Genomic DNA, 57,039 nt, shown 5'->3' with positions numbered 1-57,039 from the left:
GATCCCGCGTCGTCGTCGGTGATTCCGCAGCGCGACAGGCGTTCCGACGGACCGGCGTGAAACGCCGGACTGTGCTCGTGTTCCCGGCCGGCGGGATCAGCCGTCGACGATGGCCGACAACTTGTCGTAGGTGTCGCGCCAGCCGTGCACCGCGATCGACTCGATGCCGAGATCCTTGACCGGCCGATCGTTCCCGCCCTCGTCCAGGCGGTCACCGAAGAACAAGATGTCGTCGACGCCCAGTTCGAGGATGTCCATCAGCTTGCGCGCTCCATAGGCCTTGTCGATGCCCTTCTTCGTGACGTCGACGGATGTCGAACCGCCACTGCGCACCTCGAGGTCGGGCAGGCGTTGCGCACCGTACGCGCGCAGCGCCTCCTTCTTGCTGCCAACGGGATCCCAGGCCGCCTTCGCGTCCACGGGCGCCGACTGACCGAGCGCGCTGAAGGTGATCTGACTACCCCGGTCCTCGAGGATCGGGCCCCAGGTCTCGGCCTCCCACAGACCGAGCTCCCTGGCACCGGTCTCGAGGACATCGAGAGTGCGCGACTTCTCGTCATCACTGAGATATTCGGCGTAGACCGTCTCCCACCCGCTCCCCGACCACCGGACATACTGGGTCCCGCAGGTCGGCATCAGGTGGAGGTTGCCGATGGAGTCGAACACGCCGATCCGGGCGAGCACCTGCGTGTCGAACTGTTCGAAACGACCGCCGGAGATGATGCACCCGAGACTGCGGTCGAGCATCCGGCGCATGAGCGCGAGCATCTCGTCGTCCATGGGGCTCTTCGACGGCGCAAGGGTGTCGTCGAGGTCGAACATCACCAACTGATAGTCCTTGCCCTGATACGAAACCGCCATCTCAGCCTCCTTGTCGGATACGTCCGCCTCGAAACGTCGCCCATGAGCATGTCATCTCGCACCGCCGCGCGCACCGCCGGGCCACGGCGCGGCGCGGCCGGATCCACCGATCCCGGCGGCGGTCACGCCGAGGAGTCGCACCGCCTCGGACCGGTTCACCCGTGCCAGCGTCATCGCCGCGATCACCGCCCCGGCGATCGACGCCGCCAGCTCGGCGATCTCCGCGTCGTCGCGGTCCGGACATCGCGCCCGGACCCCGGACGCGAGGGCGGACAACAGTTCCCCGTGATAGGCGGCGATCACCTCCCGGACCGCCGCGTCGTCGCCGAGCGACGTGGCCGCCGAGCCCACCAGCAGACAACCGGTGGGTTCGCCGGCATCGCCGAGCGACGACATCGCCGTGGCCAGCCCCGTGAGGTAGTCGACCACCGCGTCCGGATCGATCTCGTCGGCGAGGAGCGGCCGCAGTCGCGGACGGACGATGACGTCGAGATAATCCTGCACGGCGACGTCGAACAGCCCTCTCATGCTGCCGAAGGCGTGATAGATGCTCGACCGCGACAATCCGGTGGCCCGCTCCACGTCGGCCACGGACACAGCGTCGAACCCATTCTTCCAGAACAGATTTCGCGCAGCTCCCACCACCTCGGCGGTGTCATACGCCTGCGTCCGGCCCATGTCGGCCCCTCCGCCCGATCGTCGATGCTGGTTGTCTTGCGACCAGTCTAGCCCTATTGTGGAACGGTCAGTACACAATATCGGAGGTCGCGATGGGACAGTTCGCAGCGGTACTCGCTCTGGTGGCAGCAGCCATCCACGTGTACATCTTCGTACTGGAATCGTTGTGGTGGACGTCGCCGCGCGGGCGGGCCGTATTCGGCACCACCGAGACCGAGGCTGCCGCAACTCGAGAATTGGCGTTCAACCAGGGTTTCTACAACTTGTTCCTGGCGGTCATCGCCGCGGTCGGCGCCGTCACGCTGCTCGCCGGCGCGACCACGATCGGCCCGACCCTGGTGGTCGCCGGCTGCGGTTCGATGGTCGCGGCCGGACTCGTCCTGCTGATCTCGGATCGCACCAAGACCCGACCTGCGCTCGTCCAACTCGGCGCGCCACTGATCGCGCTCGTCGCTCTGGCGATCTCCGCCGCCTGACACACCGACCCGAAAGGCAATGATGACCCACACCAGCACCCAGATCCAGCTCGTCAACCGACCCGTGGGGTGGCCCACCGACGACGACTTCCGCACCGTCACAGTCGATTACGATGACCTGCCCCAGGGCCAGGTCCGTGTGGCCAACGAGTTCGTCTCCGTCGACCCGTACATGCGGGGGCGAATGATCGACACCCGCAGTTACATACCGCCGTTCGCCCTCGACGAGACGATGACCGGTGGGGCCGTCGGCCGCGTCGTCGAGACCACGGTCGACGACCTGCCGGTCGGCGCGCTCGTGACCCATCAGTACGGCTGGCGCAACATCGTGCAGGAGGACGCCGGAGGGTTCCGCGTGCTCCCCGAGCCCCCGGAGGGTGTGCAGTCCTCGGTCTATCTCGGCCTCCTGGGAATGACCGGACTCACCGCCTACGTCGGCCTGCTGACCATCGCGACGATGCAGCCCGGGGACACCGTCTTCATCTCCGGCGCCGCCGGAGCGGTCGGGACCGCCGCGGGGCAGATCGCCCGGCTCAAAGGCGCGAAGCGGGTCATCGGCTCGGCCGGCTCGGCCGAGAAGGTCGCGCTGCTGACCGATCGGTACGGCTACGACGCCGCCTTCGACTACAAGGACGAGCCCTCGGTCCGCAAGCAACTACGCGAGGCCGCGCCCGACGGCATCGACGTCTACTTCGACAACGTCGGCGGCGACCACCTCGAGGCGGCCCTCGATTCGTTCAACGACGGCGGCCGGGCGGCGCTGTGTGGCGCGATCGCCCAGTACAACAGCACGACTCGAACCCCCGGGCCGTCGAACATGGCCAACATCATCACGCGCGGCCTCACCCTGAAGGGCTTCACCGTCGGCCATCACTTCGACCAGGCCGCCGAGTTCAACCGGGAGATGTCGGCGTGGTTCGCCGACGGGAAGGTCGTGCACGACGAGACCGTCGTCGACGGCATCGACAACGCCGTCGGCGCCTTCCTCGGGCTCATGCGCGGTGAGAACACCGGGAAGATGGTCGTGCGTACGTCCTGACGGTCAGTGTCCGGCGTCGAGCGCTGCCGACGTCACGGCCGCGGCGAGTGGCGCCGCCAGATCTCCGCGGTCGACGACCCGGACCCGATCCAGATCCAGCCATCGCGCCATCACACCCAGGTCGACCGCCAGTCGTGCCGCGACGTCGTCGGCGGACTGTCCGTCCTCGAGGTGCGATGCCAGGACGAGCAGGTCGCCGGCGCGCCGGTCCGCCTTGAGATCGACGCGAGCCACCATCTCGGTGCCGATGAGGTACGGCAGCACGTAGTAGCCGTGCACCCGTTTGTGTTCGGGCACATAGATCTCGATGCGGTAGTGGAAGTCGAACAGCCGCTCCGCGCGAGGACGGAAGAACACCAGCGGGTCGAAGGGCGACAGGATCGCGGTGCGGTCGACCCGCCGCGGTATCACCGCCGAGGACGAAAGGTACGCCGGGTCCCGCCACCCCTGGACGCCGACGGGGATCAGCGCTCCGGAGTCTACGAGGTCGGCAACGGCAGGACGCACGTCCACGGCCTTGGTCCGGTAATAGTCCGCGAGATCGGCGACGGTGGCCACGCCCAGCGCCGACGCCGCTCGTGCGGTCAGCTCGCGATGGGCGGTCGCCCTGTCGACGTGACGTCGCGCAGTTTCCGTCCCGATGACCCGCTCGGTCAGATCGTAGTGACGGACGAAGTTCTCGTTGCGCACCGCCGAAAGGTCGCCCGATGCGAACATCGCCTCGCACACATGCTTGACCTCTCCCCGATGCCACCAGCCACCGGGTACCCCGGCGGGCCGCTCGATGCCGAGGTGCTCCTCGATCTGCTTCGGTGTGCTGGCCCCGGTCTCGGCGATGACGTCGCGGACATCGGCGGCCAGCTCACGGTTGCGCTGCATGACATCTCGGGTGTACCGGTATCGACCGTCACGGAATTCGTCTCGGCGCCAACCGAAGAGTGGCCAGTCGTCGACCGGTATCAGCGCCGCCTCGTGTGCCCAGTACTCGACGAGCAACCGCTTGCCCCGACGCGGCCGCCACGCGGCCCGTTCGAGAAGGCCGGGATCATAGGGACCGAGCCGGCTGAACATCGGCATGTAGTGGGCTCGTGCGGCGATGCTGACCGAGTCCATCTGGAACAGCCGCGCGCGACCGATCACCCGTCGTAGATTCGCCGCCGTCGGCGGTCCGGACGGCAGCCGGTCGGTGAAACCCTGTGCGGCGAGCGCGATTCGTCGGGCCTGCGCCGCGGAGACGTCGGTCGGGGGCATACCTGTGTGTCAGACCCCTCGGCGGGCCGTGCCGGCCCCCGTGTGGCGCACGTAGTCGATGAACCGGTAGCGCGTGCCGGTCGACGACGTCTCCCACGGCCCGGTGACGTCGACCTCCCAGGCGTACGGATCGATCTCGGGCGCGAACGCGTCCGCGGCGTCGACGAGCACATCGATCTCGGTGATCCGCAGATGAGTGGCGACATCGATCGATGCCTCGTAGATCTGCCCGCCGCCGATCACGGTGACCGGACCGGAGACCAGCGCGAGGGCGTCGTCGAGCGAGTGGACCACCTCGGCACCGTCGGCGTCGAACACCGCGGCCCGGGTGATGACGACGTTGCGACGGCCGGGCAGTGGACGCGCGCGGTCCGGCAACGACTCCCACGTCTTGCGACCCATCACGACCGGACGGTCGCCGGTGATCTCCCGAAAACGACGCATGTCCTCCGGAACGCGCCACGGTATACCGCCCGCGCGGCCGATCGCACCGACACGGTCCTGCGCCCAGAGCAGCGTGATCGTGGCGCCCATCAGACGGCCACCGGGGCCTTGATCCCCGGATGCGACTCGTAGCCCACGATCTCGAAGTCGTCGAAGCTGTAGTCGAACAGCGAGTCCCGTCGCCGCAGGTGGAGCGTCGGATACGGGTACGGTTCACGCGAGAGCTGCAACCGGACCTGATCGACGTGGTTATCGTAGATGTGGCAATCACCGCCGGTCCACACGAACTCGCCGACGTCGAGGCCCGCCTGCTGCGCCATCATGTGCGTCAGGAGCGCGTAGGAGGCGATGTTGAACGGCACCCCGAGGAACAGGTCGGCACTGCGCTGATACAGCTGGCACGAGAGTTTGCCCTCCGCGACGTAGAACTGGAAGAACGCGTGACAGGGCGGGAGCGCCATCTGCGGGATCTCCCCCACATTCCACGCGGACACGATGTTGCGGCGCGAATCGGGATCGGATCGGAGGAGTTCCAGGGCGGCGGAGATCTGATCGACGTGCTCGCCGGAGGGGGTCGGCCAGCTGCGCCACTGCACGCCGTAGACGGGTCCGAGGTCACCGTTGAGGTCGGCCCATTCGTCCCAGATCGTCACGCCACGATCCTGCAGCCACCGCACGTTCGAGTCGCCGCGCAGGAACCACAGCAACTCGTAGATGATCGACTTGAGATGGACCTTCTTCGTGGTGATCAGCGGGAATCCCGCACTCAGGTCGTACCGCAACTGGTGTCCGAACAGACTTCGGGTGCCGGTGCCCGTCCGATCGGCCTTGGGTGTCCCGCTGTCGAGGACCAGTCGCAGCAGATCCTCGTACGGGGTGGGGATGTCGCCCGCCGGCGTGACGTCTCGGATGGCCATGCTCACGACAGCGAGTTTACGTCGCACCACATCTCAGGGCATGAGCCCCGCCGCAACCGTGGCCCCGAGTTCCCAGCAGGCTTCCCGCGCATCGGAGTCCGGTGCTCCCGAGACCACCACCGTCTCGGCGGCCCGGGCCCATCCCAGGCCGGTGGTGATGGCGTCGATCGCCTTCTCCGCGCCCTCGGTGCCCTGATTCCCGTGCAGGTAGAGGCCGTACGGACGCCCCTGGGTCGAATCCAGGATCTGGTAGTAACAGGTGTCGAAGGCGTGCTTCAGCGCCCCACTCATGTAGCCGAGGTTGGCAGGCGTGCCGAGGATGTAGCCGTCGGCGGCGAGCATGTCGGTCGGGGTGACGGCGAGCGCGGCGCGACGGACGACATCCACGCCCTCGATCTCGGGATCGGTCGCACCCGAGACCACCGCCTCGAACATCTCCTGGCAGTGCGGCGACGGCGTGTGGTGGATGATCAGCACGGTACTCACTGCGGCTCCTCGCGCTGCTGCTCCTCCTTGTACTGCGTGACGGCTCGCCTCATCATCTCCCGGGCACGGCTGCGATCGCCGGCGTAGTCATAGGCTCGGGCGATTCGATACGTGTTGTGCCAATCCGTCGGATCGGCCTCCCACTCCGCCTTCACCGTTGCGAACAGTTCGTCGGCGGCATCCCGCTCGATCCGGCCGGACGCCCGTCGTGGTAGCTCCGAGACGTCGAGTTCCCGTCCTTCCTCGGCCATCACGCGCGCGAGCCGTTGGTGCTCGATCCCCGCGCGCAAGGTCGCGAAGATGAGCCATGCCCCGATGAACGGCAGGATCAGCACGCCGATGCCCACACCGATGCCGGCGACCGTCCCGGAGGCGATCAGATCGAACGCACGCCAACCGAGGATGCCGAAATAGACGACGAGCGCGACGACGAGGAATCCGATCATCCAGACGATCGGTCGGGCGTCGCGCTTCTGGGGGTCGCGCTTCTGTGCGTCCCGCTTCTGGGGGCCGTCCTTCTGAGGCCTCTGGGGGTCGGCTGCCATGGGCGTTCCGTCCGTTCTCGACTGCAGGTCCGTCGGCCCTAGAGGTCCATCAGTTCGTCGAGACCGACGGTGAGGCCCGGACGGCCACCGATCTGCCGCACCCCGAGCAACACGCCGGGGGCGAACGACGTGCGGTCCAGCGAGTCGTGCCGGATGGTGAGGGTCTCACCCTCGGTTCCGAGCAGCACCTCCTGGTGCGCGACCAGGCCTGCCAAGCGCACCGAATGCACCCGGACGTCGTCGACGACGGCACCCCGGGCACCGTCGAGTTCGTCGGTGGTGGCGTCCGGACTCGGCCCCACCCCGGCGTCGGCGCGCGCCTGCGCGATGAGCGAGGCGGTGCGGTAGGCGGTCCCCGACGGCGCGTCGGCCTTGTGGGGGTGATGGAGTTCGATGACCTCGACCGAGTCGTAGAAGCGCGCCGCCTGCGCGGCGAAGCGCATCGACAGCACGGCGCCGATCGCGAAGTTCGGCGCGATGAGGACACCGACTCCCGGACTGTCGGCGAGCCAGCCACGCACCTGTGCCAGACGTTCCTCGGTGAATCCGGTCGTCCCGACGACGGCGTCAATCCCGTTGCGGATCAAGAACTCCAGGTTGTCCATCACGACGCTCGGATGAGTGAAGTCGACGACGACCGATGTCCGCGTCGCAACGAACGACTCGGGTGAGTCGCCCTTGTCGACACCGACCGTGAAGGTCAGGTCGTCGGCGGCCTCGACCGCGGAGACGATGGCCTGACCGACCTTGCCCGCGCTACCGAACACACCCACCCGCACATCACCTGGCTGTGCATCAACTGACATCCGAGAAGTCCCTTCGATTGCTCATGTTCGGCCCGGTCCACGATTCTATGGCGCCCGAACGCTCAGAAGATCGGCGCACCACCCCGGCGGTGTTCGAAGACGAGCGACGTGGTGGTGCCGGCGACCTCCCGGCGCGCGTTCAGCATCTCGACGAACTGCCGCAACGCATCGGTGTCGGCGGTCGCGACGTGCAGGAGATAGTCGTCGGTGCCGGCCAGGAAGAACACGTCGATGACCTCGTCGTGCCGTTCGATCTCACCGACGAAGTGCCGGATCTCACCGCGCGCCTCGGCCTGCAGACTCACCGCCACCATCGCGCGCAGGGGTCGTCCGACCGCGGCAGGGTCGACGTCGGCGAAGAAGCCTCGGATGACGCCGACATCGGTGAGCCGACGGACCCGTCCGTGGCACGTCGACGGCGCGATCCCGGCACGTGCGGCCAGTTCACTGTTCGGCATCCGGGCATCGGTCTGCAGAAGACGCAGCAGCGTCCGATCGGTCTCGTCCAAGGCGGGCTGGCCCGCCCGAACATCCTTCGGCGTAGCAGCCATGTCACACCCTCTGCTCGATGATTCTTCGAGTGATTGCACTTCGAAGAGAATATTACTCACAGACATTGTGAGATCTTCGATGTTCCTTCACGCTTGATTCAGCACCGCGCGATCCGCACCACTACACAGCTGAGGGTGTCGCGCGCCCGCCACCACACCCACCATCGTCAGGAGAGCCGCCATGCGCGTCGGAATCCCCACCGAGATCAAGAACAACGAGTACCGAGTCGCCATCACGCCCGCGGGCGTCGCCGAACTCCATCATCGCGGCCACGACGTCGTGATCCAGGCCGGCGCCGGCGAGGGCTCGTCGTTCCACGACAACGACTACAAAGAGGCCGGGGCCCAGATCCTGTCCACCGCCGACCAGGTGTGGGAGCAGGCCGACCTCCTGCTCAAGGTCAAGGAACCGATCGCGGCCGAGTATCCCCTGCTGCGGCGGGGCCAGACCGTGTTCACCTATCTGCACCTCGCCGCGAGCCGTCCGTGCACCGAAGCACTGTTGGCCTCGCAGACCACCTCCATCGCGTACGAGACCGTGCGCGCGGCCGACGGTTCGCTTCCTCTGCTGGCGCCGATGAGCGAGGTCGCCGGACGTCTCGCACCGCAGGTCGGGGCCTACCACCTGATGCGCTCCGAGGGCGGTCGCGGAGTGCTCATGGGCGGGGTCCCGGGTACCGAACCGGCGAACGTGGTCGTGATCGGGGCGGGAGTGAGCGGCGTCAACGCCGCCACCATTGCCGTCGGCATGGGCGCGCAGGTGACGGTCTTCGACATCGACATCGCCAAACTGCGCGCGGTGGACGCCCGCTTCGCCGGACGCGTCCACACGCGCTACAGCACCGGCCTGGCCCTCGCCGAGGCCGTCCGCGAGGCCGACCTCGTCATCGGCGCCGTGCTCCTCCCCGGGGCGAAGGCGCCGGTCCTGGTCCCCAACAGCCTCGTCGCCCAGATGAAGCCCGGTGCCGTGCTCGTCGACATCGCCATCGATCAGGGCGGTTGCTTCGAGGACTCACGTCCGACCACCCACGACGATCCGACCTTCGCGGTGCACGACACCGTGTTCTACTGCGTGGCCAACATGCCCGGCACGGTCGCACGCACGTCGACGATGGCCCTCACCGGCGCGACACTCCCCTACGTACTGCGTCTGGCCGACAAGGGCTGGGAGCAGGCCTGCCACGACGACGCGACGCTGGCCGCCGGTCTCAGCACCCACGACGGCGACCTGTTCACCCCGGAAGTCGGTGCCGCACTCGACATCCCGGTCGCATTGTTCCCGTTGGCCTGATCGCACCGCCACGGTTCGACCCTGTCGACGACGGACGGCGACCCGATCACCCGAGTCTGATCGTCGTCGTCCCGCGTCGACGGCCCCGCCAGGTGTACCGCCGTTCGGTCATCTCCCCCGTGCCGTCGTACCCGATTCGGAGCGCGGTCGACGCCCGCGTCCCGTATCCGCGCGTGTCGACGAAGATCGGCCCGAGCTGCTGTTCGAGCTCGTGCGGCATGCCGGTGGACGGGAGCCGATCGTCGGGCGGGCGGTGGCGGTCGGCGAGCAGTGTGAGATACGGCTCGACCGACGCGGTCTGCTCGGCAGCGACCAGATCAGCCAGGGCGGCGCGACCGTCCGTCACCTTGGGCCAGTCACTGTCCAGCGCTCCGTTGGACAGACCGTGTACCCCGTCCGATACCCGTTGAGCGTGGGGCTCGGGATGATTGGTGACCCACCAGAGGTCGTCGGCGTCGCCCATCAACAGGTTCACCGGGTGATACTCCGTACCGTCGCGCGCGACCCCGACCGCGAATGATTCCGGAGTGTCGTCGCCGGAGAGGAATCGGACGGGCAGTTCGCCCCGTGACCGCGGCCCGGCCGGCGCCGGTCGCCCGACGCGGACATTGGTGACCATCGCGAACCGGGAAGGGTCGTCGGCGTTCACGCCCATCCATGTCCCGCCCGCCAGACGGTCACGTCCGGCGACGATCGGCAGATCGGGCCAGCGCCCGAGTGGGCTGGTGGCGCGCCGGTGATACTCGTCGCGGTTGGCCGCGACCACCAGCCGATGCCGCGGATGCGCGTTCCACGCGAACAGGATGAGGCACATGATGTCTCGGGGCCGACCTAGTCGGCGACCTTCAGATAGTGACTCATGTTCGTCATCCGACGCTGGGTGCCCGCGACCTCCCGGACCGCCTGCGCGACGAGGCTGCGGTCCAGCGGCGACAGCCTCTTCATCTCCAGGACGTCGGACACGGCCTCGCCCCGGTCGAACTGCGCCACCTGATAGGTCAGCCGAACCCGTTGCAGCACATCGAAGACCTCGATGAGGGTGGCCGACTGGTCGGCGGTCATCATCGGGCTGCCGGCGGCCGCACGCAGACGTGCCCGGGTGTCGAGGGCGCAAGCTCCCACACTCAAGGCCGCCCACCGCGCGATGTTGATCAGCGGCGTGAGGGCATGTGTCTTGATGTCGAACGTGTCGCCGCGGCGCGCGAGGACATCCCGCATCGACCGGAGACGCGCCTTGTAGGACAGTGCCTCCGCCAGGAGCAATCCCATCGTCGCGGGATGGGATCGCAGATCGGTGAACACCTCGCCGACCGCGGACAGCCCGTCGTCACCCCAGATCGGCCTGGCGTCCAACAGCAGCGAGGTGAAGATCATCCCCTTGTTCTCCAGCGGCGCATCGATCCACGTGCGGGCCGCTTCGCCCCACTGGGCATGTGTTCTGGCGAAGAGCGGCTTCGAGGCGATGGCACCGTTCTCGTCGATGCTGATCCCGCCGCCACGCAGGATGGCGTCGATCTCCTCGAACGCGGTTCGGAATCCTGACATCTGGGTGTCGTCCAGCCTGTCGTCGAACGAGACGGCCGAGTCGATGTCGGAGGTGAGCACCGGTTCCCGACGCGCGTTGCTGCCCAACGACAACCACGTGACCGCCGACGAATCCAACTCCGGGTGTCCGGCGAGTACGAGTTCGAGCGCGCGACGGACGACGGCGTCGTGGATGAGCGATGCGACGGCAGTGATCTCGTGGATCGGTTGCTCACGACGGAGCAGGTCGGCGACCAGGTACGGGATCCGGCGCGCGCGCTCCTGGAGGTCGTCGGCATTCGCGGCGCGAGCGATCTGGCCGCGCAACGACATTCCCGGTCCCGCAGGAGCCGCGATGAAGTCGGCCGCGGCCACGACACCGATGACCTCGCCCGCCGGATCGAGGACCGGCATCACGGTCAGACCGCGGTCCAGCAACTCCGTCAAGGCGTCGACCGCCGCCAGGTCCCGCTGCACGCCGGACACGGGCGCCGTCACCAGATCGCCGACCGACACGTCCGCCCCGCGCCCCGCCGCGACCACCCGCGCGCGGATGTCGGCATCGGTCAGCACGCCGTAGCTGCCCTCCGACAACGGGATCAGCATGTAATCCTGGCGGCGCTCGGTCATGAGCGCCGCCGCCTCACGCACCGACATCGCCGCCGAGCCGACGACCGGGGCGGTCACCACGAGATCGGCAACCGTCGCACGGTCCACGTCATCGCGTCGTCGGCGCCGCGGAACCGTGAGTTTGTCGGCCGGGACCCTGGGCCGGTGTTCCACCACGGTCCTCGCCCCCTTTGCATCGTCGGACGTCATCACACTTCGAACGCGCCTCTGTCTGACCGATGAGCGAGGCGTTGCTGTCGCTCAGCCTAGCGAGACGTCCACGGCCCACCACCCGGGGACGGGTGGCGGGCCGTGGCGGCTGTGCACCGATCAGACGGTGCTGATCAGATGCTGTCGATCACGCGTCGGCGGTGACCGCTTCAGCGTCGGCCGAGGCTGTGGCGTCCTCGTCGACCGGGACGAGGCTGATCTTGCCGCGGTCGTCGATGTCGGCGATCTCGACGCGGAGCTTGCTGCCCACGTTCACGACGTCCTCGACCTTGTTGATGCGCTTGCCCTTGCCCAGCTTCGAGATGTGCACGAGGCCGTCGCGACCCGGGAGCAGGGAGACGAACGCACCGAAAGCGGTGGTCTTGACGACGGTTCCGAGGAACCGCTCACCCACCTTCGGCAGCTGCGGGTTGGCGATCGCGTTGACGCGGTCGATCGCGGCCTGCGCGGAGACACCGTCGGCGGCGCCGATGAACACCGTGCCGTCGTCCTCGATCGAGATGTTGGCGCCGGTCTCCTCGGTGATGCCGTTGATCGTCTTGCCCTTCGGACCGATCAACTCACCGATCTTGTCCATCGGGATCTTGATGGTGGTGATACGCGGTGCGTACGGGCTCATCTCGTCGGGCTCGTCGATGGCCTCGGCCATGACGTCGAGAATGGTCAGCCGGGCGTCCTTGGCCTGGCTGAGCGCACCCGCGAGGACCTGCGACGGGATGCCGTCGAGCTTGGTGTCGAGCTGCAGGGCGGTGACGAAGTCCTTCGTGCCCGCGACCTTGAAGTCCATGTCGCCGAAGGCATCCTCGGCGCCGAGGATGTCGGTCAGTGCGACATAACGGGTCTCGCCGTCGACGGTGTCGGAGACCAGCCCCATCGCGATGCCGGCGACCGGGGCCCGCAGCGGGACGCCGGCGTTCAGCAACGCCATCGTCGAGGCACACACCGAACCCATCGAGGTGGAACCGTTGGAGCCCAACGCTTCCGACACCTGACGGATCGCATACGGGAAGTCCTCGACACTCGGGATCACCGGGACGAGAGCTCGCTCGGCGAGGGCGCCGTGGCCGATCTCGCGACGCTTGGGCGACCCGACGCGGCCGGTCTCACCCGTCGAGTACGGCGGGAAGTTGTAGTGATGCATGTAGCGCTTGCTCGTCTCGGGTCCGAGCGAGTCGATCTGCTGGGCCATCTTGACCATGTCCAGGGTGGTGACGCCCAGGATCTGGGTCTCGCCCCGCTCGAACAGTGCGCTGCCGTGTGCCCGCGGGATCACCGCGACCTCGGCGGAGAGCGAGCGGATGTCGGTGATGCCACGGCCGTCGATGCGGAAGTGATCGGTCAGGATGCGCTGGCGGACCAGCTTCTTGGTGAGCGACCGGTAGGCGCCGCCGATCTCCTTCTCGCGACCCTCGAACTGCTCGCCGAGCTGCCGGAGGATGTCGGCCTTGAGTTCGTCGGTCTTGTCGTCGCGCTCCTGCTTGGCCGGGATCGTGAGGATCTCGGACAGACGATCGGTCGCGGCGGCGGCGACTGCGTCGTACACGTCGGACTCGTACGGCGGGAACAGCGGGAACTCGCCGGTCTCCTTGGCTGCCGCGGCGGCCAGCGACTTCTGCGCCTCACAGAGGCGGGCGATGAACGGCTTGGCGGCCTCGAGGCCCTCGGCGACGATCGCCTCGGTCGGCGCCTGCGCACCGCCGGCGATGATGTCGATGACGTTCTCCGTGGCCTCCGCCTCGACCATCATGATCGCGACGTCGGCGGAATCGCCCTGACCGGACACGATCCGTCCGGCGACGACCATGTCGAAGACGGCACCTTCGAGCTGCTCGACGGTCGGGAAGGCGACCCACTGGCCCGCCTTGTTCTCCTCTGTCGGGATCAGCGCGACCCGGACGCCACCGACGGGGCCCGAGAACGGGAGGCCGGCGAGCTGGGTCGAAGCAGATGCGGCGTTGATGGCCACGACGTCGTAGAGATCCTTGGGATCCAGCGACATGACGGTCACGACGACCTGGATCTCGTTGCGGAGTCCGTCGACGAACGACGGACGCAGCGGCCGGTCGATGAGGCGGCAGGTCAGGATGGCGTCGGTGGACGGGCGGCCCTCACGACGGAAGAACGATCCGGGAATACGGCCCGCGGCATACATGCGCTCTTCGACGTCGACGGTCAGCGGGAAGAAGTCGAAATGCTCCTTCGGCTGCTTGGACGCGGTGGTGGTGGACAGCAGCATCGTCTCGTCATCGAGGTATGCGGTGACCGATCCGGCGGCCTGCAGGGCCAGGCGGCCGGTCTCGAATCGGATGGTGCGGGTGCCGAAGCTCCCGTTGTCGATCACGGCGGTCGCCTCGGTGATCGAGTCGTCGTAGTCGGCGTCGGTGTCGACGCCGGGGTTTGTCACATCGGTCATGTGGTCGTCAGAGTCCCTTCGTGTCAGCCGCCGACTCCCGGCGACTGCGATTCTCGAATGCGGATCGGCTCACTTCGGCACGCACCACAGAGTGCGGCGACGCCTGCGTGGGCAGGGGCCGACCCGGAACGGAGCCATGAGAGAAGTGCCGGTCGTGTGGGGCGCGCGATCTCGAGATGCGCGCCGGGTTGGTGCGCAGACGGCCTTCGATCGAAGCGGCCGGAACTGTTGGCGTTCCGGCGGCCACTACCGAGGACCGATCTGCTCGTTTGTCACGTCCAGCAGGACTTTCACGGCAACGATCACTGGCCAGCCTATCATTGCGAACCGACCAGCATAAACGACACGGCCGTCCCCGCGTGGTGTGCGAGAACGGCCGTGAGGTCGTGGGCCCGTCGAGCGGGCCGGGCGCGTCGCTCAGCGACGCAGTCCGAGGCGCTCGATGAGCGCGCGGTAGCGGTTGATGTCGACCTTGGCGACGTACTTGAGCAGACGGCGACGGCGACCGACGAGAAGCAGCAGACCACGACGGCTGTGGTGATCGTGCTTGTGCTCCTTGAGGTGCTCGGTCAGGTCGGTGATGCGCTTGGTCAGCAGCGCGACCTGCGCCTCCGGAGAACCGGTGTCGGTCTCGTGCAGGCCGTACTCGGACAGGATGTCCTTCTTCTGCGCGGCAGTCAGTGCCATGGGAAAACTCCTGATATCTCAGTCCCGCGTTCATCGGATTCTGCTCGGCATCCACCCGGATGCTCCGACAGACGGCGCGCCACCGCGGACCGCAGCAACGCCAGCGATCGAATCTACCAGCGGCACCCCCACCTGCCCAAATCCGAGTGCCGGTGGCCGCCGAGTCGTGGTGAACTCCTCAGCAGAGGTCGATCAGCAGAGGTCGATCAGTCCTCGGCCTTGGCCAACAATCGCCGGGTCTCCTCGACATCACCGGCGATCGCGGTGATCAGGTCGTCGACCTCGGCGTAGTTCACCATCCCGCGGATCCGGCCGACGAAGTCGACGGCGACATGCTGGCCGTAGAGATCCGCGCTGGTGTCCAGGACGAACGCCTCCACGGTGCGGGTGCGTCCGGAGAACGTCGGGTTGGTGCCGACCGAGACGGCGGCCTGATATCGCTCACCCGGAACCACCTGACCGACGACCGGTCCGGCGCCCAGCACGGTGAACCAGGCGGCGTAGACGCCGTCGGCGGGGATTGCCGCGAACATCGGCGGGGCGACATTCGCGGTGGGGAAGCCCAGTTCGCGGCCGCGGCCGTCTCCACGGACGACAACACCCTCCACCCTGTGCGGGCGACCGAGCGCCTCGGCGGCGAGCTCGACGTCGCCGGAGGCGACGCAGGATCGGATGTAGGTCGACGAGAACGTCACGGCGTGTTCGCCGAACAGCGAGATGCCCTGCACCTCGAATCCGAACTTCTGGCCGAGCTCGGTGAGCTTGGCGACGTCACCGGCAGCCTTCTTGCCGAAGGTGAAGTTGTCTCCGACGACGACATCGGCGGCGTGCAGGGTCTCGACGAGGATGTCGTGCGCGAAGTCCTTCGGCGAGCGCGACGCGAGTTCGGCGGTGAAGGGCATCACGCAGAACACGTCGATCCCGAGTTCCTCGGCGAGTTCGGCCCGCCGCGTCAGGGTGGTCAACTGCGGCGGATGGGTGCCGGGACGGACCACCTCGGCCGGATGCGGATCGAACGTCATCAACACGGCCGGCACACCACGTTCGGCCGCCGCCGCGGTCGCGGCGTGGATCAGTTGGGCATGACCGCGATGAACGCCGTCGAACACACCGATGGTGACCACACACCTACCCCAGTCCGCGGGGATGTCCTCGAGACCTCGCCAACGCAACACGCGCACCAGCCTACGGCCCGGTCGGTTCCCAAACCACTTCCGGCCGCTGGTGATGAACAGCGTGTTTCGTCCACCTCGATCGGTGCTGAACGGACACCGACCGATGACAACACGCGATGACACATGTCGCTCTCGGATCGGGCAGGTTCTAAGCTCGAGGAATGCCCCAGTCCCCCACGGCCGGTCCCGGCACGTCAGAGTCCGGTGGGTCCGGCGACGTCATGTCGGCCGGCGAACGCCCGGTGACCGAGTTGTCGTCGGTGACACAGGACTACCTGAAGGTCATCTGGACCGTCCAGGAATGGGCCGACGTCAAGGTGACCACGAAGATGCTCGCCGAACGCCTCGGCGTGTCCGCATCGACCGCGTCCGAGGCGATCCGCAAGCTCGCCGACCAGGGCTTGGTCTCGCACGAGCGGTACGGCGCGGTCACCCTCACCGACGAGGGACGATCCGCCGCGATCCTCATGGTGCGCCGTCACCGTCTGCTCGAGACATTCCTCGTCCGTGAACTCGGTTATGGCTGGGACGAGGTCCACGACGAGGCCGAGATCCTCGAACACGCGGTGTCCGACCGTCTGATGTCACGCCTGGACGCGAAACTCGGCTATCCCAGCCGGGATCCGCACGGTGACCCGATCCCGGCGATCGACGGCTCAGTGCCCAGCCCCGACGCCAAACTCCTGTCCGACCTCGATGTCGACGAATCGGGCACCGTCGCAAGGATTTCCGACGACGATCCGGACATGTTGCGCTACTTCGACGAAGTCGGCGTGGCGCTGGACCGCGTCGTCACCGTCGTCGAGAAGCGACCGTTCGCAGGCACGATCTCCATCTCGGTCGACGGCAGCGACCACATCGATCTCGGTGACGTTGCCGCGCGTGCGATCTTCTTGATCCCGTCGGCCTGACCGGATTCGGGACCGTCGGAGGCTCGTCGCCGGTCGCGCGGGTGTCGTTGGCGCGGGCCGTCGACGACCCGCGCGAACCGAGCCGGCCCGCGCAAGCCTCGACACCGCAGTCACCGCGGCTACCGGAGCGTCGCGGGTCGCACGACCATCACCGAACTCGCCCGGCGCCCCTTCTCCTGGACCAATGCGATCGCGCGGCCCGCGGGGTCGATGACCACATAGGTCTCCTTGCGTCCCACGGGCGTCAGCCAGCGACCCTGGCTGATCGACTCGGCCTCGTCGTCGTCGATGTCGCGATGCGGGAAGGAGATCTTCGCGGCCTCGTCGATGGTCAGCGACAGCCGTGGCCCTTCCGACAGCGTCGCAAGGGTACGAGCATGGTCGAGTGTGAAGGGGCCGACGGCGGTCCTGCGCAACGCGGTCAGATGGCCCCCCACCCCGAGGGCGGCGCCGAGATCGCGTGCCAGCGAACGGATGTAGGTGCCTGCCGAGCAGTCGACCTCGACGTCGAGGTCGATGAACCCTTCGAGACGCTCGCTCGCTCCGCTCGCTGGCTCCTCAGGGACCGGAGGACGCCGTAGCTCCCGGATGTCGAAGCGCGACACCGTCACCGGTCGGGCGGCCAGGTCGAACTCCGCGCCGGTGCGTGCCAGACTGTGCGCCCGCCGCCCGTCGACCTTGATCGCGCTCACGCGTGCCGGGACCTGTTGGATGTCGCCGGTCAGATCGGCGATCCCCGCGGCGATCTGCGTGTTGGTGAGGTGGCTCGCGTCTGTCCGCGAGATCTGCTGCCCTTCACGGTCATCGGTGTCGGTGGCGGCGCCGAGGCGGATGGTAGCGGCGTACGACTTGGTGGTCAGGGTGAGCAGACCGAGCAGTTTGGTCGCCCGCTCGACGCCGACGACGAGGACGCCGGTCGCCATCGGATCCAGGGTGCCGGCATGCCCGATACGCCTGGTGTCGAACAACTTCCGGCACTTGGAGACCACATCGTGACTCGTCATCCCGGGGTCCTTGTCCACGATGACCAGCCCGGCGTTCTCGATGGATGCGTCGGCCATGTCAGGTCAATGCGATCGTGGTCGTGATCAGACCGCGGTCGACGAGCCACCGTCCGGTGAGTTCGGTCAGCGGGGCGCCACCGTCGATCGCCGAGCCGTCGACGAGGATGCGCGAGGCGAACGTCCCACCCGTCGGCGAGGTCTGCTCGAAGCTGATGTGGGCATCCTCGAAACCCAGCCATCGTTGGGTGACCGGAAACCACGCCTTGTACGTGGCCTCCTTGGCGCAGAACAGGAGTCGGTCCCAGTGCAGTCCATCGGGCCGAGTGGCCAGCACCTGTCGCTCCGCATCGATGCTCGTGTGCTCGAGGACCCCGTCCGGCAGCCGGTCATGGGGTTCGGCGTCGATGCCCAGCGACCGGACCTGCAGCGAGTAGGCGACGACGGCGCCGCGGTAACCGTCGCAGTGCGTCAGACTTCCGACGACACGCTCCGGCCACAGCGGCATCCCCCGCTCGCCACGCATGATCGGCGTCGGCCCGATCCCCAACTGAGACATGGCCTCGCGCGCACAGTGGCGCGCCGTGACGAACTCGCGACGTCGCTTGTCGACCGCGCGTTCGATCAGGGAACGCTCGGCGGGCATGGGTTCGAGCCCGGGCGGATCCTCGAAGGCCTCGGCCGAGGCCACACCGCTCGGGACGAGCTGTTCGATCACTCTTGTTCCTCGGTTGTCGTGCGGGTGGCCCCTCGGGCGGCCCGGCGTTCGCGACGTTCGGCGATCCGACGGGCGAACTCCTGGGCGTGGCGCTCGTAGTCGGGCGGCAACTCGAACCGTGCGCCGTGTCCGGGAAGGTCGGCCTCGGTCAGGCCGGGATCCGGGATGATGGCCCGTAGCAGCGGTTCCGGGAGTCCCCGCCGCTTCCATTCACGAGGATAGCCGACGGACACCTCCTCGAAACGCACGTCGTCGTACCAGGTCGTGCGCGGGATGTGCAGGTGGCCGTAGACGCAGCAGGCCGCGTGGTATCGGGTGTGCCAGTCGGCCGTCAACTCACTGCCACACCAGAGCGCGAACTCCGGGTACATCAGTGCGTCAGTGGGTTCGCGCCGCAGTGGCCAGTGATTGATCAGCACGGTCTGCTCGGACGGATCGAGTGCGTCGAGGCGCGTGCGGGTGGCCTCGATCCGCGCCCGTCCCCAGGCGTCGCGGGTCGGGAACGGTTCCGGCGACAGGAGGAACTCGTCGGTGGCGACGACGTTGCGTTCGCGGGCCAGCGCGAGGGCAGTGAGTGTCGTCGAGGTGCCCTCCGGCCGGAATGTGTAGTCGTACAGCAGGAACATCGGCACGACCCGGACCGGCGTCGCGCCGTTGCCCGGATGGAAGAGCGGATAGATGTCCTCCGGGGTGATCACACCGATGTCGCGGCATGCCTGCACGAGGTAGTCGTAACGGGCCACACCGTGGATCTGCAGCGGATCCTTGGCCGTCGTGTACAACTCGTGGTTGCCCGGGACCCACACGACCGTGTGGAAACGGGTGCGCAGCCTGCGGAGTGTGTCGACGATGTCGTCGGTGCGTTCGGCCACGTCGCCTGCCACGATCAACCAGTCGCCACTGTCCTGAGGACGGAGCAGATCGACGATGTGCTCGTTCCCCCGGTGGGCGACGTGAAGATCGCTGATTGCCCACAAGGTCGCCATGTCACCACCCTAACGATGTGCGGCCGCCCACCTCCGAGCGGCCGCTCGCACCCTCCGGCACCCGACGCGCGGGTCCGGCGCGGGTCCGCCTCAGCGGTGTCCCGGCGCGCCCGGCAGCGTGGACTTCTGATAGGTCAGCACTCCGTCGGGTTCGGTGACGAACCGACCGCGGCACTGTCCGTTGACGGCGGCCACGGTCGCGTCCCAGATCTTCGGATCGATCATCTCGAAGGTGTGCTCGAGACCGAGTGCCGGGAACGATTCGTTCGCCGGGATCGGAGTGACCCGGCACTGGCCCCCGTCGAGGTGTCCGTCAACCCATTCGCGGGCGCTGCGCACGCCGTAGTACCGGGTCGGGCCGGGTGTGTCGTCGCCCTTGTTCAACGTGGCCAGGAACGGCGTCCCAGGACACACCTCGGGCCCGGCCTGCTGTCCGCAGGCACCGGGCGATCCGTACTGCGGGCTCCCGAAGGCGACATAGGTGGCGACCTTGTCGGCGCCGCCCATCTCCTTCAGGTACCAGCGGGCGCTGACCCCGCCGATGCTGTGCCCGACCAGTGCGACGCGATCACCGGGATGCTGGCGATGGATACGGTCGACGGCCGCCGAGATCGCCGCGGCATCCTTCTTCATGTCGAATCCGCGGAGGTCGAGAGGCGTGGCCGGATAGCCACGGGAGGTCAGGTTGTCGGCCATCGGCTGGAACACCGCTCCGGGCAGATACTGACCGGGGATCAGGAGCACACGCGTCGTCGGGGGTTCGGCGTCGGCAGGCGCGGCCCCGACAACCACGGACGCGAGAACGGCGAGCACACCGCACAGTGCGGCGACGAGGGATCGGATCATCGGGTAAGGATACCCTGGCCTGTTTCTGACTCCCATCGGCCTCTCATGTGTCGACGCCGGTACGCCGCCATCGGCCGGACCGGACACGCATCGCCACGGCGCTCAGCCGGCCGAGCATGAACACCACCAACCCGCTCCAGATCCCGGCCAGGCCCCAGTCGAAGGCCAGCGACAGCCAGATGAGCGGGAGGAATCCGACGAGCGCGGCGACGAGGGTCGCGGTCCGCAGGAAGCGGGCGTCCCCGCTGCCCAACAGCACACCGTCGAGAGCGAAGACGATCCCGGCGATCGGCAGCATCGCGACGAAGAACCACCACGGCACGGCGATCGCGTCGAGGATCTCGGGATCGGACGTGAACAGGCGCGGTATCACCTCGGCACCGAGCGCGAACACACCGGCCATGATCGCGGCGGCGACGAGCGACACGACGGTGACCCGCCGTGCCACGCCGACTGCGACCCCGACCGCTCCCCCGCCCAGCGCCGCACCGACGAGCGACTGCGCCGCGATCGCCAACGAATCGAGGAACAGCGACATGAACTCCCAGAGCTGCAGCACCACCTGGTGTGCAGCCACCGCCTCGACACCGAATCTGGCGGCGACTGCCGCGGCGGACAGGAAGCAGATCTGGAACGACAGGCTGCGGACGACGAGGTCGCGGGCCATCACGAGCTGGGCACCGATGACCGCACGGTCGGGCCACAGCCGACGGACGCCGGAACGTCGCGCCTCACGGATCACGCGCTGCGCGAACAGGACTCCGGTCAATCCCTGACCCACCAGGTTGGCCACCGCGCTTCCCGGCAATCCGAGTCGCGGCAAACCACCGACCCCGTGGGTCAGGCCGACGACGAGGACCGCGGCCACGGACAGACCGACGACGACGTAGACGACGGGCCGCCGGGTCTCCTGCACGCCACGCATCCATCCGTTGCCGGCCATCGAGAGCAGGATCAGCGGAACCCCGAACATGGCGATGCGCACCCACCCGGTCGCGTCGGCGACGACCAGCCCGGACGCGGGCGAACCCGAGCCCACCAGGATCTGCATGACGAACGGCGCCAGCGGATACATCACGGCGACCAGGAGCACCCCGACACCGACGGCGATCCAACTGGCCTGAATGCCCTCGGAGACGGCGCCCGCACGGTCGCCCGCGCCGAATCGACGCGCGGACCGGGCGGTCGTCCCGTAGGACAGAAAGGTCAGCTGGGTGCTGATCACCGACAGCACGAGAGTCGCCACCCCCAGTGCGGCGAGCTCGTCGCCGCCCAGGCGACCGACGACCGCCAGATCCAGCAGCAGATAGAGCGGCGGTGCGATCAGCACCGCCAACGCGGAGACCGTCAGGATCGCGATGCGCCGCGGCCCGGCGGTCGGATCGTGGACGGCGGACTCGCTCAGAGCGATCCCAGCAGTCGGGCCACCACCTCGTCGGCGGGGCCGGAGTCGTTGTATCCGGAAGCGTGCCGGTGCCCTCCGCCTCCGTGGGCGGCCGCGATCGGCACCAGATCGACTGTGCGTTTGGATCGCAACGAGACCGACCAGGTCTGCGGTGCGGTCTCCTTGAACACCGCCGCGACCTCGGCCTCGTTCGCCGTGCGGACGATGTCGATGACGCTCTCGCCCTCTTCCCAGCTCATTCCGGACAAGACCTGATGGTCGACGACGGCGTAGACCAGTCCTCCGCCGTCACACGCCTCGGCGACCAACTCGGCGCCGCCGAGGACGTCGGCCACCATCCGGAACCAGCGGAACGGATGGCTGTCGAGCAGCGACCGACTCCAGGCCCGGGCGTCGACGCCCGCGTCGATGAGGCGCGCCGCCACCCGGAACGACTCCGGCCGGGCCCACCGGAACGAGCCGGTGTCGGTGACGAGCCCCGCGTACAGACAAGTGGCGATCTCCTCGTCGATCGCGACACCGAGGTCGTCGAGCACCGACAGCACGAGCACCGCGGTGCAGTCCGCGGCCGGATCGATCAGGTCGAGATCGCCGAACCCGAGGTTCGACGCGTGATGGTCGATGGTCACCGTCCGTCGCGCGGCCACGAAAACCGTTGTCAGCGAATCCAACCGACTCAGACTGGCCGCGTCGACGGAGACGACGACCGGGTGCCCGACGACATCGCGTTCATGGACGAGGAGCTTGGCGCCGGGCAGTTCACCGAGCGGCGACGGCAACGCCACCGTGTCGGGGAACGCGACCTCGACCTGTGCGCCCAGCCGATCCAGCGCCAATCCCAGCGCCAGACCGCTGCCGATGGTGTCCGCGTCCGGACGGACGTGGCAGAGGATGGTCACCGCGGAGACGTCGGCGAGCTCGGCCGCCACCGCTGTGCTGGTCGCCGATGTCACTCCCGAGGACCGTCCCCTGCAGAGTCGGCATCTGCTGCTGCGTCGTCGGCGCTGCGATACGGGTCGGCGTCACCGGCGGGCTCGGCCCTCTCTGCCCGTCGTGCCACCAGCTCGTCGTTGGCGCGGGCGCGCGCGACGAGTTCCTCCATGTGCCGTGCGGCGTCGGGCACGGTGTCGAGCACGAAGGTCAGCGTCGGGGTGAACCGGACACCGGTGCCCGCACCGACCTTCGACCGCAGGATGCCGGTGGCCTTGGCGAGCCCGGCGGCGGCCGCCTCGTAGTCGGGTTCGTCGTCGATGGTGGCGCCCATCACGGTGTAGAACAGCGTCGCATCATGCAGGTCGTTGGTCACCCGCGCATCGGTGATGGTGATGTGCGCGAGTCGCGGGTCCTTGATCTCGCTCCCGATCGCCGAGGCGACGATGGACGAGATGCGTTTCGCCATCCGGGCGGCCCTGGCCGAATCAGCCATGTCGGATCCTTTCCACTGAGCACAGCGTCCCCTCGGGTTCCCCACCGGAGATCGGCGGAGAACCCGAGGGGCGTGTCGGAGTTCGCGACGCGACGGTCAGTCGCGCGGCTTCTCCTGCAGTTCGTAACTCTCGATGACGTCGTCGACCTTGATGTCGCTGTAGGTCAGCGTGAGACCACATTCGTAGCCTTCGCGGACCTCGGTCGCGTCGTCCTTCTCCCGTCGCAGCGAGGAGATGGACAGATTCTCGGCGATCACGACGTTGTCGCGGAGCAGACGGGCCTTGGCGTTACGCCGCATGATGCCCGACTGGACCAGACAGCCGGCGATGTTGCCGACCTTCGACGACTTGAAGATGGCGCGGATCTCGGCGCGGCCGAGCTCGACCTCTTCGTAGATCGGCTTGAGCATGCCCTTGAGCGCACTCTCGATCTCGTCGATGGCCTGGTAGATCACCGAGTAGTACCGGATGTCGACGCCCTCGCGGTTGGCCAACTCGGTGGCCTTGCCCTCCGCTCGGACATTGAAGCCGATGATGATCGCATCCGACGCCGCAGCCAGGTTGACGTTGGTCTCGGTGACGCCACCGACACCACGGTCGATGACGCGCAACGACACCTCGTCGCCCATGTCGATCCCCAGCAAGGCCTCCTCGAGCGCCTCGACGGTTCCCGAGTTGTCGCCCTTGAGGATCAGGTTGAGCTGACTGGTCTCCTTGAGCGCGGAGTCCAGGTCCTCGAGGCTGATCCGCTTGCGACTGCGTGCGGCCAGCGCGTTGCGCTTGCGTGCATTGCGCCGGTCGGCGATCTGCCGAGCGGTGCGGTCCTCTTCGACGACGAGCAGGTTGTCACCCGCGCCGGGCACCGACGTGAAGCCGATGACCTGCACCGGACGCGACGGCAGCGCCTCGGCGACGTCGTCTCCGTGCTCGTCGACCATGCGGCGGACACGTCCATAAGCGTCGCCGGCGACGATGGAGTCGCCGACCTTCAGCGTTCCGCGCTGGACCAGGACGGTGGCGACCGGGCCGCGCCCGCGGTCGAGGTGGGCCTCGATCGCGACCCCCTGGGCGTCCATGTCCGGGTTGGCGCGCAGATCGAGCGACGCGTCGGCGGTCAGCAGCACGGCCTCGAGCAGTGCGTCGATGTTGTCGCCCTGCTTGGCGGAGATGTCGACGAACATGCTCTCGCCGCCGTACTCCTCCGGGATGAGTCCGTACTCGGTCAGCTGGCCCCGGATCTTCTGCGGATCCGCGCCCTCCTTGTCGATCTTGTTGACCGCCACCACGATCGGCACATCCGCCGCCTGGGCGTGGTTGACCGCCTCCACCGTCTGCGGCATGACGCCGTCGTCGGCCGCGACCACGAGGATCGCGATGTCGGTGGCCTTCGCGCCGCGGGCACGCATGGCGGTGAACGCCTCGTGACCCGGGGTGTCGATGAAGGTGATCAGACGGTCCTCACCATTGAGGTGGGTGTCCACCTGGTAGGCACCGATGTGCTGGGTGATGCCACCGGCTTCCGCCTCGCGGACGTTGGCCTTGCGGATCGTGTCCAGCAGGCGGGTCTTGCCGTGGTCGACGTGACCCATGACGGTGACCACCGGCGGACGCTGCTCGAGGTCCTCGTCGCCGCCCTCGTCCTCGCCGTAGGTGAGGTCGAAGCTCTCCAGGAGCTCGCGATCCTCGTCCTCCGGGCTGACGACCTGGACGTTGTAGTTCATCTCGCCGCCGAGCAGCTCCAGCGTCTCGTCGTTGACCGACTCGGTCGCCGTGACCATCTCGCCGAGGTTGAACAGCGCCTGGACCAGCGATGCCGGGTTGGCGTCGATCTTGTCGGCGAAGTCCGACAGCGATGCACCGCGGGCGAGACGGATGGTCTCGCCGTTGCCACGTGGCAACCGCACACCGCCGACGGCGGGCGCCTGCATCGAATCGTATTCCTGACGCTTCTGACGCTTCGACTTGCGACCCTTGCGGGGTGCGCCGCCGGGACGTCCGAACGCACCCGCGGCACCGCCGCGCCCACGGCCACCGCCGCCACCGGGACGACCGCGGAAACCGCCACCGGGAGCACCGGTCGGCGCGCCGCCACCGCCACCGCGGTAGCCACCTCCGCCGCCGCCACGGTTACCACCGCCGCCGCCCGGGCCGCCGCGACCCGGACGCCCGGCGTCCGGCCGAGCGGCTCGGCTCGGCATCGCACCCGGATTCGGGCGCGGGGGCATGCTACCGGGACTGGGACGGGGTCCGCCCTGCCCGGGACCGGGACGAGGACCCCCCTGACCTGGGCGTCCGGTGGCACCCGGACGACCGCCGCCGGGACGCGGGCCACCCTGCCCGGGACCGGGACGGGGACCCTGCGGACGCGGCGCGGGGGCCGGGGCCGACGAGTACGGGTTGTTGCCGACGCGCGGTGCGCGCGGGCCCGGCTTGGGACCCGGTCGCGGACCGGGCCGGCTCGGTGCTGCCGCGCCTGAGTCCTGGGCCGCTGCCGCCGCCGGGGCGTCGGCAGCGGGAGCCTGCGGAGCAGGCTTCGACGGAGCGGGGCTCGGCGCCGGGGTGGGTGCTGCGGGTGCCGGGGTCGGCGCGGGCGCCGGAGCGCTCGCAGCGGCCGGGGTGGGGCCGGGGGTCGGCGCACCGGGCTTGGGACCCGGACGCGCGGGACCCGGCTTGGCGCCACCGGAGCCGTTGGCGCCCGGTTTGGGGGCACCACCCGGTCGGGCCGCCGATTTCCCGGCGTCCTTGGATCCTGATTTCTGGGGGAATGACTCGCGGAGTCGACGGGCCACGGGGGCCTCCACCGTCGACGACGCGGATTTGACGAACTCGCCTTGCTCCTTCAGACGCTCGAGCACCTGCTTGCTCGTCACGCCCAGTTCTTTGGCCAGTTCATGCACGCGGGCCTTGCCTGCCACTGCTCTCCTCACTTGGAGGTCGAGCGGGCTGCCCGCTACGACCTCGGTTTACGTCCGAAACGCGCTCATCGTGGGTACTTCACGGTGTGCTCATGTCTTCTGCTACCTGTTCCGGCCGCTATGGCCATCTACTGCGGTGATCCCACCGATTGCTTCGGCGAGGTCGTCGGGGTCCACGGTCAGACCGGGCACCCGAAGCGCCGAGGGAAACGCCCGTCGTCGCACCGCGGCGGACAAACAGTCCCGCTGCGGGTGCAACCAGGCACCTCGTCCCGGCATGGTCTTCGCGGCGTCGACGACGATCCCCGGTGGCCCGTCGCCGTGTACGGCGACGACCCGGACCAGATCCGTTGCTTCTGCACGTTGCCGACATCCGACACATGTGCGGACCGGTCCGCGTGGGTGTGAGCCCGTGCGGAGGGCCCGGCCCTCGGGTGGTGTCGACAGCGATCGCTGAACCATCGATCAGTCTAGCGCGCTAGGTCGGTTCTCGGACAACCGGCTGCTCAGTCGGCGTGCGGGACGTCGGAACGGCGGGCCGGGGCGGGTGCCGGCGCGGGGTCGGCATCCGATCGGATGTCGATCCGCCAGCCGGTGAGCCGGGCGGCGAGCCGGGCGTTCTGTCCCTCTTTGCCGATGGCGAGCGAGAGCTGATAGTCCGGGACGACCACGCGGGCTGCCTTGCCCGCGGGGTCGACGACCTCGACCGACACAACCTTCGCCGGTGACAGCGCATTCCCAACGAACACACCCGGGTCGGTGTCGTAGTCGATGATGTCGATCTTCTCGCCGGCCAGTTCGCTCATCACGTTGCGCACGCGCTGTCCCATCGGACCGATGCAGGCGCCCTTGGCGTTGAGTCCGCCGACGCCGGTGTGGACCGCGATCTTCGACCGGTGTCCGGCTTCCCGCGCGACCGCGACGATCTCGACCGAGCCGTCCTCGATCTCGGGGACCTCGAGCGAGAACAGTTTGCGCACGAGGTTCGGGTGGGTGCGCGACAAGGTGATCTGCGGTCCGCGGGGGCCGCGGCTGACCCCGACGACGTAGCACTTGATCCGGTCGCCGTGGGTGTAGGTCTCGCCGGGTACCTGCTCGGCGGGTGGGATGACGCCCTCGGCGCTGTTGGCGTCGCTGCCGATCTGCACCACGATCATCCCGCGGGCGTTGGCACGTGAGTCCTGCTGGACGACGCCGCCGACGATCTCACCCTCGTGGGTGACGAAGTCGCCGAAGTTCTTCTCGTTCTCCGCGTCGCGCAGACGCTGCAGGATCACCTGTCGGGCGGTGGTGGCGGCGATCCGGCCGAAACCCTCGGGGGTGTCGTCCCACTCGTGGACGACGTCCCCGTTGTCGTCGAGCTCCTGTGCCATCACCCGGACCGCTCCGGATTTGCGGTTCACGTCGATGCGGGCATGCGGCGCGAAGCCGTCGGTGTGGCGGTAGGCGGTCAGCAGCGCCGTCTCGATCGCGGTGATGACCGTGTCGATCGAGATGCCCTTGTCCGCCTCGATCATGCGCAGCGCGTTGATGTCGATGTTCATGGGGATGGGCTCCTATTCATTTGTCTGCTCCTATTCACTTGTCCGATTCGATTGTGCGCGGATCTGTGGCGTTTGGGTATCCGCCGGGATGGTGTGTCCGGCGGGGCGTCGACATGCGTGGCCTGCGGGTCCGACGTCAGGGGTGCCGGTCAGCTGTCGGAGCGCCGGCGGACGATCTCTTCCTGATCGAGTCCGCAGAGTTCCAGCTCGGCGGCTCCGGGACGGGAGAAGTCGACCTGTACGACGGCCTCGAGGACCGTCGAGAGGTCGAGGTCCTGTGTCCGGAACCGCCCCTTGTCGTTGGCGACGATGCGGACATGGCCATCGTCGACCGGCCCGATCCGACCGGTCACCTGCCGAGGCGAACCGCCGTCGGTGGGCGACACGGTCACCGCCACCTTGCGCCCGCGGGCACGACGCCAATGGCGTGGCGCCGTGAGCGGACGATCGACACCGGGTGAGGTGACCTCGAGGGTGTACTCCTCGTCCGTCGTACTCGGCGTGCCGTCGAGGACGGCGGAGATCTCGCGGCTGAGGTCGGCGAGGACATCGAGGTCGCCACCCCCGTCGCGATCGACGATGACCGTGATCTCGGTGCGGTCCGACACCGACGTCACGACGATGTCCTCGAGATCGAAACCCTGTCCGGTGACCACGGATTCGACGAGGTCGCTGACCTGCTCGGCGGTGATCGGCACGGCACTCTCCTCGTCTTCAGTTGTCGGTGGGGACATTCCCGCGGCCGGCGCCTCTGGGTGTCGGCAGGTCCTCGACCGCTGAGTGGCAGTGCTCCATCCTAGTGGATGCGACGACCCTCTCCGACCACGACGGCCATCGGACGTCATCCGGCCGCCATGCCCGACGCCGCCGACGACGCATCGCCGTCCACGGCTGGCATCATGTGTCGCGTGACCTCACCCCTGACGCGCCGAACGGTCCTGCGGGGCGGCCTCGCCGTCACCGCCGGTACCGTCGCCCTCTCGGCGATCTCCGCGTGCGATCGCGGTCCGACCGCCGACCAGATCACCGCCGCCGCGCTGGTCCCCCTGGCCCAGGCGGCCCTCGCCGATCAGGCCGCCGCACAGTCGCTGGCGCCTCGGACCCCCGACTACACGAACGCGCTCGGTGTGGTCGCGTCGCAGCGCGGTGAACACGCACGCGCCCTGCGCGAAGAGATCACCCGTCTCGACCAGGAGACCGCCGACCGCATCGGCACCCCGGCCGGACAGCCCGGGACATCGGGTGGCGCGAGCGCGCCGACCCCGCCGCCGTCGACGGGACCGGTCAGCACCATCCCCGAGGTCACGTCCGTCACCGATCTGCGCGGCCGGTTGTCCCATTCGGCACGGACCGCCGGGGAAGCGGCCGGCGCTCTCGGCGGCTACGCCGCCGGACTCGCCGGCGCGGTGTCCGCATCGGTCACGAGCATGGTGGAGGTGCAGCTCGGATGAGCGCGACGACCGATGCCCTGTCGAAGGCTGTCGACACCGAGAACGCGGCGATCTTCGCCTACGGGGTGGCGACCGCCTTCACCTCCGCCGCCCGCCGGACCACCGTCGCCGAATACACGGCGGCGCACCGGGTACGGCGCGACGAACTCGTCGCCGCCCTGAACGCCGCCGACGCGACGGTCCCCGAGGCGGCCGTCGGGTACACCCTTCCGCTGACCGTCGACGACTCGGTGACCGCCGTACGCGCACTGCTCGCCGCGGAGGTCGACTGCACGGTGGCCTATCGCGCGCTGATCGAACAGGCCGCAGACACCGCCGTGCGACGACTCGGCCTCGGCGGGCTCACCGACTCGACGGTCCGTGCAGCCGACTGGCGTGTGGCCCTGCGGGATTCGCCCGTGACGGTGGCCTTCCCCGGCTCCCCCGCCTGAGCGTCCGACGGGCGGATGCACCCGCCGCCATGTCTAGCCGCGAGCTGCCGCCGCCACCGCCGCGACGGCGCCGGCGACCGGCACCTCAATGGTCTCCCCGGTGAAGCGGTCGCGGATCTCGATGGTGCCGTTGGTATATCCGCGCCCGACGACCACGACGACCGGCATGCCCAGGAGTTCGGCGTCCTTGAACTTCACGCCCGGCGAGGCCTTGCGGTCGTCGAGGAGCACCGACACGCCGGCGGCGTCGAGATCCTCGGCCAGCTCGTGGGCGCCGGCGATGGCGGCGTCGTCCTTGTTCGCGATGACGAGATGTACGCCGAACGGGGCGACCGATCGCGGCCAGCGCAGTCCCTTGTCGTCGTGGCTCTGTTCGGCGATGACCGCGACGAGACGTGAGACGCCGACACCGTAGGACCCCATCGTGAGGCGGACCGGTTTGCCGCTCTCACCGAGGACATCGACCTCGAAGGCGTCGGTGTACTTCTGGCCCAGCTGGAAGATGTGGCCGATCTCGATGCCCTTCGCGGAGACGAGGGGCCCTTTGCCGTCGGGTGAGGGATCGCCGTCGCGGACCTCCGCGGCCTCGATGGTCCCGTCTGCGGTGAAGTCACGTCCGGCGACGAGGTCGACGTAGTGCTTGCCCTTCTCGTCGGCGCCGGTCACCCACGACGTGCCGTCGACCACCCGCGGATCGACGAGGTACGGGACACCGTGCGCGGCAAGTCCTCTGGGCCCGATGTATCCCTTGACGAGGAACGGGTTGGCGGCGAAGTCCGCGTCGCTGAGCAATTCCACCTCGGCGGGCTCCAGCGCGGCCTCGAGTCGCTTCATGTCGACCTCGCGGTCGCCCGGTACGCCGACGCCGGTGATCTCCCAGTCGCTGCCGGGCCGCCGGATCTTGATCATCACGTTCTTGAGGGTGTCGCGGGCGGCGTAGGTGCGCTCGAATGTGGCGTCCGCCCAGTCGACCAGCGTATCGATGGTGGGTGTGTCCGGGGTGTCGTACACCTTCGCCTGCGGCAGGCCGTCGAACGGGATCGGCTCGGGCGCGGGCGTGATGACCGCCTCGACATTCGCCGCATACCCGGATTCCAGGCATCGGACGAACGTGTCTTCCCCGACCTCGCTCTCGGCGAGGAACTCCTCGGACGCGCTACCGCCCATCGCCCCCGATGTCGCCGCGACGATCACATAGCGGACCTCGAGACGGCGGAAGATGCGCTGATAGGCCTCGCGATGGGCATCGTAGGCGGCCTTCAGACCGTCGTCGTCGAGGTCGAAGGAGTAGGCGTCCTTCATCACGAACTCACGGCCACGGAGAATACCGGCGCGAGGCCGCTCCTCGTCGCGGTACTTCGTCTGGATCTGATAGAGGATGACGGGCAGATCCTTGTACGACGAATACTCCCCCTTGACGAGTTGGGCGAAGAGCTCCTCATGGGTGGGGCCGAGGAGCATGTCGGCACCCTTGCGGTCCTTGAGCCGGAACAGGGCGTCGCCGTACTCGGTCCATCGTCCCGTCGACTCGTACGGGTCGCGCGGCAGCAGCGCGGGCAGCAGGATCTCCTGCGCGCCGATCGCCGCCATCTCCTCGCGGACCACGTTCTCCACGGCCTTGAGCACACGCAGACCCAGTGGCAGCCAGGTGTAGACCCCCGGCGCGGTGCGGCGGACGTATCCGGCGCGCACGAGGAGTTTGTGGCTGGGCACCTCGGCGTCGGCGGGATCGTCGCGGAGGGTGCGCAGGAACAAGGTCGACATGCGAGTGATCACGAGTGTCGAGCTTAGTCGGGTGCCGCCGCTCGGATGTGTGCGGTGTGGGACGCCCGCGATCGGCCCCGATATGGTGTTGCGGTGCTCGTCATCCTGCCTCCCTCCGAGACCAAGTCCGACGGCGGGCGGGGCGGCCCGCTGGACCTGGACACGCTGTCGTTCCCGGAGCTGAACCCGATCCGCAAGCGCATCGCCGAGGCGATCGTCGATCTGGCCGGCGATCTCGACGCGAGCCGCGCGGCCCTGGGCCTCGGGGCGACCCAGCTGTCCGAGATCGATCGCAACGCCGACCTCTGGCTCTCGCCCACCCGACCCGCGATCGAGCGCTACACCGGCGTGCTCTATGACGCACTCGATCATCGCGGGCTCACCCGCGCCGGGAAGGTCAAGGCCACCGATCGTCTGGCGATCGGGTCGGCGTTGTTCGGTGTGGTGCGAGCCGGCGATCCGATCCCGGCCTATCGCCTCTCCGGCGGCTCGCGACTGCCCGACATGCCGACCCTCGCGTCGGTGTGGAAGCCCGATCTCTCCGACGCCCTCGACGCCGTCGACGACTTCGTCGTCGATCTCCGGTCGGGTGTCTACCACCAGTTCGGTCCGGTGCGCGGTGCGGTCACCGCGACGGTGATGACCGAGGCCGCCGACGGCAGCCGAAAAGTGGTGAGCCACTTCAACAAGCACTACAAGGGCCTCATGGCGCGCGAGCTCGTCCGGACCCGGCGGACCGTGCGCGACGTGAACGGGCTGGCGGCCGTGCTCGCCGACGCCGGCCAGCGTGTGGAGATCGCGGCGGCCGACCAGATCCTGGTGCTCACCGACTGATCGTGGGGCTCAGACCGACGGGCGGACCCGACGGTTGGTCGCTTCGTCGAAGGTGAATCGGGTGGCACCGCCGGGTTCGACCGTCTGCAACGCGGTCGCGCGCAGGGGCGTGACGCGATAGACGTGCCAGGGCGGCGGACCCGCCGACGGTGCGCTGAAGTCGGCGGTCAACGCCGTGCCGGTCTCGTCCACGCGGCAGGGCCAACCGTCGTCGGCGGCCCAGAGCTCGGCCATCTCCGCGACGACGTCGGGGTCGCGGATCAGGTGTGCCTCACCCTCGACGACGATGTCGTAGTCGCGGGCGGCCAGCGACATCGTGCAGCGCGGATCGCGTGCCACGTTGCGCCCCTTGCGTGTGGTCTCCCCGGTCTCGAACCACAAGAAACCCTTGTGCCAGAGCGCACCCACGCCGGTGACGTGCGGCGCACCGTCGGCATCGATCGTCGCCAGCCACCAGGTGTGCCGGTCGGGACCGCCGGTTCCGGGCGCCTGCGGCACGCCCTCATCGAGGCGCGCGGCGACAGGACCCCAGTCCAGGGTCGCCACGTCGTACAACTCAGCCAGATTCTTCGCCTTCATGTTCTGGTAGACCCCGGTGGGTCCCAGAACTCATCGGGCGTCGGCGGTCACCGGGTCTCGTCGACGTCGAGGCTGGCGTTCGCCGCCTCCTGGGCGGCCTGCCCCTCGGCCACCTCTTCCGGGGTGAATCGCATGAACAGCACGACGACGGCGGCGAGCACGGCGATTCCCGCGCAGCACGCGAAGGCGAGACCGTATCCGCTCGCCTGGGCGGCGAGTTCGGTCGGGTTCATGTCCTCGACGGGACCGGTCGTACCGCCCTGCGACAGTGCCCGCGAGGTGACCGCCGCGCCGACGGCCACGAGGCCGATGGCGCCGCCGAGGTTCTGGGCGACCTGGGCCAGTGCCGTGAGCGGGCCGATCTCGAGTGGACCGACCCCGGCGACCACGGACAACGTGAGGGGGATGACGGCGAAGCCGACGCCGACTCCGATGACGACGACCGGCAGACCGATGCTCGGGAAGTAGTCGGGCGCGCCTGTCGCGATCGACGATGCGTAGAGGCAGCCCGCCAGGATGATCGCACCGCCGAGCAAGACGAGCCAGCGGGGCTGGACCATCAGCGACAGCTTGGACGCGATCGCGGCGGCAAGACCGAGCCCGAAGGCGAACGGGACGACGGCGAGACCGCTCTGGATCGGTGAGTACTTGAGGATGCCCTGCAGGTACAGCGAGATGAAGACCGCCATGCACATCATGATCATGCTGGCGAAGAAGATGGCGACGAGGGCCGCCACCCGATTCCGGTTGCCGAAGAGCACGAACGGCAGGATGGGGTTGCTCGCGCGCCGCTCGACGACGATGAACGCCGCCAGCGCCAGGCCACCGAGGACGAACGAGCCGACCACCAGGGGACTCGCCCAACCGTTCGGCCCCTCGTTCACCGCCAGGACGAGCAGCGTGCAGCCGAGGGTCGCCAGTACCGCGCCGGGGACATCGAGCGAGAGCCGCTCGCCCTGCGATTCGCGCAGCACGAGGATCGCGCCGAGCGCCACGATGATCCCGATGGGCACGTTGATCAGGAAGACCAGGCGCCAGGACAGCTGGGTGAGTACGCCGCCGAGGATGAGTCCCGCCACCGATCCGACGCCGGTCATCGCGGCGTAGATCGCGAAGGCCTGACTTCGCGGCTTGCCGGGCGCGAACGTCGTCGCGACCAGGGCCATGGCCGTCGGGGCGGCGATCGCGGCCGACGCACCCTGCAGGGCCCGGCCGATGATCAGGCTGGTCTCGTCCCAGGCGACACCGCACAGCAGCGAGGTCAGCGTGAACGCGACGACGCCGGTGATGAACATGCGTTTGCGGCCGAAGGTGTCACCGAGGCGCCCGCCCAGCAGCATCAGTCCGCCGAAGGCGAGAACATAGCTGCTGATGATCCAGTTGGCGCTCGACTCGGAGAGCTGCAGTGCGTCACGGATCTTGGGCAGTGCGAGGGCCGCGACCGTGCCGTCGAGCACCATCAGCAGCTGCATCCCGCTCAGCACCAGGATCGCGGCGCCGAACACGCTGCGGTATTCCGGCACGGCGGTGTGCGCGGCGCTCGACGTCTCGGGTGCGGACATAGGCTTCGACGCTACCGCTCGCGGACCCGAATATGCCAATCCCCATTGGCCTGTTGTCGACGTCACGTCACGGTCGAACGTCCAGGTCCCGGCCCCTGCGGGGTGGCGGCGTGCGTGGTCGGCGGCGCGCCGAGCCGACCCCGGGGACACCCGGTCAGGACGCGAGGTCGGTGAATCCGGCGACCTCGCCGACGACCAGGATGGCCGGTGGCCGCAGGCCCTGTGCGGCGGCCGTGCTCGCCGCGGCGGCGAGGTCGGATCGCAGCACCCGCTGCGTCGGCAGTGACCCGTTCTCGATCATCGCGACGGGGGTGTCGGCCGGTTTGCCACCGGCGAGAAGGGCGTCGGCGAACGCATCGATACGCTCGACCGCCATCATCAGCACGAGGGTCCCGCGCAGCCGCGCCACCGCCTCCCAGTCGACCAGCGAATCGGGATGGCCGGGTGGGACGTGTCCGGAGGCGATCACGACCTCATGGGTCACGCCGCGGTGGGTGACCGGGATGCCCGCGGCGGCCGGCGCCGCGATCGGGCTGGTGATGCCGGGGACGACCGTGACCGGCACGCCCGCCTCGACGCACGCCTGTACCTCTTCGAAGCCCCGGCCGTAGACGTACGGGTCCCCGCCCTTGAGCCGGACGACGAACTTGCCGGCGCGTGCGCGGTCGACGAGGACCGCGTTGATCGCCTCCTGCTTCATCGCACGCCCATAGGGCACCTTCGCGGCATCGACGATCTCCACCTGCGGCCCCAGCTCGGCGAGCAGTTGCGGCGGGGCCAACCGGTCGGCGACGACGACGTCGGCCTGTTGGAGCAGTTTCTGTCCGTGGACCGTGATGAGGTCCGGGTCGCCCGGTCCCCCGCCGACCAGCGCGACGCCGGGCGGATGGGGCACGTCGTCGGCGACGGTGAGCGAGCCGTCGGCCAGGGCACGCCCGATCGCGGCCCGCAACGCCGCCGACTGACGATGATCGCCGCCGGCGAGCACCCCGAACTGCAGATCGCGGTGCCGCCCGGAGGCCGGGGTGACCGCGGTGCCGAAGCGGGCGTCGTCGGCCCGGACGCAGTAGGTGTGGCGGGCCTCTGCGTCGGCGACCACCTGAGCATTCACCCCGGGATCGTCGGTACATGCCATCACATACCAGGCGCCGTCGAGATCGCCGTTCTGATAGGTGCGACGGGAGATGGTGACACCGGGCGTCGACTCGACGGCCGGCGTGGGATCGAGGGCGACGACGTGGACGTCGGCGCCCGCCGCGATCAGATTGGGCAGTCGCCGCTGGGCAACCGACCCGCCGCCCACGACCACCACCTTGCGGCCGACCAGGTCGAGGCCGACGAGGTAATGACCGCGCGCAGACCCGGCCGGGTCATCGGCTTCGGGGTGAGCGGGCTGGGGATGAGCGCGCGGGGCACCGTCGGACACGCCAGAGGACATGACCCACGAGCCTACCGACCCGGTGACCGACCGGCGCATCCGCGCGCCGCCTCGGCACCGCCCCGAGACCGCCTCGCGCCGCGACGATCAGTCGGGCAGTCGCCCGGCCCGACGGACGGACGCCCACACGTCGGCGGCGGGGATGCCCGATCGATGAGCGGCCGACCGGATCAGCTGTGCGAGCAGCACGGAGGCCGCGTACTCTCCGGTCGACGGGTCGTCGGTGTGCGTGCGGATGGTGTTCCACCAGGTCACGTTGCCGCAACTGGCGGCTTCGGCCATGGCGATGGCGGTGTCGAATCCGGGGATGGTCGGATCGTCGTCGCGGTCGCATCCGGTGCATGTGCATCCGTCGCACGAACGCGGGGCGCCGACGGTGATGTCGAGGACCGGACCGTTGAACCGCGGACCGTCGAGGACGGTCATCGGATGGCCGCCGCATCGGACCGGCCCGACTTGGCGTGCTGTCGGGCGAGCGCACGGTCGCGGGACTCCTCGAACCTGCGCACCTTGACGTCCATCTGTTCGAGGAAGTCGCCCAACAGTTCTCGATAGTGCTCGCCGAGCGGGCCGAAATCGTCCCGCTCGAAGATCCGCCATTTCCGCAGCACCGGCATCACGACCTCCGACATGTGTTGCGGCAGATCGTAGATGCCGCCCTTGGCGATCAACACCGCGTTCCGCCGGAAGTTCGGCATGGTCGCCCCCGGCATCTGGAAGTTGGACACGATCGCGTAGATCGCTGCCATCGTCTGATCGGGAACGAGGTCGAGGGCTCCGGCGACGATGTTGCGGTAGAAGAGCATGTGCAGGTTCTCGTCGGCCGCGACGCGCTGCAGCATGCGGTCGGCGATCGGGTCGCCACACGCCTTGCCGGTGTTGCGATGCGACACTCGGGTCGCGAGTTCCTGGAAGCTGACATAGCTGACGGCATAGAGCATGTCGTAGCTGTGATCACGCTGGCCGTCATCCTCGGGCAGCGGGTTGAACCCGTGCGTCATGTGCTCCATCCGGATGTTCTCCAGCTCCACCGGATCCACACCGCGCGTCACCACCAGGTAGTCGCGCATGACGACCGAATGCCGCATCTCCTCGGCGGTCCACCGACCCACCCAGAATCCCCACGCGTCGTCGAGACTGAAGTTGTCCGCGATCACCCGGTGGTAGGACGGCAGATTGTCCTCGGTCAGCAGATTGGTGATCATCGCCGCCTTCGCCGTCTCCGAGAGCTGGGACTGCGACGGGTCCCAGTCGTCCCCGCCGAGCGCGGCGAAGTTACGCCCGTCATCCCAGGGCACGTAGTCGTGTGGGTGCCAGTCCTTGGTCATCTTCATGTGTCGTCCGACCTCGGACTCGCAGACCGGGAGCAGTTCCCGGAGCAGGTCCGAGCCGGTCATGCCGGTGTCCGCTACCGCCGGTGGGCCGATCAGGCTGGTCATCGTTCTCCCTCGTGGTTCGCACTGGCTGGGCAGATACCAACTCTGCGCCGTGCGACGGGCGGTGACGTGAGCCGAAGGTCCCGGATCCGATGGGACCCTGGTCATCCGATCGCAGGACCACTCCATCCCCGACCTGCGGTACCGTCGACCCCATGTCTGCCGATGCCCCATCCGCCGGGGGCGCCACCACAGCGCCGGTGCGCGTCTATCTCGTCGACGACCACGAACTGGTCCGGCGCGGACTCCGCGATCTGCTCGGGACGGCCCCCGATCTCGAGATCGTCGGCGAGGCGGCGTCGGTCGGCGAGGCGAAGGTCGGCATCCTCGCGACCAGGCCCGACGTCGCCGTCCTCGACGTCCGCCTGCCCGACGGCAACGGCGTCGAGCTCTGCCGGGATGTCCGCGCGGCCGAGCCGTCCGTGCACTGCCTGATGCTCACCAGTTACGCCGACGACGACGCCCTCCTCGCGGCCGTGCTCGCCGGCGCTTCCGGATTCGTGCTCAAGCAGATACTCGGCCACAACCTGATCGAGGCGGTTCGCACTGTCGGACACGGCGGTTCGCTCCTGGACGACCGCAGCACCACCGCACTGCTGGCCCGGTTGCGTGACAGCAAGGGCGGCGCCGCCGACCCGCTCGCCGAACTCACCCATCAGGAGCGCGAGGTCTTCAATCTCATCGGCGACGGCATGACCAACCGTCAGATCGCCGAGCGGATGTTCTTGGCGGAGAAGACGATCAAGAACTACGTGTCCCGCATCCTCGCGAAGCTCGACATGCAGCGCCGCACCCAGGTGGCGGTCATGGCGACGAAATTGCGTGACGGCACGATCTAGCGTCGGCTTCTCGAGTTCTCGCGCCGGTTGTCGGTCCATGCGCCGAATGTTTCAGCCGCGCGACCACACTACCGGCGCACGAATCTCTGGTCCCACACATTCCGAGACAGGGACCTCACGGAATGATCCCACTCGCCCGAAGTGCGACGATCACTTGGGATGAAGCCGCTCCGGGTACACGGCCTCGTCCCGGGTCCATCGGACGACACCCTTGCCGCTTGCTCGAATCCCGTCCTCGCGGAGCTTCTCGTCGTAGATCACATCCTCGGGCAGGCGATTCCCGAAAGAGTTCGATCGGTGGTACTTGAGCCGACCATCGAACTCTCCGACAACACGGAGTACGCCGTCGTCGTCACGCCATCCGAAGTCGCGGCGGACATCTTTCGCGGAACCATTCATCTCGATAGCTCCACTGACCTGCAGATCGGGCGCCGGGATCTCTGGACAATCGGCGAGCGACAGCCGGCTCAGTGATTCACCGACACTCTCCGGCCGCCCGTCGGCGAGGGGCCACGGCTGCGCGAAGCATCGCAATCCCGTGGTGGCGGCCCAGGCGGGCGACCTGTGTGGTGATCTCCTCGATCGCGACGCCCATCTTCAGACCCGAATCGAGCACACACACAGCCTGCCGATGATCGCCGAGCCGTGCGATGTCGCACACGGTGCGTGGCAAGCGACGTGACCTGATCCCGTCGACGACAACGATGTCCGAGGGAAGCAGCACAGCTCGATGGACCATCCCGCGCGCGGTGCGTCGGCCCGTCGTCGTCGAGGTGAAGTGGACCTTTGACAAGTCGGGGCCACAGCATCGGCACACGGTGCACTGCCCCCGCCGAAATATGACTCACTGTGCGCGCATCAGTCTCGTGTCGCGCAGCGCCCGATCACAGTATCCCCGGTAGCGCTCGGTCCTCGCGATGTTCTGCGATCTCCGACTGTCGTCGGAGAGTGGCGAAGTGTCCTTCGGAAGATACACACCGTGCCAGACCCGTTCGACACTGTTGTCGATGACGGAGCGCCGCAATTGGGCGTCCGTGGTGCCACGCCGGATCGCATCGGATCGATGAATGGCATCCATACCAAGATCATCGCGCTCCGAGGAGCTCTCGCAGATCCGCTGTCCACAGCTGCAGTGGCGCTTGTGGACAGCCGACAGCTTCGTCGCAAGTGCGCTCGTGCGCACGAAACATTCGGCGCAGCAACAGAAAAGACGCGCACGAACCCGTCTGCACACAGGCGTCGGACACAGTCAGACGGTCAGAGGTACCGACCAGGTGAGCGTCGTCCCGCCCGGCTTGCCCGGTCTGCGAGGCGAGGTGACCACGCTGAACACCCCGTCGCAGTCCTCGGCTCGCCGGGTGAGGTTGTCGAGGCCGCGGTAGACGACGTCGGTCCCGATCCCGACTCCGTCGTCGCTGATCTCGACCGACAGCACGTCGTCGTCGGCGCGGACCGAGACGTCGATGTGCTGAGCCTGCGCATGCCGCAGCGCGTTCGACAGCCCCTCTCGGAGCACCGCGTCGATATGCGGTCCGAGCGCCTCGGGAACGACGGTGTCGACCGGCCCCGCGAACTGCACACCCGGCGCGATCGGGGCGTGACCGGCGAGCTCGGCGACGATGTCGAGCACGCGCCGTCGCAGCGTCGCGGTGTCGTGGTGGCCGGGGACGGTCTGCAGATCGAAGATCGAGGTGCGGATCTGCGCGATGGTGCGGTCGAGGTCGCTGACGACCTGTTCGAGCCGATCCGTCGTCGCACGGTCCGTCGACGACGGGGCGCCCGACGTCGTGTCAGTCGATTCCGTGTCGCTCGATGTCGTGTCGGCGGCGCGGGCGGCGAGCATCGTCTGCACCGACATGCCGATCGCGAAGAGGCGCTGGATCACGTGGTCGTGGAGATCGCGGGCGATGCGATGGCGATCCTCGAGCACCTCCAGGTCGCGGGCCACCTGCTGCTGATCGGCGTAGACCACCGACAGCGACGCCACCTCGGCAACACCGGCCAGCCCGGACGTGTCGTCGTCGTCCCAGTCCGGTCTGCTCGCGTGCGTGATGACGATCCAGCCGAACGCACCCGCGGCACGCTGCAGCGGCTGCACGGTGACCCATCGGGCGTCACGCCGGACGAGTTCCGACGGGATCTCGGTGACCGGGTAGACCGCCCGCGCGGCCGTCGGCGGCAGGGTGAGGTCACCGGCGGCGACCGGGCCACCGGTGTGCGCGCGGACGGAGACCGCGCCCGGCTCGCCGGTGAGGATGAACACGTCGATCCCGTCACCGAGTGCGGCCACGTCGACACACAGGCGAGTCAATGTGTCCTCGAGGGCGATGCCCGCCAACGGCTCGGATCCACGACGCGCGATGACCTGCATCCAGCGGTGCCGGGTCCGGGCCTGACCGAACAGGCGGGCGTTGTCGACGGCGATGCCTGCGGCGATGGCGAGGACGGCGACCAGGGTCTCGTCGACCTCGCTGAACTCCAGGGCCGACTGTTTCTCGGTGAGGTAGATGCTGCCGAACACCGACCCGCGCACGATGATCGGAGCACCGAGGAAGGTGTGCATCGGCGGATGATTCGGCGGGAAGCCCACCGACGACGGATGCTTCGCGAGCGACGGGATACGCAACACCTGCGGTTCGTCGATCAGCAGGCCGAGCACGCCTTTGCCGATGGGCAGGTGATCCATCCGGGCGCGTTGGGCGGGACTGATCCCGGTGTAGACGAAGGCACTCAGCCCGCCGTCCGGGCCACGGACGCCGAGGGCGCAGTACCGGGCGTCGACCACCTGGGAGGCGACCTCGACGATGCGCTGCAGCGCGCGATCGAGGTCCAGGCCCTGCCCGACGACGAGGACCGCCTCGAGCAGATCACGCAGGATGGCAGGATCGTCGACCCCGTGCTCTGCCAGGGCATCGAGTGCCTCGCCCAGCCGGTGCTGGTTCATCGTGACGGCTCCCCGGCCCCGTCGGCGGCCCGCGCCGCGACGGCAGCGCGGACGAATCGCGTCACCGAGGCCGGGGCGCCGGCGGGATGCACATGAAGGTAGGAGGCGTGCACGGCCGGCGACGCGTGTCCGTGAGTGCCCGGTCGACCCGCATGATCGCGCCAGGCCCACGCGGGCGCGGGGGCGTCGTCGCCGGGCTCCACGGTGGAGCGGTGGAACTCGTGACCGGTCACCCGCTGCCCGGCGGTGAAGCTCACCGAGTCCCCGACGGCGACGGCGTCGCGGTATCCGAGGGTCAGCGTGGGACCGAACCGGCCGACGACATCGATCACGCCGGTCATCCGGTGTCCGTCGAGTTCTCGTGCGAGATAGAGCAATCCAGCACATTCGGCGACGATCGGCCGGCCGGCGCGAGCATGGCGGAGCACCCCGTCGCGCAGTTCGTCGTTGGCGGCGAGTGCTTCGGCGTGCTCCTCGGGGAATCCCCCACCGATGACGATGCCGTCGGCGTCCGCGGGTAACCGGTCGCACAGCGGATCGAAACCGATGACCTCGGCTCCCGCGGCCTCGAGGAGCTCACGGTGCTCGGCGTACCCGAAGGTGAACGCGGCGCCACCGGCGACGGCGATCACCGGCCGTCGGCCGGACCTTGCGATCTCGCCTGTGTCACCGAGAGCGTCCGACGGTGACCAGGCGGTGATGTGTTCCGCACGCCTGGTCCGCGCGGCCGCCACAATGGCGTCGAGGTCCAGGGCCGCACCGATCGCCGCGGTCATCGCGTCGACGGCACGCACCGCGTCGTCGCGTCGCTCGGCCGCCGGGATCAGCCCGAGGTGTCGCGACGGTACCTGCAGGTCCGCATCACGGCGGACGACGCCGAAGACGGGGAGCCCGACGCGGGCGCAGGCCTGCCGGAGCACGGTCTCGTGCCGTGGCGACCCGACGCGGTTGAGGATCACCCCGGCGATCCGAATGGACGGGTCGTAGCCGATGAAGCCGTGCAGCAACGCGACCACCGACTGGCTGTGACCTGCCGCGTCGACGACGAGGACGACCGGCGCGCCGATCAGACGCGCCACATGGGCGGTCGAACCGAACCCGGCCGGATCAGCGGTGTCGGAGGCGGAGTCGTCGAGGATGCGGCCGTCGAACAGGCCCATGACGCCTTCGACGACGGCGACGTCGGCGCCCACCGCGCCCGCCGCGAACAGCGGTCCGACGAGATCGGCACCGACCAGGTTCGGGTCGAGATTGCGCCCGACGATCCCAGCGGCGACGGCATGGTAGCCGGGATCGATGTAGTCGGGCCCGACCTTGAACGGGGCCACCCGATGTCCGGCGGCACGCAGGGCGCCGATCAGACCGGTGGAGATCGTGGTCTTGCCGCTCCCGGAGGAGGGCGCGGCGATGACGACCGTCGGTGGCCCGGTCATGCCGGCCATCCCCCGGTCACCACTCGATGCCCTTCTGTCCCTTGCGCCCCGCGTCCATGGGGTGGGCGATCTTGGTCATCTCGGTCACCAGATCAGCCGCCTCGACAAGCGCGGTCGGCGCACGTCGCCCGGTGATGACGACGTGCTGTCGACCGGGCCGCAGGCGCAGCGTCTCCACCACCTCGTCGGTGTCGACCCATCCCCAGCCCATCGGGTAGGTGAACTCGTCGAGGACGTAGAAGTCGTGTTGCTCGGCGGCGAGACGGCGCGCGATCTCCGCCCATCCGGCCTGCGCGGCCGCCGCGTGGTCGTCGGTGTGGTCGGCGTTGGCGCGCAGCCACGACCAGCCCTGTCCCATCTTGTGCCACTCCACGGGGCCGCCCGCCCCGGTCCGCTCGTGCACGTCACCGAGCGCGGCCAGGGCCGACTCCTCGCCGACCCGCCACTTCGCACTCTTCACGAACTGGAAGACCGCGACCCGCATCCCGGCGTTCCACGCGCGCATCGCCATCCCGAAGGCAGCCGTCGACTTGCCTTTGCCGTCGCCCGTGTGCACCGCCAGCACAGGTTGGTTCCGTCGCTGCCGGGTCGTCAGACCGTCTGCCGGGATCGTGTCGGGAACTCCTTGCGGCACAACGCCTCCTGCCGATTGTCAGATGTGCGTGATCGGGTCACGCGGCCCGCGACGGACGCGCCAGCGACCCCGCCGACAACTCGTCCATCGGTAGACACCGTGCGCCCATCGCCGCGGCGAGCTCGCCGGCGAGGCCGAGCCGGATCATGCCCTGTTCGCAGTCCACCACCACCGATTCCAGGCCGCGGCGCCCGATCGTCGCGGCCACTGCGCGGGCCCGGGCCGCGGCGTCCCTACCGGCGGTCGCCCGGCCGTCGGTGAGGACGACGAGCATCGGCCGACGCTGCGGTTCGCGCCGCGCCGCGCGCTCGACGAGTTCGCTCGCGGCCGTCAGTCCCTCGGCCAACGGCGTACGGCCGCCGGTCCGGATGTCGGCGAGTCGGCGGACCGCGATGTCGACCGACCTGGTCGGCGGGACCGCCACCGAGGCGGTCGCGCCGCGCGCGACGACGACCGCGACACGATCGCGACGGGTGTACGAATCACGGAGCAGATCGACACAGATCTCGCTGACCGCCGACAGGCGGCGCCGCGCCGTCATCGACCCGGACAGGTCGACGACGAACACGACGAGATTGCCCTCCTGCCCGATGCGCTCGGCTGCGCGCAGGTCGTGTGCGGCGATGCGCAGCGCTGTGCCGTCGGCCGCGGCGGCCGCTTCACGTTCGGCCGCGGACAGGATCGTGCCGAACAGGTGGATCGGCCGGCCGTTCTCGAAATCGACTGCGCGCGTATCCTTCCCACGGCGGGAGCGGGCGCGTGACCGTCGACCGGGGTCTCCGTCACCGACACCGGTGAGCCGCAGGCGCTGCATCCGTTGCGCTGTCTCGCTCGTGCGTGGGGTACCGAACCGCGCTCCCGGCACCGATTCCGACGGTGTCGGTTCGTCCTGGTCGTCGGCGGCCGGCTCGGGTGGTGCGGATTCGGGGCTCCCCGGGGAATCCGGGTTCGACCCGGATTCGAGGGACGTGTCGGTTCCGTCGGCGGGTGCGTCCTCCCCGGAGCCGGGGTCCGGCGGATCGGTCGGGTCGGTCGGATCCGGGTCGTCGGGACCGCCTGTGTCGGTATCGGTTCCGCCGGACGCCTCGTCGCCGGCGTCCATCGCCTCGTCGAGCTGATCCGGCGACAGCCCCGACTCGTCGAACGGGTTGCGGCGTCGGCGATGTGGCAGTGCGAGTTCCACCGCGACCCGGACGTCGTCGGCGGTGACCTCCGAGGCCTGCCGCCAGGCCGCATGCGCGACCGCGGTCCGCGCCACCACGATGTCGCCGCGCAGGCCGTCGACGGCAAGGTGCGCGCAGATCCCGGCGATACGCCGCAACTCGGCGATCGGCACGGCCACCGACGACACGAGCTCACGGGCGACCGCGATGTGCTCTGCGAGATCCGTCTCGGCCGCGGCGTACTCCGCGATGAATCCCTCCGGGTCGGTGTCGTAGGCCATGCGCCGTGACACCACCTCGACCCGTTCGTCGATGTCGCGCCCGGCGGCGACGTCGACCGCCAGACCGAATCGGTCGAGGAGCTGTGGCCGCAGCTCACCCTCTTCCGGGTTCATGGTGCCGACCAGCACGAAATCTGCGGATTGCGTGTGCGACACACCATCTCGTTCGATGGTGACCCGACCACCCGCCGCGGCGTCGAGCAGGACGTCGACGAGATGATCGGCGAGCAGGTTGACCTCGTCGATGTAGAGGACGCCACCATCGGCCTGCGCGAGCAGCCCGGGCGTGAACTCTGCTCGCCCCTCGCTCAGGACGGCGGTGAGATCCAGCGACCCGATGACACGATCCTCGGTCGCGCCGATGGGCAGTTCGACGACGCGTCCGCCCCGGCGCTCGTCGTGCCCCCCGAGGATCGGTCCGAGTCCCCGCACGATCGTCGACTTGGCGGTGCCCTTCTCGCCGCGAATCAGGACTCCGCCGATCGCCGGAGAGATCGCGGACAGGATGAGCGCGAGTTTGAGGCGGTCTTGGCCGACGACGGCGCTGAACGGATAGCGGGTCGGTGTCGCGACGTCCGACGACCGATGTCGTCCGCTCATCGGGACCGACCTGCCGACGGCGCCGGGTCACGTCGCATCGCGACGTGGGGGATGCCGTCTTCGAGATACTCGTCGCCCTCGGCCAGGAAGCCGAACTTGGCGTACATGTCGACGAGGTAGGTCTGTGCGTCGATCCGGCACGGATGATCACCGATCTCGGCGAGGGCGGCGCCGAGCAGCTGCGCGGTCAGTCCTTGTCCACGATGACCGCGTTCGGTGCAGACCCGACCGATGCGATACATCGGACGACCATCGGCGGCCGGGGGGTCGACCAGCAGGCGCAGGGTGGCGATCACCCCGTCGTCGCCGGAGATCCAGAACTGCCGGGTCTGCGGATCCAGGTCCCGTCCGTCGAGTTCGGGATACGGGCACGCCTGCTCGACGACGAAGACGTCGACCCGCAGTCGCAGGATCTGGTAGAGCGTCGCCGCGTCGAGATCGGCGGACAGGCTGTGGCGCAGTTGCCCTTCCGTGGTCATGACCTCGTGACTATCACATTCCGACTCTCCCGTACCAGCCACGTCGTCTGCTCCGCGTCGGTCGGGGATGTCAGACCGCTGTGGCCGGGGCGTGGTCGGCGCCGACCGGGGGCGCGAGGTCGTCGCGCTTGAGCTGCAGGCTGGCAGTGGTCCAGTCCCAGACCTGACGGAACAGATCGCGATCGGCGGACAGCTTGCGGCCGAACGACGGGATCATCTCGGTCAGCGCGGCACCCCAACCCTCGTACTCGGTCGGGAAACACTTCTCCAGGACCTGCAGCATCGCCGGGACGGCGGTCGACGCACCGGGGGACGCGCCGAGCAGGCCGGCGATCGTCCCGTCCCCGGCGGTGACCACGGCGGTCCCGAACTCCAGGCTGCCGCCGACGCCGGTCTTGCGGATGACCTGCACACGCTGGCCGGCGGTGATGATCTCCCAGTCGTCGCCGTCGGCGCGCGGGACGAACTCGCCGAGTGTGTTCACGCGATCGGCCCGGCTGGCGGCGAGCTCACTGATCAGGTACTTGAGCAGACCGAACTCCTGCGGGGCGATGGACAGCATCGGCAGCAGATTCCCGGGCTTCACCGAGAAGGGCAGATCGGTGACCTTGCCGCTCTTGAGGAACTTGGGCGACCACCCGGCGTACGGTCCGAACAGCAGACCCGGTTTGTGGTTGATCACGCGGGTGTCGAGGTGCGGCACCGACATCGGCGGAGCGCCGACGGCGGCCTGGCCGTAGACCTTGGCGTGGTGCTCGGTGATCAGGTCGGGGTTGGTGCAGCGGAAGAACTCGCCGGAGACCGGGAAACCGCCGAATCCCTTCGCCTCCTTGATGCCCGACTTCTGGAGCAGGTGCAGGGCACCGCCACCGGCACCCACGAACACGAACTTGGCGTGGACGGTGAACTTCTCCGTGGTGCGCAGGTTGCGCGCCTTGACCATCCAGCTGCCGTCGGACTGCTGCGACAGGTTGGTGACCGAGTGGCCGAAGTAGATGTCGGCGCCGGTCCGTCCGACGTAGTTGAGGAGCTGCTGGGTGAGCGCACCGAAGTCGACGTCGGTGCCGTCGGTGAACCAGTTGAGGGCGACCGGGTCGGCGAAGTCACGTCCGGCGGACATCAGCGGCAGCCGGGCGGAGAACTCGGCGGGGTCGTCGATGAACTCCATGCCCTCGAACAGGACCTGACCGGCCAGGCGTTCGTGGCGCTTGCGCAGGTAATCGACGCCGTCGGCACCGTGGGTGAAGCTGACGTGCGGGATGGGGTTGATGAACTCGCTCGGATCGCCCAGGATGCCGTTGTCGACCGAGTTGGCCCAGAACTGGCGCGAGACCTGGAACTGCTCGTTGATATTGATCGCCTTGTCGATGTTGACGTCACCGTCGGCGGTCTTCGGCGTGTAGTTCAGCTCGCAGAGGGCGGAGTGGCCGGTGCCGGCGTTGTTCCACGGGTCGCTGCTCTCCGCGGCGGCGGCGTCGAGCCGCTCGAACAGGCTGATGGACCAGTCCGGCTGCAACCGGCGTAGCAGTGCACCGAGCGTGGCGCTCATGATGCCCGCGCCGACCAGCGCGACGTCCGTCTTGATCACCGTTTGAGACACGAGGAACTCTCCTTCGCACAGCCTGGACGATCGACGCTGTCGCTGTCGCCGACGCGGTCGTCCCTGTCGACGGCCATTGTTCCCCATTCACCGCCGAACAACGGAATCGCCTCGGGCAAAGTGTGGGCTGGGCGACACTCCGCGCCCGATCACGCGGGGGCGCCTTCTCTACAGTGGACCAGGTGACCGCATCCCCCGGGCCCATCCCTGACGATGGCGGACCCGCTGCGACCTGGCAACCCGACCATCTGCTGGACCGGTACGAGACGCTGACCCTGCCGCTGGGGCCCGACGTCGACGGCGAGGACCCGATCACCGCGACACTCGTCCGCAGGGCGGGCGGCGGCGCCGCCGTCAACGGCGCGGTGCTCTACGTGCACGGATTCACCGACTACTTCTTCCACGAGCCGCTGGCGGACTTCTTCCACGACCGCGGGTACGCGTTCTACGCGATCGATCTGCGCAAGTGCGGCCGATCACTCCAGCCACACCACACACCCCACCTGACCACCGACCTGCGCTGCTACGACGACGAGCTCGGGAAGGCGCTCGACGTGGTGATCACCGAGACCGCGACCGAGGGCGCTCCGGCGCGGGTACTCATCGCGGCCCACTCGACCGGCGGATTGATCACCCCGCTCTGGCTGGACCGGCTGAGGACGTCGTCGCCGGACCGATTCGCGCACGTCAGCGGTCTGCTGCTGAACAGTCCCTGGTTCGACCTGCAGGGCAGTCCGGTCCTGCGCACCCCGGTCGTGTCGCTCTTGCTCCGAGCCGTCGCCGCAATCCGTCCGACGGCCGTCATCCCGCAGGAACTGTCCGAGGGCTACGGGCGGAGCATCCACGAGACGACCGGCGGCGAATGGGCCTACGACCTCGCGCTGAAACCGATGGGCGGATTCCCGGTCACGTTCGGATTCCTGCACGCCGTACGGCGCGGACACGCGCGACTGCACCGGGGAATCGACATCGGGGTGCCGACGTTGGTGCTGCGATCGGACAAGACCATCTTCGGGAACCACCGGCAGGCCGGTGTCGACAACGCGGACGTGGTCCTCGACATCCGGCACATGACACGGTGGAGCGGTCACCTCGGCGACCGGGTGGCGGTGGTGCCGATCATCGACGCCCGCCACGACGTGTTCCTCTCGGTCGAGCGGGCGCGGTCCGCGGCCTATCGAGAGGTGGATGCGTGGCTGCAGGGCACACTCGGGATTCCGGCCTCACCCGGCCACACTCCGGACCGGGACACCGCCACGATGAGAACGGAGCACGCATGAGCGTCACCCAGGTCGTCGATCTCGCCATCATCGGTTCGGGCAGTGGTAATTCCATCCCGGACGAACGGTTCGACGACACGAGCATCGCCATCTTCGAGGAAGGCGTGTACGGCGGTACCTGCCTGAACGTGGGCTGCATCCCGACCAAGATGTTCGTCTACGCCGCCGAGGTCGCCGAGAACGCCCGCGAGGCCGACCGTTTCGGCGTCGCAGCCCATGTCGACGCGGTCGACTGGCCGGCCATCGTCGACCGGGTATTCGGTCGGATCGACCCGATCTCGCTGGGCGGCAAGGAGTATCGCGAGGACCGCTGCCCCAACATCACCGTCTACTCGTCGCATGTCGAGTTCGACGGACGGGACGACGACGGCCGCTACCGTCTGGTGACCGCCGACGCCGTCGTCATCGCCACGGAGGTGGTGTTGGCCGCCGGATCCCGTGCGACGGCTCCCCCGGTCATCGAGCAGAGCGGTGTGCGGTACTACACGAACAACGACGTGATGCGTCTCGATCGTGTTCCCGAACGCCTCGTCATCCTCGGAAGCGGGTACATCGCAGCCGAGTTCGCGCACGTGTTCGGCGCGCTCGGCAGCCGCGTGTCGATCGTGGCGCGCGGCCCGGCGATCCTGCGCAAGCTCGACACCGACGTCTCGAGCCGGTTCACCGAGATCGCCCGGAAGAAGTGGGATGTCCATCTCGACGCCGCCGTCACCGGGGCCGCCGACCTTCCCGACGGCGGTGTGCGCGTCAGCCTGGAGGACGGCACACACATCGACGGCGACGTCCTCCTCGTGGCCACGGGGCGCACGCCCAACGGCGACCGGCTCAATCTCGGCTCGATCGGGGTCTCGCTCGACGACGAGGGGCGGGTCATCTGTGACGAGCACGGCCGCACGCAGGCGCGGAAAGTGTGGACCCTGGGCGACGTCAGCTCCCCCTACCAGCTAAAGCATGTCGCCAACCATGAGGAGAGGGTCGTCCAGGCCAATCTCCTGAAGGGGTGGGACGCCGACGATCTCGACTCGTTCGATCACCGGTTCGTCCCGTTCGCCGTGTTCACCCATCCACAGATCGCGTCGGTCGGCCTCACCGAGAACCAGGCCCGTGAGCGCGACATCGACATCGCGGTCAAGGTGCAGGCGTACGGCGACATCGCCTACGGGTGGGCGATGGAGGACACCACCGGTTTCTGCAAGGTGATCGCCGAGCGCGGGACCGGCCGACTGCTCGGCTGCCATGTCCTCGGCCCGCAGGCGCCGACGGTCGTGCAGCCGGCGATTCAGGCCATGTCCTTCGGTCTCGGCGCCCGCGAGATGGCGCGGGGGCAGTACTGGATTCATCCGGCGATGCCGGAGGTATTGGAGAACGCGCTGCTCGGGCTCGACCTCTGACCCGCTCGCAGGATGCGCGGGCGCGCGTACGATCTCCCCATGGCGATCGTCAACCGCGGGTTCGTCGGCCGTCGCGACCGCGACGCGGGCAGGCTCCCACCGGGCCAGTATCGGACCTTCGACTTCCCTGTGTTGTCGGCCGAACCCACACCGACCGTCCCTCTCGACACCTGGACGCTGACGGTGCAGTCGTCCGATCATCGTGCGCACACCTGGGACTGGGCACAGTTCCAGGCGCTGCCTCATGAGGAGATCGTCACCGACATCCACTGCGTCACCCGGTGGTCCAAATTCGAGACACGCTGGCGCGGCGTCTCCTTCGACACGATCATGAGCCGGCTCCCCTGGCCGGGCGACACCCATGTGATGGTGCACTGCCATGGCGGCTACACCACCAACGTGGCTCTCACCGACCTCGTCTCCGGTCGCGGCTGGGTCGCCGACACCTTCGACGGCGAGCCGCTGCCGGCCGAGCACGGCGGTCCGGCACGGCTGCTCGTCCCCCACCTCTACTTCTGGAAGAGCGCCAAATGGGTGCGGCGCCTGCGCTTCATGTCATCGGACACACCGGGATTCTGGGAGAGTCGCGGATATCACATGCACGGCGACCCGTGGACCGAACAGCGGTACTCATGACGCGGTGCGACCGATGACCGACTGGCAGATCACGACGGTGATCGCGCAGACACGGCACACCGAGAGCGCCCGATCGTTGCGCCTGGCCCTGTCCGAGCCATTCTGCGGACTGCCCGGACAGCACCTCGACATCCGGCTGACCGCCGAGGACGGGTACTCGACGGCCCGCACGTACTCGTTGTCCGATGTCCGGGAGGATCGAACCGTCGAGGTGACCGTCGAGCGGGCGCAGGACGGCGAGGTCTCGCCCTACCTCGTCGACGTGGTCGAGATCGGCGACCCGCTCGAGGTGACCCGACCCCACGGTGGTTTCTTCACCTGGGATGAGACGGATCCGCGCCCCGTGCAGCTCATCGCCGGGGGCTCGGGACTCGCCCCACTGATGGCGATGATCCGCACCCGCGAGGTCGTCGCCCCGATGGTGCCGTTCGACCTCGTGTACTCCTTGCGTTCACCGGACCGCATGCTGTTCGCCGACGACGTGCGCCAGATCGTCGAAAGGCACCGTCTCCCCGTGCATCTCGCCTACACCAGGAAGGCCCCGGACGACGACAGCCGTCCGGTCGGCCGACTCGGCCCCACCGAGTTCGCGGAGATCACCATCGACGCCGATCGCGATCCGACGGTGTTCATCTGCGGCCCCAACCGCTTCGTCGAGCACGCCGCCGCGGCCATGATCGCCGCCGGCCACCGGCCCGATCGGGTGCGGACCGAGCGGTTCGGCTGAGGCGAGGACCTGGCCCCTTCGTGACGCTCGGCTGCTCAGGGATCAGGCATCGGTGAGGCAGCACCTCAGCATCAGGCATGCGGCGGAAGCACCTCAGAGACCACGGGGAACGCCCTGCGCGCGCTCAGAACACGGCGGACCGCAACGCGATCTCACTCGCGAGGGCAGCGGCGGCATTCTGCGGAATCCAGTGATCGACGCCCGGGAGTTCGCAGAACCGGTAGTCGGAGTATGCGTACCGACTGCTCCCCTGCGCCTGCTCCCGGCCGAGTGCGTGGTCGGCGTCGCCCCAGACCATCGTGGTGGGGATCTCCACCGGCGGGCAGGCCAGCGTCTCGGCGATGTTGCCGGTGAAGTTCGCCCGATACCAGTTGAGTGGGCCGGTCAGCGCTCCCGGTTCGAGCAAGGGCACGAGTTCCTCGGCGGTCACACCCGCCCGGCGTAGCAGCACCCCCTCGCGCGCGCTCAGCTTCTCCTCGGCGTCGTCGGCAATGAAATCCTTGATGTACGACGACCGTTCGCGCTGATCGCTGGAAACGAGTGCGTCTCGCATCGCCGACGGGTGGCCGGTGCTGGCGGTCACGAGACCGGTGAAGCGGTCCAGATTTTTTCCGGCGAGATGCCACGCGACGATGCCACCCCAGTCGTGGCCGACGAGCAACGCGTAGTTCACGTCGAGCACATCGAGGACGCCGAGGGCGTCGCCGACCAGCAGGTCGAGGCGATAGTCGTCGACCCCAGTCGGGCGCGCGCCCGGGCTGTAGCCACGCTGATCGAAAACGATGGTCCGCAAGCCGCTTTCGTGCAATCGCGGGACGACGGTGTCGTAGCAGGAGCTGTTCACCGGAAATCCGTGCAGCAGCAACACCCACTTGCCGCCCTCCGGCCCCCCGATCCGGACGTCGAACGTGAGCTCACCGACGGTCACCGCGCGCTGTTCCGTGTCCACCGGGCCAGGATAGGCGAGATCCGACGGTGGCGGCCCGGGTCGTCGACGTCGTTCGACGATCAGTCCAGGTGATGTCCGACGACGGGCACCGCCGGGTCGATTCCCCCGCAGATCAGGGCCTCGATACGCGGCATGTCGAGATGTTCTTGCACGAGATCGGCCATGAGGTCGACCTGCGCGGCGCGGATCTCGTCGACAACCGTCGTCGGGGACACGATGAAGCCGGGACGGCCGCTCTGGGCCGCGACGCTGCGCAGCAGGTCGCGGCCGAAGACGTCGGCGGCGAGCAGGCCGTGCCAGTGGGTGCCGCGCACCGCGCCACGCACCGCACCCTCGGGACCGTGCATGTCGTCGACGATCCACGGCTGTTCGCGCGAGGAGTGGACGCGGCCGTGATGGATCTCGTAGCCGGCGACCGTCGCGCCCGACGCGGTCCCGGTGACCTGGCGCAGGGTCTTGTCCGGATGGAAGACGATCTCGAGGTCGAGCAGTCCGAGTCCGTCGACGTCGCCCGCACGGGACTCGACGGGATCGACGATCCGTCGGGCCAGCATCTGGAACCCGCCACAGATCCCGATCACCGGTCGCCCGTCCCGCGCCCTGCCGCCAGCGCCGCATCGAGTCCGCGGGCCCGGAGCCAGGCGAGGTCGGACACCGTCGCACGGGTGCCCGGGATCACCACGAGGTCCGCGGATCGAACGCCGGAGGGATCGTCCACCCAGGTCACGGAACTTGTTGACGACATAGCCGGTGATGAGTCGCTGATCGTCGGCGTCGAGGACGGCGGTGGTACCGAACAGGTGCGCGAGGGAGCCGCCGCGGTCGACGTCGGAGACGAGGAGGACGGGCAGGTTCGTCGCGCGGGCGAGCCCCATGTTCGCCAGGTCGGTGGCCCGGAGATTGATCTCGGCCACCGAACCGCGCACCTTCGACGACGACATCGAATTCGTCTCGCAGCGAGGCCAATTCCTCGGCGACGAGATCCGCGAGATGTGATCGCCAGGTGTGATGGCCGCGGGCACCGACGTCGCCCGCCGGCCCGCCGCGCACCAGCACGTGTGATCGGCGATCGCTTCCGGGCTTGAGCAGCACCGGGTTGAACCGTGTGGACGGGGCGAGGCCACAGGCGTAGGCCTGCAACGCCTGGGCGCGACCGTTCTCGCCTCCGTCGGGGGTGACGACGGAGTTGTTCGACATGTTCTGCGCCTTGAACGGCGCGACCCGGACTCCACGCCTGCGCAGCTGCCGACACAGACCTGCGACGATGAGGCTCTTGCCGGCGTCGGAGCTGGTGCCCCCGACGAGCAGCGCGCCCTTCACGCGGTCGGGGTCACTCGTCCGGGAGGGTCAGGATATCGGCACCGTCGTCGGTCACGACCAGAGTGTGCTCGAACTGGGCGGTCCACCGTTTGTCGGTGGTGGCCACCGTCCACCCGTCGTCCCAGATCTCGTAACCGAGGCCGCCGAGGTTGATCATCGGCTCGATGGTGAAGACCATGCCCGGCTCGATCACCGTGTCCACGTCCGGCTGGTCGTAGTGCAGGATGACCAGACCGTTGTGAAACGTCTCGCCGATCCCGTGCCCGGTGAAGTCGCGCACAACCGTGTACCCGAAGCGGGTGGCGTACGCCTCGATCACCCGTCCGATGACGTTCAGCTCCCGTCCTGGTTTCACCGCCTTGATGGCGCGCTGGGTCGCCGCGCGCGTGCGTTCCACCAAATCGGCCGCCTCCGTGGAGACATCGCCCGCGAGGAACGTGGCGTTGGTGTCCCCGTGCACCCCGTCGATGTAGGCCGTGACGTCGATGTTGACGATGTCGCCGTCGGAGATCACGGTCGAATCGGGGATGCCGTGGCAGATGATCTCGTTCAGCGACGTGCAGCAGGACTTCGGAAAACCCTTGTAGCCCAACGTAGACGGGTAGGCACCGTGGTCGACCATGTAGTCGTGGGCGATCTGGTCGAGATCGTCGGTGGTGACGCCGGGCGCCACCGCCCGCCCGGCCTCGGCAAGGGCGTTCGCCGCGATCTTTCCCGCGACGCGCATCTTCTCGATGGTCTCCGGTGTCTGGATCCAGGGTTCGTGGCCCTCGGCGACCGTGGATTTCCAGGCGTACTCCGGTCGCTCGATCGAGTCGGGAACCGGGCGCGTCGGCGACAGCGTGCCGGGCCTCAGGGCAGCGCGAACAGTCATGACCCACACTGTATCGCTGACCGCCGGACGATCGGAGGCAGCGCGGGCACCGCGCAGCCGACAACTAAGGTGGCAGTCGAGTGCGATGAGTGGAGGACTCGTGAGTGCGGGCGAGGTGGGTATGACCGACGGACCGGGCGCAGGTGCGCGCCGTGGCGCCACGCGTCTGGCGCTCCTCGCCGTCGCCCTGCTGCTCGTCGGTTCGACGTCGGCGTGCTTCGTCGAGCCGATCGAGCAGACCGTCGGTACGTCCTCGGTCGCACCGACGGCGCACCTGCGCAGTGGCCCGCAGACTGCGGAGTTGCCGCAGCGCGACGTCGTCCCGGTCGCCGACGATCCCACCCCGTCGCTGCCGGTCACCGTCGATTCGGTGCGCTACGGCGCGGTCACCGTGCGTGACACATCACGCATCGTCGCCGTCGACATCAACGGCACCCTGGGGAGCATCGTGTTCTCCCTCGGTCTGGGATCGCACGTGGTGGGCCGCGACACCTCGACGGCGTTCCCGTCGGCCGTGGGCCTGCCGGTCGTGACCAACCGGGGTCACAGCCTCAACGCCGAGTCGGTCCTGGCCCTGGCACCCAGTGTCGTTCTGGTCGACGAGAACACCGTGCCCGCCGCCGCCGTCGACCAGATCCGGGACTCCGGCGTGCCGGTCGTGGTGTTCGCGGGAACCCGCAGCCTGGCGTCCAACGACGCGCTGATCCGATCGGTGGCCCGCACCCTCGGCGTCGACGCGCAGGGTGAGCAACTCGCGGCCCGCACCGATCGGCAGGTCGCGGCCGCGAAGAAGCTCGTCCCGTCGCCGTCCGGCGACCCGACGATCGCTTTCGTCTACATCCGGGGTCGTAACCTGATCCTGCTCGCCGGTCCCGGATCGGGCGCCGACGACCTGATCGAGACGCTCGGCGGTCGCGATGCCGGAGCGGCCGCCGACCTGAGCGGCGCCTTCACGGCCATCACCGCCGAGGCGATGATCAAGGCCGACCCGGACGTGATCATGGTGATGACGCAAGGTGCCGAGACGGTCGGCGGTCTCGACGGCGTACTCGCGCTGCCCGGCATCGCCGAGACCGACGCCGGTCGCAACCGCCGCATCGTGCAGATGGACGAGACGAAGATCCTCGCGTTCGGTCCTGACGTCGGCGAGGTCCTGTCGTCGCTGGCCAGGGCGATCTACACATGAGCGCCCCGACGACGACCCGGCCGTCGACGACCGCCGCGGCCCGACGGGCCCGCCACCGGACGCGCAACCTGATCGTGCTTGCCGTCCTCGTGATCGGGACCGCCGTGCTCGTCGTCGTCTCCGCGGGCATGGGCCAGGTCGGCGTCCCGCCGATCGAGGTCCTCGGCAGCCTCGCCCATCATTTCCATCTCGACATCGGGCCGCTGCCGTCGCATCCGAACGGCGAAGGCGCCCTGTGGAACGTGCGGTTCCCGCGCATCGTGCTGGGCCTGCTCGTCGGCGCGGCACTGGGCGCGGGTGGCTGCCTGCTGCAGGGTGTGCTCGCCAATCCCCTCGCCGAACCGGGCATCATCGGCGTCTCGTCGGGCGCGGCGGTCGGTGCGTGCCTGATGATCGTCCTGGGCGGCGGCACCGCGAACGACTGGGCTCTCGCCGGCGCGGCGTTCGTCTTCGGCCTCTTCACCGCGGCGTCGGTCTACCTGCTGTCCCTACGCGACGGTGGGACGTCGACGATCATGCTGGTGCTCACCGGGATCGCGGTGAACGCCTTCACCCTCGGCATCATCGCGTACCTGACCTTCGCCGCGTCCACCGCGGCGCGCGAGCAGATCGTGTTCTGGCAGTTGGGTTCCCTCGCCGGCACCACCTGGAACGAGGTGTGGGTCTCGACACCGCTCATCGTCGCGGCCATCGCGGGCGCGCTGGTCCTGGTCCACAAGATCGACCTGCTCGCTCTCGGCGAGGTCCAGGCGGCCTCCCTCGGCGTCAACGTCGAACTGGTGCGACGGCAGGTCATCGTGCTCGTGTCGATCCTGACCGCCGCGGCCGTCGCATTCGCGGGCATCATCATGTTCGTCGGGCTCATCGTGCCGCACGTGCTGCGGCTGATCGTCGGCCCCCGGCACGCGATCCTGCTGCCCGCGAGTGTCGTCGGCGGGGCGCTGGTCATCACCGCCGCCGACCTGGCCGCACGCACCATGCTCGGTGACGCCGACCTGCCGCTGGGCATGTTCACCTCCCTGATCGGCGGCCCGGTCTTCTTCCTCCTGCTGCGCCGCAGCCGACATGCGGGAGCCGGCTGGTGACCGCGACCAGCAGCACGACCGCGGCGAAGACGGGCGTCGTCGCCACCGACATCACCGTCGCGCTCGGCGGCCGTGACGTGGTGCGGGACGTCTCGCTGCGTGTCGCGCCCGGCTCCCTGCTGGCGCTCGTGGGCCCGAACGGTTGCGGCAAGTCGACACTGCTGTCCGTCCTCGCCGGACTGCGCCGCCCGGACCGCGGCACCGTGCACATCGATGACCGCGCGGTGGCGACCGCGTCGTCGCGCGATCTCGCACGCCTCCGATCCTTCGTGACCCAGCACAACCGCACCGACACCCCGTTCACCGTGGCCGAGGTCGTGGAGATGGGCCGCTTCCCCTGGTTGCGCACACCCGAGGCGGTCCGGTCCCCGGAGATCATCGACGAC

At 68.7% G+C, this 57,039-nt stretch carries 55 protein-coding genes and 1 pseudogene (1 of these 56 only partly in view); 15 read left to right on the top strand and 41 right to left on the bottom strand.

Features of this window, described 5'->3' with window-relative positions; all coding sequences use genetic code 11:
* Positions 1-96 precede the first annotated feature (96 nt).
* Positions 97-861, bottom strand: coding sequence for an HAD-IIB family hydrolase (locus QSJ19_RS04270; protein ID WP_286318498.1), 765 nt, complete (start codon positions 859-861; stop codon positions 97-99).
* A 51-nt stretch (positions 862-912) separates the two neighbouring features.
* Positions 913-1,539, bottom strand: coding sequence for a TetR/AcrR family transcriptional regulator (locus QSJ19_RS04265; protein WP_286318496.1), 627 nt, complete (start codon positions 1,537-1,539; stop codon positions 913-915).
* A 92-nt stretch (positions 1,540-1,631) separates the two neighbouring features.
* Between QSJ19_RS04265 and QSJ19_RS04260 the strand changes: the two genes are divergently transcribed.
* Together QSJ19_RS04260 and QSJ19_RS04255 are read left to right on the top strand one after the other, a co-directional pair.
* A complete protein-coding gene (locus QSJ19_RS04260) occupies positions 1,632-2,015 on the top strand; it encodes a DUF1304 domain-containing protein (protein WP_286318495.1) in 384 nt (127 codons plus the stop codon).
* A gap of 22 nt (positions 2,016-2,037) precedes the next feature.
* Positions 2,038-3,054: an NADP-dependent oxidoreductase gene (locus QSJ19_RS04255; protein ID WP_286318494.1), complete on the top strand. Its 1,017-nt coding sequence runs from the start codon at positions 2,038-2,040 to the stop codon at positions 3,052-3,054.
* A 3-nt stretch (positions 3,055-3,057) separates the two neighbouring features.
* Here the strand turns inward: QSJ19_RS04255 and QSJ19_RS04250 are convergent, their stop codons facing one another.
* From QSJ19_RS04250 to QSJ19_RS04220, 7 genes are all read right to left on the bottom strand, one after another.
* Positions 3,058-4,305, bottom strand: coding sequence for a winged helix-turn-helix domain-containing protein (locus QSJ19_RS04250; protein WP_286318492.1), 1,248 nt, complete (start codon positions 4,303-4,305; stop codon positions 3,058-3,060).
* Between the two features lie 9 nt (positions 4,306-4,314).
* Positions 4,315-4,839 (bottom strand): dihydrofolate reductase, encoded by a 525-nt coding sequence (locus QSJ19_RS04245; protein ID WP_286318490.1) that lies wholly within the window; start codon positions 4,837-4,839, stop codon positions 4,315-4,317.
* On the bottom strand, positions 4,839-5,672 hold the full coding sequence (locus QSJ19_RS04240) for a thymidylate synthase (protein WP_286318488.1): 834 nt from the start codon (positions 5,670-5,672) through the stop codon (positions 4,839-4,841). Before QSJ19_RS04240 ends, QSJ19_RS04245 begins: the two co-directional genes overlap by 1 nt.
* A gap of 27 nt (positions 5,673-5,699) precedes the next feature.
* Entirely contained in the window at positions 5,700-6,101 is a 402-nt protein-coding gene (locus tag QSJ19_RS04235; protein ID WP_286318547.1) for a flavodoxin family protein, read from the bottom strand.
* 47 nt (positions 6,102-6,148) lie between these two features.
* On the bottom strand, positions 6,149-6,697 hold the full coding sequence (locus tag QSJ19_RS04230; protein ID WP_502876085.1) for a hypothetical protein: 549 nt from the start codon (positions 6,695-6,697) through the stop codon (positions 6,149-6,151).
* A 38-nt stretch (positions 6,698-6,735) separates the two neighbouring features.
* A complete protein-coding gene (gene dapB / locus QSJ19_RS04225; RefSeq protein WP_286318486.1) occupies positions 6,736-7,503 on the bottom strand; it encodes a 4-hydroxy-tetrahydrodipicolinate reductase in 768 nt (255 codons plus the stop codon).
* Positions 7,504-7,565: 62 nt separating this feature from the next.
* Positions 7,566-8,054 carry an Lrp/AsnC family transcriptional regulator gene (locus QSJ19_RS04220; RefSeq protein WP_286318485.1) on the bottom strand — a complete coding sequence of 163 codons (489 nt, stop codon included), beginning with the start codon at positions 8,052-8,054 and terminating at the stop codon, positions 7,566-7,568.
* A gap of 181 nt (positions 8,055-8,235) precedes the next feature.
* Between QSJ19_RS04220 and ald the strand changes: the two genes are divergently transcribed.
* On the top strand, positions 8,236-9,345 hold the full coding sequence (ald, locus tag QSJ19_RS04215) for an alanine dehydrogenase (RefSeq protein ID WP_286318483.1): 1,110 nt from the start codon (positions 8,236-8,238) through the stop codon (positions 9,343-9,345).
* Between the two features lie 46 nt (positions 9,346-9,391).
* On the opposite strand, the gene QSJ19_RS04210 is transcribed toward ald, so the two are convergent.
* From QSJ19_RS04210 to QSJ19_RS04190, 5 genes are all read right to left on the bottom strand, one after another.
* A complete protein-coding gene (locus QSJ19_RS04210; protein ID WP_286318482.1) occupies positions 9,392-10,159 on the bottom strand; it encodes an NRDE family protein in 768 nt (255 codons plus the stop codon).
* A 17-nt stretch (positions 10,160-10,176) separates the two neighbouring features.
* Positions 10,177-11,688, bottom strand: a complete 1,512-nt coding sequence (locus QSJ19_RS04205; protein WP_286318480.1) for a putative nucleotidyltransferase substrate binding domain-containing protein — start codon at positions 11,686-11,688, stop codon at positions 10,177-10,179.
* Positions 11,689-11,836: 148 nt separating this feature from the next.
* On the bottom strand, positions 11,837-14,122 hold the full coding sequence (locus QSJ19_RS04200) for a polyribonucleotide nucleotidyltransferase (RefSeq protein WP_286318478.1): 2,286 nt from the start codon (positions 14,120-14,122) through the stop codon (positions 11,837-11,839).
* Between the two features lie 417 nt (positions 14,123-14,539).
* Positions 14,540-14,809: a 30S ribosomal protein S15 gene (rpsO, locus tag QSJ19_RS04195; RefSeq protein ID WP_187581996.1), complete on the bottom strand. Its 270-nt coding sequence runs from the start codon at positions 14,807-14,809 to the stop codon at positions 14,540-14,542.
* A gap of 206 nt (positions 14,810-15,015) precedes the next feature.
* Entirely contained in the window at positions 15,016-15,984 is a 969-nt protein-coding gene (locus tag QSJ19_RS04190; RefSeq protein ID WP_286318477.1) for a bifunctional riboflavin kinase/FAD synthetase, read from the bottom strand.
* A gap of 221 nt (positions 15,985-16,205) precedes the next feature.
* Here QSJ19_RS04190 and QSJ19_RS04185 point away from each other — a divergent pair, with 221 nt between their 5' ends.
* Positions 16,206-16,895, top strand: coding sequence for a metal-dependent transcriptional regulator (locus QSJ19_RS04185; protein WP_286318543.1), 690 nt, complete (start codon positions 16,206-16,208; stop codon positions 16,893-16,895).
* Positions 16,896-17,014: 119 nt separating this feature from the next.
* On the opposite strand, the gene truB is transcribed toward QSJ19_RS04185, so the two are convergent.
* The 11 genes from truB to rimP all read right to left on the bottom strand — a co-directional run bounded on the left by truB (position 17,015) and on the right by rimP (position 28,435).
* Entirely contained in the window at positions 17,015-17,956 is a 942-nt protein-coding gene (truB, locus tag QSJ19_RS04180) for a tRNA pseudouridine(55) synthase TruB (RefSeq protein WP_286318476.1), read from the bottom strand.
* 1 nt (position 17,957) lies between these two features.
* Positions 17,958-18,614 (bottom strand): 4'-phosphopantetheinyl transferase family protein, encoded by a 657-nt coding sequence (locus tag QSJ19_RS04175; RefSeq protein ID WP_286318475.1) that lies wholly within the window; start codon positions 18,612-18,614, stop codon positions 17,958-17,960.
* Positions 18,611-19,600, bottom strand: coding sequence for a metallophosphoesterase family protein (locus tag QSJ19_RS04170; RefSeq protein WP_286318474.1), 990 nt, complete (start codon positions 19,598-19,600; stop codon positions 18,611-18,613). The genes QSJ19_RS04175 and QSJ19_RS04170 overlap by 4 nt, the downstream gene beginning before the upstream one ends.
* Positions 19,601-19,690: 90 nt before the next feature.
* Positions 19,691-20,446 (bottom strand): esterase/lipase family protein, encoded by a 756-nt coding sequence (locus tag QSJ19_RS04165; RefSeq protein ID WP_286318472.1) that lies wholly within the window; start codon positions 20,444-20,446, stop codon positions 19,691-19,693.
* A gap of 43 nt (positions 20,447-20,489) precedes the next feature.
* Complete coding sequence (locus QSJ19_RS04160) at positions 20,490-21,857, bottom strand: MATE family efflux transporter (RefSeq protein WP_286318542.1); 1,368 nt, start codon at positions 21,855-21,857, stop codon at positions 20,490-20,492.
* Entirely contained in the window at positions 21,848-22,804 is a 957-nt protein-coding gene (locus QSJ19_RS04155; protein ID WP_286318470.1) for a DHH family phosphoesterase, read from the bottom strand. The genes QSJ19_RS04160 and QSJ19_RS04155 overlap by 10 nt, the downstream gene beginning before the upstream one ends.
* Positions 22,801-23,277, bottom strand: a complete 477-nt coding sequence (gene rbfA, locus QSJ19_RS04150; protein WP_286318469.1) for a 30S ribosome-binding factor RbfA — start codon at positions 23,275-23,277, stop codon at positions 22,801-22,803. Before rbfA ends, QSJ19_RS04155 begins: the two co-directional genes overlap by 4 nt.
* A gap of 96 nt (positions 23,278-23,373) precedes the next feature.
* Entirely contained in the window at positions 23,374-26,193 is a 2,820-nt protein-coding gene (gene infB / locus QSJ19_RS04145; protein WP_286318468.1) for a translation initiation factor IF-2, read from the bottom strand.
* A 102-nt stretch (positions 26,194-26,295) separates the two neighbouring features.
* Entirely contained in the window at positions 26,296-26,655 is a 360-nt protein-coding gene (locus QSJ19_RS04140) for a YlxR family protein (protein WP_286318467.1), read from the bottom strand.
* A gap of 44 nt (positions 26,656-26,699) precedes the next feature.
* Positions 26,700-27,737, bottom strand: a complete 1,038-nt coding sequence (gene nusA, locus QSJ19_RS04135; protein WP_286318465.1) for a transcription termination factor NusA — start codon at positions 27,735-27,737, stop codon at positions 26,700-26,702.
* Between the two features lie 149 nt (positions 27,738-27,886).
* Entirely contained in the window at positions 27,887-28,435 is a 549-nt protein-coding gene (rimP, locus tag QSJ19_RS04130) for a ribosome maturation factor RimP (protein WP_286318463.1), read from the bottom strand.
* Between the two features lie 201 nt (positions 28,436-28,636).
* Here rimP and QSJ19_RS04125 point away from each other — a divergent pair, with 201 nt between their 5' ends.
* Positions 28,637-29,188: a hypothetical protein gene (locus QSJ19_RS04125; RefSeq protein WP_286318541.1), complete on the top strand. Its 552-nt coding sequence runs from the start codon at positions 28,637-28,639 to the stop codon at positions 29,186-29,188.
* Positions 29,185-29,619, top strand: coding sequence for a ferritin-like domain-containing protein (locus QSJ19_RS04120; protein WP_286318461.1), 435 nt, complete (start codon positions 29,185-29,187; stop codon positions 29,617-29,619). The genes QSJ19_RS04125 and QSJ19_RS04120 overlap by 4 nt, the downstream gene beginning before the upstream one ends.
* A 33-nt stretch (positions 29,620-29,652) precedes the next feature.
* Here QSJ19_RS04120 and QSJ19_RS04115 read toward each other — a convergent pair whose 3' ends face one another.
* Entirely contained in the window at positions 29,653-31,383 is a 1,731-nt protein-coding gene (locus QSJ19_RS04115; protein WP_286318460.1) for a proline--tRNA ligase, read from the bottom strand.
* Between the two features lie 93 nt (positions 31,384-31,476).
* On the opposite strand from QSJ19_RS04115, the gene yaaA reads away from it, so the two are divergent.
* On the top strand, positions 31,477-32,217 hold the full coding sequence (gene yaaA, locus QSJ19_RS04110) for a peroxide stress protein YaaA (RefSeq protein WP_286318459.1): 741 nt from the start codon (positions 31,477-31,479) through the stop codon (positions 32,215-32,217).
* Positions 32,218-32,226: 9 nt separating this feature from the next.
* Here the strand turns inward: yaaA and QSJ19_RS04105 are convergent, their stop codons facing one another.
* The 5 genes from QSJ19_RS04105 to QSJ19_RS04085 form a co-directional block, all read right to left on the bottom strand.
* On the bottom strand, positions 32,227-32,796 hold the full coding sequence (locus QSJ19_RS04105) for a pyridoxamine 5'-phosphate oxidase family protein (protein ID WP_286318457.1): 570 nt from the start codon (positions 32,794-32,796) through the stop codon (positions 32,227-32,229).
* Between the two features lie 47 nt (positions 32,797-32,843).
* Complete coding sequence (locus QSJ19_RS04100; RefSeq protein ID WP_286318456.1) at positions 32,844-34,358, bottom strand: DHA2 family efflux MFS transporter permease subunit; 1,515 nt, start codon at positions 34,356-34,358, stop codon at positions 32,844-32,846.
* A 154-nt stretch (positions 34,359-34,512) separates the two neighbouring features.
* On the bottom strand, positions 34,513-35,796 hold the full coding sequence (gene cobA, locus QSJ19_RS04095; RefSeq protein WP_286318454.1) for a uroporphyrinogen-III C-methyltransferase: 1,284 nt from the start codon (positions 35,794-35,796) through the stop codon (positions 34,513-34,515).
* 87 nt (positions 35,797-35,883) lie between these two features.
* Entirely contained in the window at positions 35,884-36,222 is a 339-nt protein-coding gene (locus QSJ19_RS26740) for a hypothetical protein (protein WP_353507115.1), read from the bottom strand.
* A complete protein-coding gene (locus tag QSJ19_RS04085; RefSeq protein WP_286318453.1) occupies positions 36,219-37,235 on the bottom strand; it encodes an acyl-ACP desaturase in 1,017 nt (338 codons plus the stop codon). The genes QSJ19_RS26740 and QSJ19_RS04085 overlap by 4 nt, the downstream gene beginning before the upstream one ends.
* A 152-nt stretch (positions 37,236-37,387) precedes the next feature.
* Between QSJ19_RS04085 and QSJ19_RS04080 the strand changes: the two genes are divergently transcribed.
* The gene (locus QSJ19_RS04080; protein WP_286318452.1) at positions 37,388-38,071 is read left to right on the top strand and encodes a response regulator; all 684 of its coding nucleotides are present in this window, start codon (positions 37,388-37,390) and stop codon (positions 38,069-38,071) included.
* 150 nt (positions 38,072-38,221) lie between these two features.
* Here QSJ19_RS04080 and QSJ19_RS04075 read toward each other — a convergent pair whose 3' ends face one another.
* The 7 genes from QSJ19_RS04075 to mqo form a co-directional block, all read right to left on the bottom strand.
* A complete protein-coding gene (locus QSJ19_RS04075) occupies positions 38,222-38,470 on the bottom strand; it encodes a hypothetical protein (RefSeq protein ID WP_286318451.1) in 249 nt (82 codons plus the stop codon).
* Between the two features lie 850 nt (positions 38,471-39,320).
* Positions 39,321-41,015 (bottom strand): GAF domain-containing sensor histidine kinase, encoded by a 1,695-nt coding sequence (locus QSJ19_RS04070; protein WP_286318450.1) that lies wholly within the window; start codon positions 41,013-41,015, stop codon positions 39,321-39,323.
* A complete protein-coding gene (locus QSJ19_RS04065) occupies positions 41,012-42,448 on the bottom strand; it encodes a cobyrinic acid a,c-diamide synthase CobB (protein ID WP_286318449.1) in 1,437 nt (478 codons plus the stop codon). Before QSJ19_RS04065 ends, QSJ19_RS04070 begins: the two co-directional genes overlap by 4 nt.
* Positions 42,449-42,464: 16 nt before the next feature.
* Positions 42,465-43,082 carry a cob(I)yrinic acid a,c-diamide adenosyltransferase gene (gene cobO, locus QSJ19_RS04060; RefSeq protein ID WP_286318448.1) on the bottom strand — a complete coding sequence of 206 codons (618 nt, stop codon included), beginning with the start codon at positions 43,080-43,082 and terminating at the stop codon, positions 42,465-42,467.
* A 37-nt stretch (positions 43,083-43,119) separates the two neighbouring features.
* Positions 43,120-45,126 carry a VWA domain-containing protein gene (locus QSJ19_RS04055; protein ID WP_286318447.1) on the bottom strand — a complete coding sequence of 669 codons (2,007 nt, stop codon included), beginning with the start codon at positions 45,124-45,126 and terminating at the stop codon, positions 43,120-43,122.
* Positions 45,123-45,605 carry a GNAT family N-acetyltransferase gene (locus QSJ19_RS04050; RefSeq protein WP_286318445.1) on the bottom strand — a complete coding sequence of 161 codons (483 nt, stop codon included), beginning with the start codon at positions 45,603-45,605 and terminating at the stop codon, positions 45,123-45,125. Before QSJ19_RS04050 ends, QSJ19_RS04055 begins: the two co-directional genes overlap by 4 nt.
* Before the next feature lie 70 nt (positions 45,606-45,675).
* On the bottom strand, positions 45,676-47,205 hold the full coding sequence (gene mqo / locus QSJ19_RS04045) for a malate dehydrogenase (quinone) (protein ID WP_286318444.1): 1,530 nt from the start codon (positions 47,203-47,205) through the stop codon (positions 45,676-45,678).
* Between the two features lie 182 nt (positions 47,206-47,387).
* On the opposite strand from mqo, the gene QSJ19_RS04040 reads away from it, so the two are divergent.
* From QSJ19_RS04040 to QSJ19_RS04025, 4 genes are read left to right on the top strand one after another with little or no spacing between them, the layout of a single operon-like run.
* Positions 47,388-48,485 carry an alpha/beta hydrolase gene (locus tag QSJ19_RS04040; RefSeq protein ID WP_286318443.1) on the top strand — a complete coding sequence of 366 codons (1,098 nt, stop codon included), beginning with the start codon at positions 47,388-47,390 and terminating at the stop codon, positions 48,483-48,485.
* Positions 48,482-49,876, top strand: coding sequence for a mycothione reductase (locus QSJ19_RS04035; protein WP_286318442.1), 1,395 nt, complete (start codon positions 48,482-48,484; stop codon positions 49,874-49,876). Before QSJ19_RS04040 ends, QSJ19_RS04035 begins: the two co-directional genes overlap by 4 nt.
* A gap of 39 nt (positions 49,877-49,915) precedes the next feature.
* Complete coding sequence (locus QSJ19_RS04030) at positions 49,916-50,512, top strand: molybdopterin-dependent oxidoreductase (RefSeq protein WP_286318441.1); 597 nt, start codon at positions 49,916-49,918, stop codon at positions 50,510-50,512.
* 13 nt (positions 50,513-50,525) lie between these two features.
* The gene (locus QSJ19_RS04025) at positions 50,526-51,239 is read left to right on the top strand and encodes an FAD-binding oxidoreductase (RefSeq protein WP_286318440.1); all 714 of its coding nucleotides are present in this window, start codon (positions 50,526-50,528) and stop codon (positions 51,237-51,239) included.
* Positions 51,240-51,363: 124 nt separating this feature from the next.
* On the opposite strand, the gene QSJ19_RS04020 is transcribed toward QSJ19_RS04025, so the two are convergent.
* The 3 genes and pseudogenes from QSJ19_RS04020 to map form a co-directional block, all read right to left on the bottom strand.
* The gene (locus tag QSJ19_RS04020; RefSeq protein WP_286318538.1) at positions 51,364-52,167 is read right to left on the bottom strand and encodes an alpha/beta fold hydrolase; all 804 of its coding nucleotides are present in this window, start codon (positions 52,165-52,167) and stop codon (positions 51,364-51,366) included.
* 80 nt (positions 52,168-52,247) lie between these two features.
* A pseudogene (locus QSJ19_RS04015) lies at positions 52,248-53,508 on the bottom strand (cobyric acid synthase).
* Between the two features lie 10 nt (positions 53,509-53,518).
* Positions 53,519-54,382, bottom strand: a complete 864-nt coding sequence (map, locus tag QSJ19_RS04010; RefSeq protein WP_286318438.1) for a type I methionyl aminopeptidase — start codon at positions 54,380-54,382, stop codon at positions 53,519-53,521.
* Between the two features lie 121 nt (positions 54,383-54,503).
* Here map and QSJ19_RS04005 point away from each other — a divergent pair, with 121 nt between their 5' ends.
* The 3 genes in view from QSJ19_RS04005 to QSJ19_RS03995 are tightly spaced (each overlapping or abutting the next) and all read left to right on the top strand, a layout consistent with a single transcriptional unit that may run on beyond the window.
* Positions 54,504-55,568 (top strand): heme/hemin ABC transporter substrate-binding protein, encoded by a 1,065-nt coding sequence (locus QSJ19_RS04005; RefSeq protein ID WP_286318536.1) that lies wholly within the window; start codon positions 54,504-54,506, stop codon positions 55,566-55,568.
* Positions 55,565-56,653, top strand: a complete 1,089-nt coding sequence (locus QSJ19_RS04000; protein WP_286318436.1) for a FecCD family ABC transporter permease — start codon at positions 55,565-55,567, stop codon at positions 56,651-56,653. The genes QSJ19_RS04005 and QSJ19_RS04000 overlap by 4 nt, the downstream gene beginning before the upstream one ends.
* A protein-coding gene (locus QSJ19_RS03995) for a heme ABC transporter ATP-binding protein (RefSeq protein ID WP_286318534.1) crosses the window boundary here: on the top strand, positions 56,647-57,039 show its beginning. 411 nt of this gene lie beyond the right edge of the window; the window shows 393 of its 804 coding nt (coding positions 1-393); the start codon lies at positions 56,647-56,649; its stop codon lies beyond the right edge, outside the window. Before QSJ19_RS04000 ends, QSJ19_RS03995 begins: the two co-directional genes overlap by 7 nt.

This window comes from Gordonia sp. ABSL11-1, assembly GCF_030315685.1.
Lineage (GTDB): Bacteria > Actinomycetota > Actinomycetes > Mycobacteriales > Mycobacteriaceae > Gordonia.
This window is presented reverse-complemented; position numbering and strand designations above follow the sequence as displayed.

Coding starts and splice junctions, on each gene's coding strand:
- QSJ19_RS04255 (WP_286318494.1), top strand. CDS start 2,038: ATGACCCACACCAGCACCCAGATCCAGCTCGTCAACCGACCCGTGGGG.
- QSJ19_RS04210 (WP_286318482.1), bottom strand. CDS start 10,159: ATGTGCCTCATCCTGTTCGCGTGGAACGCGCATCCGCGGCATCGGCTG.
- QSJ19_RS04030 (WP_286318441.1), top strand. CDS start 49,916: ATGGCGATCGTCAACCGCGGGTTCGTCGGCCGTCGCGACCGCGACGCG.
- QSJ19_RS04245 (WP_286318490.1), bottom strand. CDS start 4,839: ATGGGCGCCACGATCACGCTGCTCTGGGCGCAGGACCGTGTCGGTGCG.
- map (WP_286318438.1), bottom strand. CDS start 54,382: ATGACTGTTCGCGCTGCCCTGAGGCCCGGCACGCTGTCGCCGACGCGC.
- nusA (WP_286318465.1), bottom strand. CDS start 27,737: ATGAACATCGACATCAACGCGCTGCGCATGATCGAGGCGGACAAGGGC.
- QSJ19_RS04070 (WP_286318450.1), bottom strand. CDS start 41,015: ATGAACCAGCACCGGCTGGGCGAGGCACTCGATGCCCTGGCAGAGCAC.
- QSJ19_RS04065 (WP_286318449.1), bottom strand. CDS start 42,448: ATGACCGGGCCACCGACGGTCGTCATCGCCGCGCCCTCCTCCGGGAGC.
- QSJ19_RS04205 (WP_286318480.1), bottom strand. CDS start 11,688: ATGACGTCCGACGATGCAAAGGGGGCGAGGACCGTGGTGGAACACCGG.
- QSJ19_RS04170 (WP_286318474.1), bottom strand. CDS start 19,600: ATGGCGACCTTGTGGGCAATCAGCGATCTTCACGTCGCCCACCGGGGG.
- rpsO (WP_187581996.1), bottom strand. CDS start 14,809: ATGGCACTGACTGCCGCGCAGAAGAAGGACATCCTGTCCGAGTACGGC.
- dapB (WP_286318486.1), bottom strand. CDS start 7,503: ATGTCAGTTGATGCACAGCCAGGTGATGTGCGGGTGGGTGTGTTCGGT.
- truB (WP_286318476.1), bottom strand. CDS start 17,956: ATGGCCGACGCATCCATCGAGAACGCCGGGCTGGTCATCGTGGACAAG.
- cobA (WP_286318454.1), bottom strand. CDS start 35,796: ATGTCCTCTGGCGTGTCCGACGGTGCCCCGCGCGCTCATCCCCAGCCC.
- QSJ19_RS04235 (WP_286318547.1), bottom strand. CDS start 6,101: ATGTTCGAGGCGGTGGTCTCGGGTGCGACCGATCCCGAGATCGAGGGC.
- QSJ19_RS04165 (WP_286318472.1), bottom strand. CDS start 20,446: ATGATCCGATCCCTCGTCGCCGCACTGTGCGGTGTGCTCGCCGTTCTC.
- QSJ19_RS04100 (WP_286318456.1), bottom strand. CDS start 34,358: ATGTCCGCACCCGAGACGTCGAGCGCCGCGCACACCGCCGTGCCGGAA.
- QSJ19_RS04105 (WP_286318457.1), bottom strand. CDS start 32,796: ATGAAGGCGAAGAATCTGGCTGAGTTGTACGACGTGGCGACCCTGGAC.
- QSJ19_RS04265 (WP_286318496.1), bottom strand. CDS start 1,539: ATGGGCCGGACGCAGGCGTATGACACCGCCGAGGTGGTGGGAGCTGCG.
- QSJ19_RS04220 (WP_286318485.1), bottom strand. CDS start 8,054: ATGGCTGCTACGCCGAAGGATGTTCGGGCGGGCCAGCCCGCCTTGGAC.
- QSJ19_RS04270 (WP_286318498.1), bottom strand. CDS start 861: ATGGCGGTTTCGTATCAGGGCAAGGACTATCAGTTGGTGATGTTCGAC.
- QSJ19_RS04055 (WP_286318447.1), bottom strand. CDS start 45,126: ATGAGCGGACGACATCGGTCGTCGGACGTCGCGACACCGACCCGCTAT.
- QSJ19_RS04025 (WP_286318440.1), top strand. CDS start 50,526: ATGACCGACTGGCAGATCACGACGGTGATCGCGCAGACACGGCACACC.
- QSJ19_RS04080 (WP_286318452.1), top strand. CDS start 37,388: ATGTCTGCCGATGCCCCATCCGCCGGGGGCGCCACCACAGCGCCGGTG.
- QSJ19_RS04000 (WP_286318436.1), top strand. CDS start 55,565: ATGAGCGCCCCGACGACGACCCGGCCGTCGACGACCGCCGCGGCCCGA.
- QSJ19_RS04140 (WP_286318467.1), bottom strand. CDS start 26,655: ATGGTTCAGCGATCGCTGTCGACACCACCCGAGGGCCGGGCCCTCCGC.
- ald (WP_286318483.1), top strand. CDS start 8,236: ATGCGCGTCGGAATCCCCACCGAGATCAAGAACAACGAGTACCGAGTC.
- QSJ19_RS04035 (WP_286318442.1), top strand. CDS start 48,482: ATGAGCGTCACCCAGGTCGTCGATCTCGCCATCATCGGTTCGGGCAGT.
- QSJ19_RS04125 (WP_286318541.1), top strand. CDS start 28,637: ATGTGTCGCGTGACCTCACCCCTGACGCGCCGAACGGTCCTGCGGGGC.
- QSJ19_RS04115 (WP_286318460.1), bottom strand. CDS start 31,383: ATGTCGACCTTGTTCCTGCGCACCCTCCGCGACGATCCCGCCGACGCC.
- QSJ19_RS04005 (WP_286318536.1), top strand. CDS start 54,504: ATGACCGACGGACCGGGCGCAGGTGCGCGCCGTGGCGCCACGCGTCTG.
- QSJ19_RS04075 (WP_286318451.1), bottom strand. CDS start 38,470: ATGAATGGTTCCGCGAAAGATGTCCGCCGCGACTTCGGATGGCGTGAC.
- QSJ19_RS04250 (WP_286318492.1), bottom strand. CDS start 4,305: ATGCCCCCGACCGACGTCTCCGCGGCGCAGGCCCGACGAATCGCGCTC.
- rbfA (WP_286318469.1), bottom strand. CDS start 23,277: ATGGCTGATTCGGCCAGGGCCGCCCGGATGGCGAAACGCATCTCGTCC.
- QSJ19_RS04050 (WP_286318445.1), bottom strand. CDS start 45,605: ATGACCACGGAAGGGCAACTGCGCCACAGCCTGTCCGCCGATCTCGAC.
- QSJ19_RS04120 (WP_286318461.1), top strand. CDS start 29,185: ATGAGCGCGACGACCGATGCCCTGTCGAAGGCTGTCGACACCGAGAAC.
- QSJ19_RS04200 (WP_286318478.1), bottom strand. CDS start 14,122: ATGACCGATGTGACAAACCCCGGCGTCGACACCGACGCCGACTACGAC.
- QSJ19_RS04260 (WP_286318495.1), top strand. CDS start 1,632: ATGGGACAGTTCGCAGCGGTACTCGCTCTGGTGGCAGCAGCCATCCAC.
- QSJ19_RS26740 (WP_353507115.1), bottom strand. CDS start 36,222: ATGACCGTCCTCGACGGTCCGCGGTTCAACGGTCCGGTCCTCGACATC.
- QSJ19_RS04085 (WP_286318453.1), bottom strand. CDS start 37,235: ATGACCAGCCTGATCGGCCCACCGGCGGTAGCGGACACCGGCATGACC.
- QSJ19_RS04230 (WP_502876085.1), bottom strand. CDS start 6,697: ATGGCAGCCGACCCCCAGAGGCCTCAGAAGGACGGCCCCCAGAAGCGG.
- QSJ19_RS04185 (WP_286318543.1), top strand. CDS start 16,206: ATGTCGGCCGGCGAACGCCCGGTGACCGAGTTGTCGTCGGTGACACAG.